General features: G+C 42.1%; 48 protein-coding genes and 1 riboswitch (2 of these 49 only partly in view). Of the genes, 14 read left to right on the top strand and 34 right to left on the bottom strand.

Annotated features, from left to right (window positions below):
- The 9 genes from IEV27_RS10220 to IEV27_RS10180 all read right to left on the bottom strand — a co-directional run.
- On the bottom strand, positions 1 to 477 hold the 5' end (the start) of the coding sequence (locus tag IEV27_RS10220; RefSeq protein ID WP_188377358.1) for an acyltransferase family protein. 540 nt of this gene lie to the left of the window's left edge; only the first 477 of its 1,017 coding nucleotides appear in the window; the start codon lies at positions 475 to 477; its stop codon lies beyond the left edge, outside the window.
- Between the two features lie 227 nt (positions 478 to 704).
- Positions 705 to 1,946, bottom strand: a complete 1,242-nt coding sequence (locus tag IEV27_RS10215; RefSeq protein ID WP_188377357.1) for an aminopeptidase — start codon at positions 1,944 to 1,946, stop codon at positions 705 to 707.
- 15 nt (positions 1,947 to 1,961) lie between these two features.
- Positions 1,962 to 3,392 carry a cryptochrome/photolyase family protein gene (locus IEV27_RS10210; RefSeq protein WP_188377356.1) on the bottom strand — a complete coding sequence of 477 codons (1,431 nt, stop codon included), beginning with the start codon at positions 3,390 to 3,392 and terminating at the stop codon, positions 1,962 to 1,964.
- Positions 3,393 to 3,520: 128 nt separating this feature from the next.
- Positions 3,521 to 3,991 (bottom strand): 6,7-dimethyl-8-ribityllumazine synthase, encoded by a 471-nt coding sequence (gene ribH / locus IEV27_RS10205; RefSeq protein WP_188377355.1) that lies wholly within the window; start codon positions 3,989 to 3,991, stop codon positions 3,521 to 3,523.
- A gap of 84 nt (positions 3,992 to 4,075) precedes the next feature.
- Complete coding sequence (locus IEV27_RS10200; protein ID WP_188377354.1) at positions 4,076 to 5,269, bottom strand: bifunctional 3,4-dihydroxy-2-butanone-4-phosphate synthase/GTP cyclohydrolase II; 1,194 nt, start codon at positions 5,267 to 5,269, stop codon at positions 4,076 to 4,078.
- A gap of 16 nt (positions 5,270 to 5,285) precedes the next feature.
- The gene (gene ribE, locus IEV27_RS10195) at positions 5,286 to 5,933 is read right to left on the bottom strand and encodes a riboflavin synthase (protein ID WP_188377353.1); all 648 of its coding nucleotides are present in this window, start codon (positions 5,931 to 5,933) and stop codon (positions 5,286 to 5,288) included.
- Between the two features lie 3 nt (positions 5,934 to 5,936).
- Positions 5,937 to 7,031: a bifunctional diaminohydroxyphosphoribosylaminopyrimidine deaminase/5-amino-6-(5-phosphoribosylamino)uracil reductase RibD gene (gene ribD, locus IEV27_RS10190; protein ID WP_188377352.1), complete on the bottom strand. Its 1,095-nt coding sequence runs from the start codon at positions 7,029 to 7,031 to the stop codon at positions 5,937 to 5,939.
- 137 nt (positions 7,032 to 7,168) lie between these two features.
- A riboswitch (FMN riboswitch) is annotated at positions 7,169 to 7,328 on the bottom strand.
- A 105-nt stretch (positions 7,329 to 7,433) separates the two neighbouring features.
- Positions 7,434 to 7,715 carry a helix-turn-helix domain-containing protein gene (locus IEV27_RS10185; RefSeq protein ID WP_188377351.1) on the bottom strand — a complete coding sequence of 94 codons (282 nt, stop codon included), beginning with the start codon at positions 7,713 to 7,715 and terminating at the stop codon, positions 7,434 to 7,436.
- 132 nt (positions 7,716 to 7,847) lie between these two features.
- Positions 7,848 to 9,104: a DNA polymerase IV gene (locus tag IEV27_RS10180; protein ID WP_188377350.1), complete on the bottom strand. Its 1,257-nt coding sequence runs from the start codon at positions 9,102 to 9,104 to the stop codon at positions 7,848 to 7,850.
- A 314-nt stretch (positions 9,105 to 9,418) separates the two neighbouring features.
- Between IEV27_RS10180 and IEV27_RS10175 the strand changes: the two genes are divergently transcribed.
- Genes IEV27_RS10175 through IEV27_RS10165 form a run of 3 tightly spaced genes read left to right on the top strand, consistent with a single transcriptional unit; the run spans position 9,419 to position 13,554 of the window.
- Positions 9,419 to 11,086, top strand: a complete 1,668-nt coding sequence (locus IEV27_RS10175; protein WP_188377349.1) for a PTS transporter subunit IIBC — start codon at positions 9,419 to 9,421, stop codon at positions 11,084 to 11,086.
- A gap of 3 nt (positions 11,087 to 11,089) precedes the next feature.
- Positions 11,090 to 11,878, top strand: a complete 789-nt coding sequence (locus tag IEV27_RS10170) for an endonuclease/exonuclease/phosphatase family protein (RefSeq protein WP_188377348.1) — start codon at positions 11,090 to 11,092, stop codon at positions 11,876 to 11,878.
- Positions 11,879 to 11,901: 23 nt separating this feature from the next.
- Positions 11,902 to 13,554 (top strand): glycoside hydrolase family 13 protein, encoded by a 1,653-nt coding sequence (locus IEV27_RS10165; RefSeq protein ID WP_188377347.1) that lies wholly within the window; start codon positions 11,902 to 11,904, stop codon positions 13,552 to 13,554.
- A gap of 34 nt (positions 13,555 to 13,588) precedes the next feature.
- Here the strand turns inward: IEV27_RS10165 and IEV27_RS10160 are convergent, their stop codons facing one another.
- From IEV27_RS10160 to pepT, 4 genes are all read right to left on the bottom strand, one after another.
- Positions 13,589 to 14,035: an OsmC family protein gene (locus IEV27_RS10160; protein WP_188377346.1), complete on the bottom strand. Its 447-nt coding sequence runs from the start codon at positions 14,033 to 14,035 to the stop codon at positions 13,589 to 13,591.
- A gap of 68 nt (positions 14,036 to 14,103) precedes the next feature.
- Entirely contained in the window at positions 14,104 to 14,301 is a 198-nt protein-coding gene (locus tag IEV27_RS10155) for an SE1561 family protein (protein ID WP_188377345.1), read from the bottom strand.
- A gap of 221 nt (positions 14,302 to 14,522) precedes the next feature.
- On the bottom strand, positions 14,523 to 15,305 hold the full coding sequence (locus IEV27_RS10150; RefSeq protein WP_188377344.1) for a TerC family protein: 783 nt from the start codon (positions 15,303 to 15,305) through the stop codon (positions 14,523 to 14,525).
- 285 nt (positions 15,306 to 15,590) lie between these two features.
- Positions 15,591 to 16,817, bottom strand: a complete 1,227-nt coding sequence (pepT, locus tag IEV27_RS10145) for a peptidase T (protein ID WP_188377343.1) — start codon at positions 16,815 to 16,817, stop codon at positions 15,591 to 15,593.
- A gap of 182 nt (positions 16,818 to 16,999) precedes the next feature.
- On the opposite strand from pepT, the gene IEV27_RS10140 reads away from it, so the two are divergent.
- Together IEV27_RS10140 and IEV27_RS10135 are read left to right on the top strand one after the other, a co-directional pair.
- A complete protein-coding gene (locus tag IEV27_RS10140) occupies positions 17,000 to 18,070 on the top strand; it encodes an AI-2E family transporter (RefSeq protein WP_188377342.1) in 1,071 nt (356 codons plus the stop codon).
- Positions 18,071 to 18,193: 123 nt separating this feature from the next.
- Positions 18,194 to 19,381 (top strand): MFS transporter, encoded by a 1,188-nt coding sequence (locus tag IEV27_RS10135; protein WP_188377341.1) that lies wholly within the window; start codon positions 18,194 to 18,196, stop codon positions 19,379 to 19,381.
- A gap of 571 nt (positions 19,382 to 19,952) precedes the next feature.
- Here IEV27_RS10135 and IEV27_RS10130 read toward each other — a convergent pair.
- From IEV27_RS10130 to IEV27_RS10115, 4 genes are all read right to left on the bottom strand, one after another.
- The gene (locus tag IEV27_RS10130; protein WP_188377340.1) at positions 19,953 to 20,999 is read right to left on the bottom strand and encodes a DctP family TRAP transporter solute-binding subunit; all 1,047 of its coding nucleotides are present in this window, start codon (positions 20,997 to 20,999) and stop codon (positions 19,953 to 19,955) included.
- Positions 21,000 to 21,066: 67 nt separating this feature from the next.
- Positions 21,067 to 22,332, bottom strand: a complete 1,266-nt coding sequence (locus IEV27_RS10125; RefSeq protein ID WP_188377339.1) for a TRAP transporter large permease — start codon at positions 22,330 to 22,332, stop codon at positions 21,067 to 21,069.
- Between the two features lie 47 nt (positions 22,333 to 22,379).
- Positions 22,380 to 22,937 (bottom strand): TRAP transporter small permease, encoded by a 558-nt coding sequence (locus IEV27_RS10120; protein WP_188377338.1) that lies wholly within the window; start codon positions 22,935 to 22,937, stop codon positions 22,380 to 22,382.
- A 254-nt stretch (positions 22,938 to 23,191) separates the two neighbouring features.
- Positions 23,192 to 24,034, bottom strand: a complete 843-nt coding sequence (locus tag IEV27_RS10115) for a GNAT family N-acetyltransferase (RefSeq protein WP_188377337.1) — start codon at positions 24,032 to 24,034, stop codon at positions 23,192 to 23,194.
- A 118-nt stretch (positions 24,035 to 24,152) separates the two neighbouring features.
- Here IEV27_RS10115 and IEV27_RS10110 point away from each other — a divergent pair, with 118 nt between their 5' ends.
- Entirely contained in the window at positions 24,153 to 24,335 is a 183-nt protein-coding gene (locus IEV27_RS10110) for an SE1832 family protein (protein WP_188377336.1), read from the top strand.
- A 562-nt stretch (positions 24,336 to 24,897) separates the two neighbouring features.
- On the opposite strand, the gene IEV27_RS10105 is transcribed toward IEV27_RS10110, so the two are convergent.
- Positions 24,898 to 26,754 (bottom strand): cation:proton antiporter, encoded by a 1,857-nt coding sequence (locus IEV27_RS10105; protein ID WP_188377335.1) that lies wholly within the window; start codon positions 26,752 to 26,754, stop codon positions 24,898 to 24,900.
- A gap of 301 nt (positions 26,755 to 27,055) precedes the next feature.
- Here IEV27_RS10105 and brnQ point away from each other — a divergent pair, with 301 nt between their 5' ends.
- A complete protein-coding gene (brnQ, locus tag IEV27_RS10100) occupies positions 27,056 to 28,372 on the top strand; it encodes a branched-chain amino acid transport system II carrier protein (protein ID WP_188377334.1) in 1,317 nt (438 codons plus the stop codon).
- A 51-nt stretch (positions 28,373 to 28,423) separates the two neighbouring features.
- On the opposite strand, the gene IEV27_RS10095 is transcribed toward brnQ, so the two are convergent.
- From IEV27_RS10095 to IEV27_RS10080, 4 genes are all read right to left on the bottom strand, one after another.
- Complete coding sequence (locus IEV27_RS10095) at positions 28,424 to 29,275, bottom strand: transglutaminase family protein (protein WP_188377333.1); 852 nt, start codon at positions 29,273 to 29,275, stop codon at positions 28,424 to 28,426.
- 24 nt (positions 29,276 to 29,299) lie between these two features.
- Positions 29,300 to 30,268, bottom strand: coding sequence for an alpha-E domain-containing protein (locus IEV27_RS10090; protein WP_188377332.1), 969 nt, complete (start codon positions 30,266 to 30,268; stop codon positions 29,300 to 29,302).
- Positions 30,261 to 31,715, bottom strand: a complete 1,455-nt coding sequence (locus IEV27_RS10085; RefSeq protein WP_229735089.1) for a circularly permuted type 2 ATP-grasp protein — start codon at positions 31,713 to 31,715, stop codon at positions 30,261 to 30,263. Before IEV27_RS10085 ends, IEV27_RS10090 begins: the two co-directional genes overlap by 8 nt.
- Positions 31,716 to 32,373: 658 nt before the next feature.
- Positions 32,374 to 33,312 (bottom strand): NADP-dependent oxidoreductase, encoded by a 939-nt coding sequence (locus tag IEV27_RS10080; protein WP_188377331.1) that lies wholly within the window; start codon positions 33,310 to 33,312, stop codon positions 32,374 to 32,376.
- A gap of 101 nt (positions 33,313 to 33,413) precedes the next feature.
- Between IEV27_RS10080 and recQ the strand changes: the two genes are divergently transcribed.
- The 3 genes from recQ to kynB all read left to right on the top strand — a co-directional run bounded on the left by recQ (position 33,414) and on the right by kynB (position 37,654).
- Positions 33,414 to 35,558, top strand: coding sequence for a DNA helicase RecQ (gene recQ, locus IEV27_RS10075; protein ID WP_188377330.1), 2,145 nt, complete (start codon positions 33,414 to 33,416; stop codon positions 35,556 to 35,558).
- A gap of 192 nt (positions 35,559 to 35,750) precedes the next feature.
- Positions 35,751 to 37,022 (top strand): kynureninase, encoded by a 1,272-nt coding sequence (kynU, locus tag IEV27_RS10070; RefSeq protein ID WP_373868090.1) that lies wholly within the window; start codon positions 35,751 to 35,753, stop codon positions 37,020 to 37,022.
- Positions 37,023 to 37,033: 11 nt separating this feature from the next.
- The gene (gene kynB, locus IEV27_RS10065) at positions 37,034 to 37,654 is read left to right on the top strand and encodes an arylformamidase (protein ID WP_188377328.1); all 621 of its coding nucleotides are present in this window, start codon (positions 37,034 to 37,036) and stop codon (positions 37,652 to 37,654) included.
- Between the two features lie 51 nt (positions 37,655 to 37,705).
- Here the strand turns inward: kynB and IEV27_RS10060 are convergent, their stop codons facing one another.
- From IEV27_RS10060 to IEV27_RS10035, 6 genes are all read right to left on the bottom strand, one after another.
- A complete protein-coding gene (locus tag IEV27_RS10060; RefSeq protein WP_188377327.1) occupies positions 37,706 to 39,241 on the bottom strand; it encodes a BCCT family transporter in 1,536 nt (511 codons plus the stop codon).
- A gap of 138 nt (positions 39,242 to 39,379) precedes the next feature.
- Positions 39,380 to 39,556, bottom strand: a complete 177-nt coding sequence (locus IEV27_RS10055; protein ID WP_188377326.1) for a hypothetical protein — start codon at positions 39,554 to 39,556, stop codon at positions 39,380 to 39,382.
- A gap of 52 nt (positions 39,557 to 39,608) precedes the next feature.
- Positions 39,609 to 41,093 (bottom strand): phytoene desaturase family protein, encoded by a 1,485-nt coding sequence (locus IEV27_RS10050; protein WP_229735087.1) that lies wholly within the window; start codon positions 41,091 to 41,093, stop codon positions 39,609 to 39,611.
- Positions 41,094 to 41,443: 350 nt separating this feature from the next.
- A complete protein-coding gene (locus IEV27_RS10045; RefSeq protein ID WP_188377324.1) occupies positions 41,444 to 42,694 on the bottom strand; it encodes an aminopeptidase in 1,251 nt (416 codons plus the stop codon).
- A 131-nt stretch (positions 42,695 to 42,825) separates the two neighbouring features.
- Complete coding sequence (locus IEV27_RS10040; protein ID WP_188377323.1) at positions 42,826 to 44,724, bottom strand: ABC-F family ATP-binding cassette domain-containing protein; 1,899 nt, start codon at positions 44,722 to 44,724, stop codon at positions 42,826 to 42,828.
- Positions 44,725 to 44,838: 114 nt separating this feature from the next.
- The gene (locus IEV27_RS10035; RefSeq protein WP_188377322.1) at positions 44,839 to 46,263 is read right to left on the bottom strand and encodes an alanine/glycine:cation symporter family protein; all 1,425 of its coding nucleotides are present in this window, start codon (positions 46,261 to 46,263) and stop codon (positions 44,839 to 44,841) included.
- Positions 46,264 to 46,544: 281 nt separating this feature from the next.
- On the opposite strand from IEV27_RS10035, the gene IEV27_RS10030 reads away from it, so the two are divergent.
- The 3 genes from IEV27_RS10030 to IEV27_RS10020 all read left to right on the top strand — a co-directional run bounded on the left by IEV27_RS10030 (position 46,545) and on the right by IEV27_RS10020 (position 50,113).
- A complete protein-coding gene (locus tag IEV27_RS10030; protein WP_188377321.1) occupies positions 46,545 to 47,618 on the top strand; it encodes a Fe(3+) ABC transporter substrate-binding protein in 1,074 nt (357 codons plus the stop codon).
- Positions 47,619 to 47,778: 160 nt separating this feature from the next.
- Positions 47,779 to 49,389, top strand: coding sequence for an ABC transporter permease (locus tag IEV27_RS10025; RefSeq protein ID WP_188377585.1), 1,611 nt, complete (start codon positions 47,779 to 47,781; stop codon positions 49,387 to 49,389).
- A 1-nt stretch (position 49,390) separates the two neighbouring features.
- Positions 49,391 to 50,113: an ABC transporter ATP-binding protein gene (locus tag IEV27_RS10020; RefSeq protein ID WP_188377320.1), complete on the top strand. Its 723-nt coding sequence runs from the start codon at positions 49,391 to 49,393 to the stop codon at positions 50,111 to 50,113.
- 236 nt (positions 50,114 to 50,349) lie between these two features.
- On the opposite strand, the gene IEV27_RS10015 is transcribed toward IEV27_RS10020, so the two are convergent.
- From IEV27_RS10015 to IEV27_RS10005, 3 genes are read right to left on the bottom strand one after another with little or no spacing between them, the layout of a single operon-like run.
- Complete coding sequence (locus IEV27_RS10015) at positions 50,350 to 50,862, bottom strand: acyl-CoA thioesterase (protein WP_188377319.1); 513 nt, start codon at positions 50,860 to 50,862, stop codon at positions 50,350 to 50,352.
- Positions 50,863 to 50,909: 47 nt separating this feature from the next.
- A complete protein-coding gene (locus IEV27_RS10010) occupies positions 50,910 to 52,256 on the bottom strand; it encodes a sensor histidine kinase (protein WP_188377318.1) in 1,347 nt (448 codons plus the stop codon).
- Entirely contained in the window at positions 52,253 to 52,948 is a 696-nt protein-coding gene (locus IEV27_RS10005) for a response regulator transcription factor (RefSeq protein ID WP_188377317.1), read from the bottom strand. The genes IEV27_RS10010 and IEV27_RS10005 overlap by 4 nt, the downstream gene beginning before the upstream one ends.
- 192 nt (positions 52,949 to 53,140) lie before the next feature.
- On the opposite strand from IEV27_RS10005, the gene IEV27_RS10000 reads away from it, so the two are divergent.
- Positions 53,141 to 54,289 (top strand): S1C family serine protease, encoded by a 1,149-nt coding sequence (locus IEV27_RS10000; RefSeq protein WP_188377316.1) that lies wholly within the window; start codon positions 53,141 to 53,143, stop codon positions 54,287 to 54,289.
- 233 nt (positions 54,290 to 54,522) lie between these two features.
- On the opposite strand, the gene cls is transcribed toward IEV27_RS10000, so the two are convergent.
- The 3 genes from cls to IEV27_RS09985 form a co-directional block, all read right to left on the bottom strand.
- Positions 54,523 to 55,965 (bottom strand): cardiolipin synthase, encoded by a 1,443-nt coding sequence (gene cls, locus IEV27_RS09995; RefSeq protein WP_188377315.1) that lies wholly within the window; start codon positions 55,963 to 55,965, stop codon positions 54,523 to 54,525.
- Positions 55,966 to 56,089: 124 nt separating this feature from the next.
- Positions 56,090 to 56,647, bottom strand: coding sequence for a transcription repressor NadR (locus IEV27_RS09990; protein ID WP_373868089.1), 558 nt, complete (start codon positions 56,645 to 56,647; stop codon positions 56,090 to 56,092).
- A 46-nt stretch (positions 56,648 to 56,693) separates the two neighbouring features.
- A protein-coding gene (locus IEV27_RS09985; RefSeq protein ID WP_188377313.1) for a glycoside hydrolase family 32 protein crosses the window boundary here: on the bottom strand, positions 56,694 to 57,671 show its 3' portion. 486 nt of this gene lie beyond the right edge of the window; the window shows 978 of its 1,464 coding nt (coding positions 487–1,464); the start codon falls outside the window, past its right edge; the stop codon is at positions 56,694 to 56,696.

Genomic DNA, 57,671 nt, shown 5'->3' with positions numbered 1-57,671 from the left:
AACAAACGTTCTTGATAAACTAAATGTTTGATCAATACTATCAGCATATCCGACTAGTACTCCAATGGCAACGGCTGCCGTTATTCCAATCCACGGTGAAATTTTACTGAACCAGATCAGAAGAATGTGCCAGCAGAACAAACTAAACAAGAACCATAAGGACCAGTGCGGATAAAACGGGGCGTTTAACCACCCATCTTTTCCAATAAAGAGAAAGTACGCCGTAAACACAAACTGAAAAATAAGGTACGGCAAAATCAGCTTTTTAGCTAAATTAACAATATAATCTTTATTTCCAGACCCTTTAGCAAAGAATCCGGCTAAAAATATAAACGCCGGCATGTGGAACGTGTAAATCCAAGTATATATCGTATACATTTCGCGTGATCCATCTGTCGTTGGCTGAACCAAATGACCAAACACGACGAGAAAGATGAGCATCAATTTCGCGTTGTCAAAAATCGCATCCCGTTTCATGTTTTTCACCCTCTAGTTTTCTATAATACATACTTACACTCTTTTTTAGTTTTTAAAACCTGTCCTATATGTTTTTAACATATTTGACCTCGTAATGACCAACTTTTCACCTTAGCTTAACGAAACTGTAATGAATATGTTACGGGGTAATAATTTTGGCATTAAACCGTAACGCTGCCCCCTCCACACAAAAAAACGAGCCTGTTAGGGCTCGTTTTTCTCTTCTCTTATTCAAACTCAATGGCCCAGCTTCCATTTCGGAAAATGGGTTCAAACTTTCCATCTTGCGTTTCTCCATCAATGTCCAGCTCAGCAGACCCCATCATGAAGTCTTCATGAACTAAACTATCGTTCACTCCTTGCTGATCCATTTGCTCCTTCGTCATCGTAGAGCCGCCTTTTACGTTTGTCGGATAGGCTTTTCCTAAAGCTAAATGGCAAGAAGCGTTCTCATCATAGAGAGTGTTAAAGAAGATATGACCAGATTGAGAGATCGGTGACTCGTTTGGTACAATCGCTACTTCGCCGAGACGTTTTGCTCCGTCATCTGACTCTAATAAGTGCTTCAGCGTTTCTTTGCCTGATTCTGCCGTATAATCAACAACTTTTCCATTTTCAAAGGTTAATGTGAAGTTTTCAATTAAGTTTCCGCCATAGCTGAGCGGCTTCGTACTGCTCACTGTACCTTGCACACCATATTTATGGGGCATCGTAAAGACTTCTTCCGTCGGCATATTCGGGTTAAACTCTACGCCCTGCTCAGATTGTGTAGAGCCGCCATGCCAGATGTGGTCTTTTACAAGATCAATGGATAAATCCGTTCCCGGCGCTTTATAATGCAGCTTCTTATACTGCTTGGCATTTAAATATTCTCTAGCCTGGCGCAGTTTTTCATTGTGCTCGTCCCATGCTTTAATTGGGTCAGGCTGGTCGATTCGTGTAATGTGGAAGATTTGTTCCCACAATTTCTTTTGCGCATTCGCAGTTGTATCCTCCGGGAAAACCTTCTCTGCCCATGAAGCTTGAGGATAAGCCACTATCGACCAAGTAACTTTATCATTCATAATATACTCGCGGTAATTCGTTAATGCTTCACCGCTTGCTTTATTGGCTTTTGCAATACGGTCAGAATCGACGCCTTTCAGTAAGTCTGGATTAGGGCCATACACAGTAAGAAGGGAGTACCCTTCTTTCACCATTCCTTCAAGTGCGTCCACTTTCCATTTTGGAAAATTCTCTAACACGCTCATCGGCGCATTTTTCATTTTCATATAGCTTAATATTTCATCGCTCCACTCGACGTGGACATTTTTAGCGCCTCTTCCGTAAGCTTTCGCTGTAATGATCCGAACAAGATCAGCTGCTTCAATTGGAGCATTAATAAGCAGCCCCTGGTCTGCCTGAAGGTTTACACCTTTATTTAAAGCGAGTTCTGCATATTTTTCTAAACGATTTTGATGTGTCGTCATCTTAATCCCTCCATATCAGTCTTTTACATTTTTAAAACGGTCGATGGCTTTGTTACGCATTGTTTTATGATCAACGATGGGCTCAGGATAGTCCTCGCCGATGATGCAGTTTGACTGCTCCTGTTTATCTGCTGACATTTTACTTGGCTCATGAATGTATTTTTTCTCCACATTCTCAAGCTCCGGCAGCCACTGTTTAATAAAGCGGCCGTGAGGATCAAAGCGTTCGGATTGCCGTGTAGGATTGAATACTCGAAAATAAGGAACAGGATCTGTCCCTGTAGAAGCGGCCCATTGCCAGCCTCCGATGTTTGAAGCTGGATCGTAGTCGATTAGCCTTTCCCTAAAATAGCGTTCACCAAGCCGCCAATCAAGAAGTAGATCTTTCGTTAAAAACGAGGCTACCGCCATCCGCAGACGGTTGTGCATCCACCCCGTTTCATTCAGCTGCCTCATAGCAGCGTCAATCAGTGGAAAGCCCGTTTCACCTTGCTTCCAACGCTCCATCGCTTCATCATCTTCATTCCAATCAATACCTCGATATTTTTCTACCATTTCCTTATCGCGCGCATTCGGATAGAAATGATAAATCATGTTATAAAAATCACGCCATGCAATTTCTTGAATGTAAGTATCAATCCCTTGCTGCCCTTTGCGCCCATCCGTCTCATTCTGTACTTTGTGATATATGGTACGCGGTGATACCGCCCCTGTTTTCAAGAAACGAGACATGAGGCTCGTCCCATCGACCGCAGGGAAATCTCGTTCTTTATGATAATCGTAAATGACTCCATCTAAAAACCAATCCAAACGATCAAGAGCCGCTTGTTCGCCCACATCTTTTCCGGCATATTCAAATTGTTCCTTAATCGATGACCATTTATTCTGACCTTTCTTAAATCGATCTCGAACATCCACGGCGTGATGCTCTATTTTCATGTGATCGACGGATCTTATCTCCGGTTTATCCAGCTGCTGCCATTTTTTATAATAAGGAGAATACACTTTATAGTAACTGCCATCCTGCTTGTACACTTCTTTTGCCGAATGGATGTGATGATCAATCGCCGAGTACACAGTGATATCTTGTTCTTTAAACCAGTTGATCATGTAATCGTCTCGTTCTTTACCAAACCCTACCTCATCATAGTTAAAATAGATCGAATCGATGTCTTCCATTTGGTTGAACAGCTGCTTAAACGCTGTGTCCACATCTCCATATAAAAAGTGAAGAGGGGCACCTAATTGATCGGAAGCTTCGTCTAAAGAATGTACCGTTTGGAAAAAGTAATCATGCCTTACAGTAAACTCTTCTATTAATTTAGGGTGTATATGAAAAATAAATAATAATTGATCGTCTTCGCCTGCATCCTGCACCGCACGGGAGAGGGCTGTGTGATCATTCAGCCTTAGATCTCTCCTAAACCATACAACCTTTGTTCCCATCCTGCATCCCCCGTTTCCACGTTGACCCTGTTGTCCATAGTACCCGTATATGTAGAAAAATAATCGTAATGGAGGATAATAAAAACATCGAGCTCTCTATGTGAAGAGAACTCGATGCTCGTGATGAATTATACTTCGAATTGTCTGTTTAAGTTAGCCATTTCAATCGCAGCTGTTGCCGCTTCCCAGCCTTTGTTTCCAGCTTTTGTTCCTGCACGCTCAATCGCCTGTTCAATTGTATCGGTTGTGATCACACCGAAAATAACCGGTACGCCACTTTGCATAGAAGCTTGAGAAACACCTTTTGCTGCTTCCCCACATACGTAATCAAAGTGTGGAGTTGAGCCGCGAATCACTGCGCCAAGCGTAATCACAGCATCATATTTCCCAGATCCGGCCATTTTGTTCGCAACCATTGGGATCTCGTAAGCTCCCGGGACGTAAGCTGCTTCTACGTCATCTAAATCTACGCCATGACGTTTTAACGCATCTACCGCACCTTCATAAAGTCTTCCAGTAATAAAATCATTAAAGCGCCCCACGACGATTCCTACTTTTAATCCGCTTCCTACTAAATTGCCTTCTATTACTTTAACCAATCTAATCGCTCCCTTTTTATGAACTGATATTCTGATTTACAACGTCAGCTGCTGGACGTTTACATGCCCGCCGACGCTTTCTTCCTAATAGTGAAATAGATGACCCATCTTGGATTGTTTTGTTTTTAGGTAAAGCTCATTTTCTTTTCGTGACGGCATTTGGATCGCTACCCGTTCGACAACTTCGAGTCCATAGCCGCTTAACCCTGAGATTTTCTTAGGATTATTTGTGAGCAGTTTAATTTCTGAAATGCCCAGTTCTCTTAGAATTTGAGCGCCTACTCCGTAATCACGCAAATCCGGACCAAACCCTAACTTTTCGTTTGCCTCTACAGTATCTAATCCTTCCTCTTGCAGCTTATAGGCAAACATTTTATTAAGCAGACCGATTCCTCGTCCTTCCTGACGCATGTATAACAGCACACCGCTGCCGTTCTCTGAGATCTGTCTTAATGCATTATGCAGCTGCGGTCCGCAATCACAGCGGTAAGAGCCAAATACATCGCCTGTTAAACATTCCGAATGCACACGTACAAGTGTAGGCTCATCCGGCTTTATATCGCCTTTGATTAAGGCGATGTGGTCCTTATGATCAATATCATTCGTATAGGCAACCGCACGGAAATCGCCGTACTCTGTTGGCAGTTGAATTTCAACTTCTCTCTTCACATGATCTTCATGACGGTGACGATATTGAATTAGATCCGCAATTGTAATCATAGGAATATCAAATTCATCCGCCATTGTTCTTAAGTCAGGTACGCGCGCCATTGTTCCGTCGTCTTTAATGATTTCACAAATGACGCCGGCTGGTTTAGCTCCTGCCAGGACAGCTAAATCAACTGCAGCCTCGGTATGACCTGCGCGGCGCAGTACGCCTCCCTCTTTTGCAATCAATGGGAAAATGTGACCTGGTTTTTGAAAATCTCCTGCGACGGCTTCAGGATTTAACAGCTCGCGAATGGTTAACGCACGTTCATCTGCTGAAATCCCCGTCGTCGTATGTTTATGGTCGATACTTACAGTAAAAGCCGTTTGGTTCGGATCTGTATTCGTTCCTACCATTGGGAGCAGTTCAAGATGTTCCGCTAATTCCCCTGTAATAGGAGTACAGACTAGACCACGCCCGCGAGTAATCATAAAGTTAATCATTTCAGGGCTCGCATACTCAGCAAGTCCTATTAAGTCGCCTTCATTTTCACGATCTTCATCATCACAAACGATCACCATTTTACCTTGTTTCAAATGCTCTAACGCTTTTTCAATTGAATCGAACATGCTGATGCTCCTTCCATTAAGCAAATCCATTCTCACTTAAAAATTCTTTTGTCATTTGCGACTTTTCATCCGGTTCATCTTTTCCTAAGAAATGAGCGACATATTTACCGATCATATCGCACTCTATATTGACGCGGTCTCCCGGACCTTTATTTCCTAGCACCGTGTGCTCCATCGTGTGTGGGATGAGCGAAATTGTGACACGGTTTTCATTCACACCAAACACGGTTAAGCTCGTACCGTCTACGGCAATCGATCCTTTATATACAAAATATTTAATAAGTTCATCTGGCAACTCGATCTCGTAATAAACGGCATTTGATTCCGGTGTTTTGCTGACAATTTGCCCTGTCCCGTCAATATGACCCGAGACGAGGTGTCCGCCAAAACGTCCGCCTGCCGCCATCGCACGCTCTAAATTTACTGGACTGCCCTGCTGGAGCTCATGAAGGTTCGTCGCACGGAACGTTTCAGGCATGACATCAAATTCAACGCTTTGATCGGTGTAGCTTGTGACCGTTAAGCACACACCATTAATTGAAATGCTGTCGCCTAAATTGACGTCGTTTAATATATCTTTTGCTTTAATACTTAATTCCATAGCTTCTGTTTTCGTTTTAATTCCTTTAATGGAACCAATTTCTTCTACTATACCTGTAAACATGGTTTACCCCTCCCTCTTCACGGAGATAATTTTCAAGTCTTCACCGACTCGTTCACTTGAGACAAACTCAAACTGAGCTACATTTTTCAGCTGGCTGATGCCTTCCCCAGCAACCGACGTCAGCGCTTCTTTACCACCTATAAGTTTCGGGGCCATATAGGTAATGACTTCATTTACGCGTCCTGCTCGTACGAATGCGTCGGCCACGGTGGCTCCGCCTTCTATAAGTAACGAGGTTATTTTTTTCTCGCCGAGATATTTTAAAACAGCTTCTACGTCTACTTCTGGTGTATCTAATGAAAAGACTTGCACGTGAGCGTGGCTTTCTAACGCCACTTTCTGGGCTTCATCTATCTCAGAACCTGTAAAAATCCACGTCGGTGCCGTCGGATCCTGAACAAGCTGAGCGGACTGCGGCATGCGAAGATGAGTATCGAGCACGATCCGCACCGGGTGCTTGCCTCCGCCATCAATGCGAGTTGTCAGCTTTGGATTATCCATCATAACCGTGTTGATGCCAACTAAAATCGCCGCTGACTGATGACGGTAACGATGCCCATCTGCTCTTGCTTCTTTTCCAGTGATCCACTGACTCTCTCCTGTTGAAGTTGCAATTTTACCATCCATACTAATGGCTGATTTCAAGCGTACGTAAGGGCGTTTCGTTTGAATAAAGTGAAAAAAAGCCCGGTTAAGCTGACCAGCTTCATCCCGTAAAACCGCTGTTTTCACTTCTATACCTGCGGCTTCCATCATTTCAACGCCTCTTCCGCTTACTTTAGGATTCGGATCATGGGAAGCAATGATCGTTCGTTTAATCCCTGCATCTATAACGGCCTGAGCACATGGAGGTGTCTGACCAAAGTGGCTGCATGGCTCAAGCGTTACATAGATATCAGCTCCCCGCGCCTTTTCTCCGGCCATTTTAAGAGCATGAACCTCCGCATGAGGTTCTCCTGCTTTCACATGTACGCCGAGACCTACCACCTGGTTATCCTTGACGATAACGGCAGCAACGGAAGGATTGGGAGTCGTCTGCCCCACGGTCCCTTTCGCCATTTCAATGGCCATTCTCATATAGTGTTGATCACGATCCATCTGCTCACCTCAATTCACACAAAAAAACCCTGAAGAAGACATACTTCCCCAGGGTTATTTTACATTTTTTAAAATGCACAAAGCTGCGCCTAATAAAGGATACAATTGCAGAATTTCTGCTGTACCTCTGGCGTTCTTCATTCCTTCTCCCATCCAGACTCTCACTGTCGGCTTTGGATTATGCACCAAATCAGGGGGAAACGCATAGCTGCTGCTTCCCCGTCGCGGGCTCGGAACGCACAATTCATTACGCTCATTACCGCCGGCTGGGATTTTCACCCGACCCCGAAGGACTAAATATTCTATTGTATTACTATTAATATAATGGAAATGTGATAATATCGCAATCCATTTGTTTTCCATCAGGCACGCCTGCTCAGTTTTGCCAATTGAATGGTTATTTTATTTATCACTCCATGCTGCGTTCAATTTCTTCCTTAAAATTCTCGCTTCTTCACTTTCCTCCAGTAATACAGTCGGATGAACCTTCAATTCATACGCGAGTATAATTACCTCATCTGCACCTATGTCTGTTCCCAAATCTACTCTTTCTACCTTCTCTAATTCTTGTTGATTCAGCCCCGTTTTTTCCGCTAACTGCTTCAGGCTGAGCCCCTGCTTATTACGCGCGTTTTGTAAATTTTCCCCAAATTGATGAAACATCGTTTTAACATATTCACTCATCTCTTTAGACCTGTGGTTCTCTCCGCAGGAGTCTATCCGCTCTTCTTTCACAGTAAACATATTAAGAGAGAAAGGATTATGATTGGAGAATCATTATTTTTCAATCTCTTATTAAAATACGGCAGACGACAGTTAAGCAAAATGCCCGCCGATTTTCTTGCTGCGCTCCGGTGTAATCCCGGCTTTCGTAAAGCTGCTTGCTCGTAATATTGCCGTTGAGCCATATTTATCTCTAATTTCATCCATAACGATGCCGACATCTTTTTTCTTCGGGCGGTCGTCAAATAACGTAAGCTGCGTAGCTATATCATCATCCAGATTCGTCAACGTCACGCTCGTTCGGCGAATCTTACTTTCTCCGTCGTAAAACGTACGGAACAGCCGCATACATAAATGAAACATATCCATCGTAATGTTTGTCGGCAGATCCATCGACATAGACCGGCTGAAGCCGCCTCCTGTTTCACTCGAATACGAGACCGACAGATGAACCGTCCTCCCTGCCTGCTTATCTCTTCGCGCACGCCGGCACGCTTCCTCGCACAAATCAAGAATAACGGTCGGCAGTTCCTCCCCGCTATAATCACGCAATAACGTAATGCCATGACCATAACCTTTTTGTTCCGTTTTCGTAAAATCACCGATCACCGGGCTTAAATCAATGCCCCAGGCGTGCCAATGCAGCTGTTCCCCCATGATGCCGTAATGCTTTTTTAAATATTTAACTGGATGCTTCGCCAGCTGTCCGAGCGTTACAATCCCCATGCGGTTTAAATTACGCATCATACGCTTGCCGATCCCCCAAATGTCTTCAATCGGCGTAGGCCACAGCAAACGCTCTACGTCTTCATATCTGCACTCTGCGATCCCGTCCTCTGCTTTTTTTGAGTGAATGTCCATGACGACTTTAGCTAAAAACTTATTATCTCCTATTCCGATCACACACTCGATGCCGAACTGATCGCGAATGTTGTCTTGAATCATGCGGGCGATGTCATAAGGAGAGCCGTAAAGCTTCTCTAGCCCGTCAATCGTTACCCACAATTCATCTACGGAATACACGTGTACTGCTTCAGGCGGAACATAATTCATAATCATTTTTGTGATTTCTACCGATACTTCCAGGTAATCTCCCATATGAGCCTGTGCAATGACGAGCTGCGGATCATCCGGTAACTCAAAGAAACGGCTGACATTGCTAATGCCATGCTTTTTCTTCAAAGCCGGCGATGCAGCCAATACGATACTTCCGCTTCGGCTTGGGTCCCCCACTACAGCTAAAAGAGCTGATTGCGGATCGAGACCACGCCTCGCGCATTCCACACTTGCATAAAATGAACGCATATCAATACACAGGACATCATGCCGAGGATAACTTGAGTAATCCATCTCTACCACTCCATATTACGAACGTTTGTTCTTATTATAACCATTTGATTCTTTTTTGAACAGTGGCGATTTTATCCATTGCTCACGAGGGATCCTGTTACCTAAAGATAATGTACGAACAAACATACATGCGAAATCACAATTTACCACTGAACTCTACTCTTCCAAAAAAATCTTCAGCAAATCTATTGCCAATCTTTATGAAATCATTTAATATGTAAAACAGCGAAAACGTTTGCACAAAACAAACGTTTTTATTTATTACTTTTATGAGAACGATTCCAATCTATATACTAAAAAGGAGAGTAAATTACATGTCAAAGTTAAAGCAGTTACCGATTTTTTCTTTTGATTTCTGGCAAAAGTTTGGAAAAGCCTTAATGGTCGTTGTTGCTGTCATGCCTGCAGCAGGTATTATGATTTCATTAGGGAAGGCTTTGGATATGGTCGTTACAGACTTGGCATTTATGCAAGCGATTGCACGAATTATGGAGGATATTGGCTGGGCGATTATAAATAATCTACATATCTTGTTCGCTGTCGCTATTGGTGGTTCATGGGCTAAAGAACGAGCCGGAGGAGCATTTGCTGCCCTTCTTGCCTTTATTTTCATTAACCGGATAACTGGTGCCATCTTCGGGGTTAGCTCAGATATGTTAGCTGAAGAAAGTCCAACGGTCCAGTCTCTTGTTGGAAATGAAATGGTCGTCGGTGATTATTTCATTAACGTCCTTGGTGCTCCCGCTCTCAATATGGGGGTATTCGTCGGCATTATTTCCGGTTTCCTTGGAGCCAGCTTATTCAATAAGTATTATGCGTTTAATAAGCTTCCTGAAGCATTAGGTTTCTTTAATGGAAAGCGATTTGTACCATTTGCCGTGATGGCCGGGTCAGTTATTGTGTCTCTATTACTTGCCTTTATTTGGCCGCCGGTTCAAACGGGATTAAATAATTTCGGGGAATGGATTGCGACTTCACGAAACACCGCACCTGTTATTGCTCCCTTCATTTTCGGAGCTGTCGAACGATTAATGCTTCCGTTTGGCTTACACCACATGCTGACGGTACCTATTAACTATACGGAGCTTGGCGGAACGTACATTATGCAAACCGGTCAAAATGCAGGAGAAGCGGTTGCTGGACAAGACCCGCTATGGCTGGCTTGGGCTACTGATCTATACAATTTAATGGCCCAAGGCGATATGGGAGGCTATCAGGAGCTTGAAGAAGATGTGACTCCTGCTCGATTTAAAGCAGGCCAGGTTATTATTTCTACCGCTTCTTTAATCGGAATTGCGCTTGCTATGTATTTAAATGTAGATAAAGATAAGAAACACAAATATAAGTCTATTTTCCTTTCTGCTGGTTTAGCTGTATTTTTAACAGGTGTTACGGAGCCGATTGAATTCATGTTTATGTTCGCTGCTCCCCTTCTTTACGTAGCTTATGCCATTACAACTGGATTAGCTTTTGCGATGGTTGATTTAATCGACCTTCGTGTTCACGCCTTTGGCATTATTGAGCTTCTGACGCGGACACCTTTAATGATCAATGCTGGAATTGGCCGCGACTTAATTAACTTTGTGATTACATGCCTTGTATTCTTTGGTTTAAACTTCGGAATGGCTCATTTAATGATTCGAAAATTGAAGCTGCCTACACCAGGCCGAAAAGGCAACTATATCGAAGATGCTGTGCCTGCAGAAGGCCATACAGCTGATGGTGATGAAAATGAAGATGAAAGCTCTCAAGCGAATAAAGTCATTGCTATGCTTGGAGGACGTGATAACATTGAAGAAGTCGATGCATGCATGACGCGTCTGCGTGTTACGGTTAACAATTTGGAACTCGTGGCGGATGAAGCGGAATGGAAACGTGACGGAGCCATGGGACTCGTCGTTAAAGACCGCGGCGTTCAAGCGATCTACGGTCCGAAAGCCGATGTGTTAAAATCTGATATACAAACGAAGTTAGGAGCGTAAGTTATGAAGCTGTTAACGCTCAACGTTCATGCCTGGCAGGAAAAGGATCAATTAAAAAAGATCAGCCAGTTAGCCGAAGTCATTCATAAAAAACGTTATGATGCCGTTGCTCTTCAAGAGGTGAGTCAGCATATGGACTCTCCTCTTGCTTACGGTGCGATTCGAGAAGATAATTATGGGTTACTTTTGCTTCAACACTTAGAAGCTCTTGGCAGCATGGATTACGAGCTGCATTGGGACGTATCTCACTTTGGTTACGATGTGTATGAAGAGGGTATTGCATTATTAACACGTCATCCCGTTAGAGAAGTAGAGAAGTTCTACATTACTTCATCAGAGTCGATCGATTTTTGGAAATCGAGAAAAATTGTCGGTGCAACGCTTCATATAAACGGGACTCCACACTCTCTCTACTCCTGCCATTTAGGCTGGTGGGGAGATGAGGACGAACCTTACGACAACCAAATCGATCGCTTAACCAAACAAAGCTCCCACCCCTGCTTTCTATTAGGAGATTTTAATGCAGCTGACAATGTGGAAGGTGAAGGTTATGATTATATCCTTCAAAAGGGATTTATCGATACCCACCAAGAAGCTCGCAGACAAAACGGGACGAGTACGATTAAAGGTAAAATTGCTGGATGGGATGACAATCAAGCAGATTTGAAAATCGATCATATTTTTACAAATGAAAAGGTAAACGTCCTTCAATCGTCTGTTGTATTCGATGGAAAGAATGAGCCTGTCATTTCTGACCATTACGGATTAGAGATCGAATATGATCGAAATTAAATGATAAAAGTGAGGTTTTACTAGTGGAAAAAGTTTGGTGGAAAGAAGCCGTTGGCTATCAAGTGTACCCGCAAAGTTTCCAGGATTCAAACGGAGATGGAATTGGGGATATTCAAGGAATGATTGAACGTCTTGACTACTTAAAAGACCTGGGCATTGATTTTATATGGATCTGCCCCATGTATAAATCTCCAAAAGATGATAATGGCTACGATATTTCAGATTACCAGGATATTTTAGAAGAATTCGGTACGCTCGAGGATTTTGATCAGCTTCTTAAAGAAGTGCATAAACGTGACATGAAGCTAATCATTGATCTTGTCCTTAACCATACGAGTGATGAGCACCCCTGGTTTATAGAATCACGCTCCTCTAAGGATAACCCAAAACGTGATTGGTATATTTGGCGTGATGGAAAAAATGGTCAGGAACCTAATAACTGGGAAAGTATTTTCGAAGGCTCGGCATGGGAGTACGATGAGAAAACAGAACAGTATTACCTTCACATTTTCTCTAAAAAACAGCCGGACTTAAACTGGGAAAACAAAGAGGTTCGAGATGCTTTATACGATACGGTAAACTGGTGGCTTAACAAAGGCATTGACGGTTTTCGTATTGATGCCATCAGCCACATTAAGAAACGAGAAAACCTTCCCGATTTACCTAATCCGTATGGAAAGGATTATGTTTCTTCTTTTGAAATGCACATGAACCAGGAAGGCATTCATGATTTTCTTCAAGAATTCAAGGATGAAACGTATGGTAAGTACGATGCCCTGACAGTTGGTGAAGCGAATGGGGTCAGTGCAGAAGAAGCTGACCAGTGGGTTGGCAAAAACGGAAAAATGGATATGATTTTCCAATTTGAACATTTAGATTTATGGGACCAAGATGCTGACCAGCCGTTAGACGTCCCCGCTTTAAAACATACGCTGACGCGTTGGCAAAAAGCGCTTGAAGGAGACGGCTGGAACGCTCTGTTTCTTGAAAACCATGATAAAGCACGTATCGTTTCTACTTGGGGCAACGATACGAAATATTGGTATGAGAGTGCCACCGCTATGGCTACGATGTACTTTTTAATGCAAGGAACTCCCTTTATTTATCAAGGGCAGGAAATCGGCATGACGAACATCGGATTTTCTTCTATAGAAGATTACGACGACGTTCAAGCTAAAAACTTTTATAAAGTGAAAAAAGCGGACGGCTGGTCACATAAGGAGATTATGAACGTATTAGGAACCACTTCTCGAGACAACAGCCGGACTCCTATGCAGTGGAGCGATCAACCTCAAGCTGGATTTACAACTGGTAAGCCATGGCTGAAAGTAAATCCGAATTATAAAGAAATTAACGTTGCTCGTCAGCTTAAAGAAGAAGACTCGATCCTTTCCTTCTATAAACAGTTAATCGGCTTGAAAAAGAACTATGAGATTTTCACCTATGGGCCGTACGACCTGCTTATGCCTGAGGATACTCAAGTTTATGCCTATACGCGCTCGTTTGAAGGTCAAACTGCACTCATTATTACGAACCTTACCGCAGAGGAAGCTGCGTTTGAAAGTGAATACACATTAAACAAAAACGACCTTATTCTGGCCAACGGAAGCGCACCCGAAGAAAACACAAAGAAACTAGATCTTGCACCATTTGAGGCTCGTGTTTACTTATTTTAAAATGAACGAACCCCACGCCTAGGCGTGGGGTTTCTTATTGGATTCCTGTCTCCGCCTGAAGCTCAAGCTCAACATTTCCAGCGATCGCTTTAGAGATCATACAGCTGCTTTCCGCTTGCTTTACTAACTGATCAAGTCGCTTAAGCTGCTTCTCTCCTGCTTCCTTCGTCAGGAACACCTTTGGCTTATGAATAATCTTCTGATAAGTAAAGATGCCTTCCGTTACGTCAACAATTCCTTCAGAGTCCATCTCCATATGGGCTAATGGCAAACGAGCGCGCTCAATCATAGCAGCTAAACTAATAATATAACAAGTCGCTGCAGCGCCTAACAGCATTTCGTCAGGATTGGTTCCTACATTCGGCCCGTCCATTTCTTTTGGAATCGATATTTTCGATTTTAATTGGTCTGCTTCAATATACCCAACTTCATTACGGCCGCCTGGCCAGTCTGCTTTTAAATGAAAATGATGTAAAGCCATTGTTCATCACTCCTTCGGCTTCTATTTTATACGATGTATAAAAGGAGAGGAAACGATGTGTTTGATCGTTACTCGCGCTCGTCTTCCCAATCTCTTTTGAAGCGAGCCATTTTCATTTGCAATTGTTCAACCATTTCAAGCAACCGCTCATAATCCTCATAATCCACGTCTTGCTCATCCATTGTTGAGACGACTTGATTAAGCATGTTGATTCGGTTTTTCACATAGCGAAACTGATCTTCACGATTGTTAGCCGCTTTCCCCACCGTCTACTCCTCCTTCATTCTTTTCTTCCACTATAACAAAAAGTTGTGCACCTTCTGACAAATTTGCATGGAAGAACAAAGGCTCGAGCGCCCTGGTAGACACAAAACGCATAAGCAAAACGGCCGGAGGAAAGTGGCCTTCCTTTCCGCAGGGCGGATGGCTTATGACTCGAGCGTCTGGGCGCTGGAGCTGGATGTCGCAGGAGTTACCCTGCAGCTCATTATGCTTCTTTCTTTTTTGTTTTCTTTTTACCAGATAAGAACCAGCCTGCTACAGCAATCCCTACTAATATCGTATAAAAAGAAACCTTCCACACGGTAGAATGGGCAAAATGCTCATCAAGAATCTGAATATTGGGGTGAGCCAACGTGGAGACTACAAGCTTCACACCAACCCAGCCTACAATAACAAAAGCTGCAATTTCCAGTCCCGGACGTGATTGTAACAAATTAACAAACACGTTCGCAGCAAAACGCATAATGATAATACCGATCATTCCCCCGGCTAAAATAACGGCAAACTGTCCGCCATCCAGGCTTCCGACATCTGGCAGAGGAGTTTCAGGTAAAACAATCGCAAGAGCTACAGCTGCTAAAATGGAATCAACAGCAAAAGCTAAGTCGGCTAACTCTACTTTCACGACCGTCATCCAGAAGCTGGAACCTTTTGCTTTTTCTTCTACATGTTCACCCGGCTCATCTTCCACCAGGTTCTTCGTACGCCATTTATCGTATAAATGTTTTCCTGAAATAAAGAGTAAGTAAGCTGCTCCTAACGCTTGCACCTGCCATACATCAACAAGGAAGGAGATGACAAACAAGGAAGCAAACCTAAGCACAAAAGCCCCCATCAACCCATAAAATAAAGCCTTTTTACGCTGGTCTTCCGGCAAGTGTTTTACCATAATAGCTAATACAAGTGCGTTATCTGCTGCCAGAATCCCTTCTAAACCAACAAGCACGATTAATACCCAGCCGTACTCGATTAATAATTGAGCATCCATCTTTTTTCTCTCCTTTTCCTACAAAAAAAATGACCTCTACCGTGAAGGTAAAGATCATAAAAAAACAGACCTTTACCCTTAGGTGGGTAAAGGTCTCGCTAACAACGTCCGTTGCCAATAAAGCCGGGGATCTCTCCCGTAATGACGACTTTATTGTCCAGCTACTCCCCTTTAGGAATTGCTATATTCTACTAATATCATAGCATGGGATCGCGCATTGTCAATTCTTTTTTCAACCTTCCCCATCCTCATTATGCGTTTCAAACGGTGAACTATACACTATTCTTAGGATTCTTCTGCATAGAGCTTCGCGATCTCTACAATCACTTGAGTCGCCTTTTCCATATTATCGAGAGAGATGTATTCATATTTACCGTGAAAGTTTTCTCCGCCGGTAAACAGGTTTGGTGTCGGCAGTCCCATATAGGAAAGCTGAGACCCGTCTGTCCCCCCTCTTATCGGTTGCACAATAGGGGTTATATTAAGATTTCGCATCGACTGATAAGCGATATCGACGATCTCTTTCACATGTTCAATTTTATCACGCATGTTGAAATACTGATCTTCCATTTCCAGCTTTACTCGGCCTTTTCCATATCGGTCCTGGAGCTTCTCTGTCATTTGCTGAAGGAGTGCTTTCTTGTCCTCAAACTTTTCCTTATTATGATCTCTTACTAAGTAAAGCAATTCAGCCTTCTCGACATCTCCCTGAAAGGAAACAAGGTGGAAAAAGCCTTCATATTCTTCGGTATATTCAGGGGCTTCCTCTTTAGGAAGCTGGTCGATTAACTCCATCGCCATCTTTGATGCATGAAGCATTTTTCCTTTAGCTGTTCCAGGATGTACATTATTTCCATAAAAAGTGAGCCTTGCCCCGGCTGCATTGAAGCTTTCATATTGGAGTTCTCCTAAAGGACCTCCGTCTACGGTATAAGCGAAGGAGGCTCCAAAACGGCCGACATCAAATTTATGAGGGCCGCGCCCAATCTCTTCATCAGGTGTGAAAGCAACACGAATCTTTCCGTGCTTAATTTCAGGGTGCTGAATAAGATAATTCATAGCAGTCATTATTTCTGTCACCCCTGCTTTATTATCCGCTCCGAGAAGTGTTGTTCCATCTGTCGTAATCAAGGTATGTCCTTTATATGTAGCAAGCTCTTGAAATTCTTGAGGAGATAATGTGACTTCATCGTTTAATCGAAGTTCCCCTCCATCGTAATCCTCATGAATAATAGGATTGACGCCTTTTCCAGTAAAGTCTGTAGCTGTGTCAATATGAGCTAAAAACCCAATGACTGGTACGTCCTTGTCTATATTCGAAGGAAGTGTAGCCATCACATAAGCATAATCATCTATAGTTACATCTTGCATCCCTATTTCTTTCAATTCTTCAACGAGCTGGCGGGCTAGCATCCACTGCCCTTCTGTAGAAGGTGTGGTTTCACTATCTATATCCGATTGGGTATCCACTTGAACATAATTCGTAAACCTATTCATCAATTCCTCTTGCACGATTATCACCCTTTCCCTTTTCATTATAACGTGTTTTTGAAATCATAGGTAAAACGTTCGCTCTCCCTACACAATTGAATGACTTATAGTATACTAAACATACGATATTGAATTTTTTGCATAATCACTTATCCATTAGGGTATGGAGTGGTTATAATCGATATAGACGAAGGTGTGGTTATATGATACATAAACGTTGGTTTCAAGTGCTAATAACAGGTATATTACTTTCCTTGCTCATTTTACTTTTACACGAGATTCAATTCTTTTTCGCTCCTTTTCTTACGTATGCTGGAGCGATTGCTTTTCCGTTAATCGGGGGAGCGATTCTATTTTATATTTCAAGGCCCGTCATGCATTTACTAGAACATTATAAAATTCCGCGGCTGCTGGCGATCGTCATTGTCTTTCTCTTATACATACTTGCTGGATTTTTCATCGTTCGGTTTATCGCTCCTATTGCTCAAGAGCAGTTCACCCGACTTGTTGAGAATATCCCGCGTATGAGTGATATGATCGGAGAAACCATTACCTACTGGCAGCAGAATCAGGACATTATTCCAAGTCAGTTCAACGATTCTCTTAACGGAGTCGTAGAAAGTTTACAAAGTTCATTAGATGCGGCCCCTGGTGTTATAATTGACGTCATAAGTCAGTTAGTCGGTTTTGTCTTTGGTTTAGTACTGATTCCATTTTTCTTATTCTTTATGCTTAAAGATGGACATAAACTTGTTCCATTCATAAAGCAGTTTATGAATAAGCGCGTATCTGCAAGCTTTGAGAAGCTGACTAAATCCCTTGACCATACACTGAATTCCTTTATTATAGGTCAGCTTACGGTTAGTGTATTTGTAGGATTGATGCTGCTAGTTGGGTACCTTATTATTGGTTTAAATTATTCCTTAACCTTAGCCCTTTTCGCAATGCTCATGAACGTCATCCCTTTTGTTGGTCCGTTCTTAGCTGTCATTCCTGCGATATTAGTTGCACTATTCCAAGATCCAATAATGGCTGTTTACGTAGCCATTATTACGATTGTAGCTCAACAGCTAGAAGGCAACCTTGTTTCTCCTAACGTTATGGGGAAAGCTTTAAGTATTCACCCATTAACGATCATTACGATTATACTGGCAGCCGGAAGCTTAGCTGGTTTCCTAGGTCTGCTATTCGCCATTCCAGCGTACGCCGTTATTAAAACAATCATCAGTCACTTCTATAACGAATGGCTTGAGCGTAAAGCCGCACACGAGTAAGGCAACAACCCGCTATGAAGCATAGCGGGTTTATCTTTTGATTTTGGTACCACTTTTTTGGTACCAGGTACAAGAAGAGAAATGTGTACCTGGTACCGATTGCTAGAAAGCGAGGAGCACCATATGACATCACCTTCCAATAAATTATGGACATGGCCTTTTATTTTTCTTATTTTAGCGAACTTGTTTACATTTATGAGCTTTCAAATGCTTCTGCCTAACTTACCGCCTTATATTGAATCGATTGGGGGAAACGAGCTGCAAATCGGCCTCGTCACTACGATGTTTTCCATTGCGGCTATTTTAATCCGTCCATTTATTGGTCATTTATTAATGACGTCAGCACGAAAGTCCTTAGTATTAGCAGGGGCGATTTCCTTGTTAGCTATAACACTTCTCTATCCAATCACACAAGTTGTTGTGTTGGTACTTATCATTCGGTTTGCCCATGGAATCGCCTGGGGCTGGTCGACGACCGCTAACGGCACGGCTGCGGTGGATCTCGTCCCTCGAAGACGAGTAGGAGAAGGAATGGGCTATTTTGGACTTTCTATTACAATTGGAATGATTATGGCCCCAAGCTTCGGCATCTACCTTTTTCAAAAATACACGTTTGATTTACTTGTATGGATCTCTGCAGGGTTAGGTATCATTGCCATTGGATTGTTTGCTTTAACAAGCTTTGTTACCCCTAACAGCGTGTATGACAATAGAGTGGTTAAGCCACGTTTCTCATTTTTGGGTTCGCTTGTAGAAAAGAAAAGCGGCTACCCGGCTCTCGTTACTTTTTTAACGACGTTTGGGTACGGTTCCATTGTCACATACATTGTTATATTCGGCGTCGAACAAGGACTGGATGGCGTATTTTTATTTTATTTCTTTAATGCTTTGTTAGCTACCGTGTCCCGTCCCATTACAGGGAAATACTTCGATAAACAAGGTCCTTGGAAACTTATTATCATTTGTTCAGCTATCTCTTTTGTGGCGATGTGGGTGTTATCATTAGCTGATTCAAACGTAGACCTTATGATCGCCGGTGCGCTTTTTGGTGCAGGTTATGGTTCCATGATGCCCGCCTTCCAAGCCTGGGTGATTTCAAAAACAACTGTAGATCGAAGTGGAATTGCCAATGGGATGTTCTACTCCTCCATTGATCTCGGAATCGGGTTAAGTGCTTTAATACTAGGCTTTATTTATGCATTTGTGGAGACGGCTACCTTATTTAAGATATCAAGTTTTCTCTTTATTATCGTCATCATTTTAACCTGGATCGATTTTCGCAAACAAACCGAACCATGGCAGGGAACCTGACCAAAACAAAAGGCCGTCCTTTATAAGAACGGCCTCAGGGTATCGAAAAAGCTTAGATGGACTCGATATGATTTTATTGGAGGGTTCCTTCCTTTTGGTATGGAGCAAAGGAACAGGAAAAAGCGCCGCTTTCCGCGGGGCAAGACGGAAAATCTCCTCGGTCTGCGACCTGCGGGGCTTCTCCTGTCTGCTCGTCCCGCAGGAGTCGGCACTTTTTCCTTTCCTTTGACCAAAGTGGGATCGTGGAACCATCGTAGAGTGACTGCCCTGTCGCAAACTGTTTACATAAAGGCACAGCTTGAGTAAATGATTTTTCCCATGATCTATTTCGAAAAAGGGTTTTAGGAAACGGCGACACTCCTAAGGGAGATACCAATAAGGTGTGACCCCGGAGGGCTGATAAAGCCTGAGGAGGCACCCCATTCGCCCCTGGAAAGGGAGTCGTTTCCTACAACCCTTTCCTCTTCCTCGTGCAAGAAATGTTTAGACTGTCGAGGTTAAGGAGAGAACTAAGGTTTCTCTAGAAGCTGAGGCCGCCCTTATTAAGGACGGCCTCTTACTATTAGTGGGATTACTCTTCTCCACCCATTTCTTCGATTTCTTGTTCTAGTTTATCCAGGATTGCTCCATCTACAGTAGACACTTCTTCTCTGTAGAACTCGCGGACTGGCTCAGCTTTTTCACGGAAAGCATCACGCTGCTCTTCATCAAGTTCTATGATTTCAGTAGCGTTTTCTTCATCATTTTTGATCGTTTCTAACCATTCTTCGTTTTGAGCGTCTTGCTCGTCAAACGCCCACTCTTGCATTTCTTGAGTTGTTTCATCCAGCATTTCCTGCATCTCTTCTGGAAGCTCATTATACCAATCTGTGTTTACAGTGGTCATTGCTACATAGTTGTTATGGTTTGAGATCGTCATATAGTCCTGTACTTCATGGAAGGAAGCATCACCGATGAAGAAGATCGGATTCTCTTGCCCTTCAACCGTACCACGATCAAGTGAGGTATAAAGTTCAGACCAGCTCATTGGAGTTGGATCTGCCCCATAAGCTTCATAGGACTCCAGAATAAGCGGTGAATCCTGTGTACGCATTTTAAAACCTTCAAAATCAGCGGGCTCAGAGATTTCACTACTAGATGTCCACTGCATCGCACCTTCTGTCCAGAAAGAAAGTGGAGTAATGCTATGTTCTTCGTATTTCTCACGTAAATCTGTGTTTAACGCTTCACTCTCGTTTAAGATATTTTGAGTAGCTTCTACGCTGTCAGGGAACAGGAAATGCAGCGCAAAGATTTGTCCTTCGTTTACCATATTACCTGTAAAACCTGGAGACATAACAGCCATTTCAACAGTACCGCTTTCCAGCTGTTCTACTTGGTCTGTCTCACTGCCTAGTCCACCAAACTCGTACACTTCAATGTTTACCTGGCCGTCTGATTTCTCATCCATACGATCGGCAAATTCCTGAGCATACTCATACTGCACTTGACCTTCTACTTCCTCCGTGACAAATTTCCAGTCGTAGCTTTCTTCTCCTCCATCACCGCTGCCTTCATCATTTTGACCACATGCAGCTAGAGTTAAACTAAGCGTTGACGCTGCGACTAAACCTAACATTTTCTTTTTGTTTAAAATGTTAATGACCTCCCAATAGTTTTTTATTTAATCTTTCTCTCAAAGTTCCTTATAGGAGAATGAGGGAAAGTTCTTCAAAGTAAATAAGTAAAACAGAAATGATCACCATCATTACAATATAAGGCGGGGTGCCTTTTATAACTTCTAAATAAGGTTTGTTAAAAACCGCACTCGCCGTAAATATATCAACTCCAAATGGAGGTGTTGCTGAACCTAATGCTGCCTGGAAAGTAATGACTACCCCTAAATGAACAGGGTCTACGCCAGCTTGCATAGCTGCCGGGTAGAAAATAGGTGTTAGTACCAAAATGACGACGATTGGATCGACAAACATACATCCGATAAAGAAGAAAATCGTTACCATGATGAGTACATATAAAGCAGTAGGGTCTGATCCCAATACAGTGTCAGTAATCATTTGAGGGATTCTCGCAAACGAAATGACCCAAGTGAAGGCTTGTCCGCCTGCCACAAGTACGAATACGGCTGAGGTTACTAATCCAGTTGATTTCGCAATCTCAGGAAGTTCCTTAATATGAACGGAACGATAGATAATGACCTCGAGGATAAACGCATAAAGAACAGACATTCCAGCCGCTTCCGTAGGACTAAATAATCCTGTATAAATCCCACCGATAATAATAAACGGGAAACCTAACGGCAAAAGGGCTTTTCTAGTAAACGTCAGTCGTTCACTCCACGTGGCTTTATTTGCTAAAGGAATATCAGCTATTTTGGCATATATAATACTGAAAATAGCAAAACTTAAAAATACAATGATTCCTGGAATAATACCGGCTATAAATAAATCTCCTACAGATGTACCTGAGACAAGCCCATACATGATCATTCCTATGCTTGGGGGCACAAGCAACGCTACGTCACTTGAGTTAATAATTAAGGCCATGGCTGTAGAATCTTTATAGCCTATCTTAAGTAATCTTTCACGCATTGGCTTACCAATCGCTACTACAGTGGCTTGTGTGGAACCTGAAATGGCTCCAAACAACGTACAAGATGCTGCCGTCGTTACGGCATATCCACCTCGTATATGTCCTATAAAAGATCCTATAAAATCCAGCAAACGTCTGGAAGTTTTACCAGCTGTCATAATATCAGCTGCGAAAATAAAGAGCGGAACAGCTAATAGCACGTAAGCTTCAATTCCTGTTGAAAATTGCTTCATTAAAATCATCGGGTCCATTGTTGGAAAGTATAAGAAAACTACGATGATTGGAGCTACCATAAGCGGAATCATCATCGGAAAATTCAATAACAGAAGGACCACCATGATCGTTAGTAAGGTTGCGACCATATCGTTATCCTTTCTACGAGTGTTTTAGTTAATTGCATAAATCTGTCTTATAGATGAGCAGCTTCGTCAATTTCCGTCTTTTCTTGGTCATTGTAATCTTTTGCATCTGTTCCTAAATAAACGTCCTCACGTCTTACAATGTTAATAATCATATTTCTTAAGAACTGGATTCCACCGAGGAAAAACCCTAAAGGAATCGCGATGTAAATGATGTAAGCCGGCATCTGAAGAGCTGATGTGACTGTTCCTGAATCGCGAACATTTAGCACGTACAAGTAGGAATAGTAGGCTAAGACGAATAGAACAATCGCTACAAGGAAAGGAATGATTGTAGAAACGACTTTCCTCACTTTAAACGGAGCCAAATCGTAGAAGGCTGACATACTAATGTGGCGTCCTTTTCGTGCGGCATAACTGATCCCCATAAATGTAGCTACGATCACCGCAATTTGACTCACTTCATTCGCAAACGAAAGTGAATAGCTGAATATTGCACGGCTTAAGGCATTGCCAACTACCATAAGCGCGATGATAATAACCGCATAGCCGAGAATAAATTCTTCAATTTTAAGGACGACTTTGTCTAGTATCCTGAAAAATTTCAAATGTTTGTGTCCTCCTCTGATGAGCATTTTGTATGAAATTTAGCCCAGTTACTATAAATCATACCGAACAAACCACGAACGTACAAATGCGGATATACAGTATAATCTGTATTCAAAATTTATTTTGTACAATGAGAGCAATTTTACTTATAATTTATTACTTAAAGGTCCATATAGCTTACAAAAGATTCAAAATACTCGAGATTCACAAAAATCAATTCCATTTTTTGTGAGGATGGACCTAGTAAAAACGCTTACTTTTCAATTAAATGGTAAACTAATGACTCTCCTACCCTTTTATATCCAATTCTTGTATATATAGAATTAGAAGATAAATTCGATAAGTCCGTGTACAGTGCACAAAATTGATGGCCTTCATTTAATAAATTCTCACTCATTACTGTCACTGCTTCCGTGGCATATCCATTTCTTTTATATAGGTCAGGAGTGAACACACCGTTAATCGTAGCTCCATTAGGCGTACTTCTAGCTCGACTAACCATCGAGACACTTTGTCCATTCACTACGTAAATGTACGTTTTCTCTCCACGAATCAACTCCTCAACTATTTGTTCTGCCCCCTGTAATTGATGAAGCTCATTAGTTTCTTTGTAATATTGTTTAAACCAATCAACGAGCCATTCTGTATCCTTGGGACAGGCTAAACGCAAATTTCCCCTTTTTTGAGGCAGAGCATTGACCTTAGTGAGTTCATACACTCCTTGCTCCATGTGTAATTCCGGCTTCATATCCGCTAATTGCTCCCACGAATGAATAAAATAGCGTACAATCGAAGCTTCTCCGATAATTCCAGGTACTTCAAAACCCTCTTTATAAAGATAGGCAGCTAAATGAGAAATGAATGATTTTGAATCCACGGCTATAGAAGGCAGTATCCAAAGGTGAGGAGGTGTACGAAGCGTCGAATAAACAATCTCGCCCCGGCCGTTATATAAGGAAAGCATGATGGTATCTTTTGATTGATTTCTATTATTTAAGATACCGAGTGATAGATTATTTTCCGCTTCCTTTTCTAATAAAAGAGGCTCTATAAGTTGTGCAAACTCGCTAATTGATCGATGCTGTGTAACGTTCATCGTTTCCCCCTCTCGACTACTTAATTGATATATAGTTTACCATATAGTAGTCAGAATTTTCACTCCATTGTATATAATTTTTAATTCCTCTACAATGGAAAAAAAGGAGTGAGCGTTCATGACTAAACAAGAAATTCAAGATGAAATCGCAGCGTTAAAGTCTGATTATATTCGCATTCAAAGTGATTTGGAAAAGCTTGACGCCGCAGGTGGGAATGTCGAAAATGCTGAAAAGCAGTTAGCAAAAATGGAAGATGAACTTAAGGTTCTTAAAAAACAACTGGCTGAAGCTAATGCTTAAAGGATCAGAAAAAAGCAATCACATGATGTGATTGCTTTCAGCTTGTAGAGAAACCCCGTGTTTTTCCGCAAGCTTTTTTTCTTGCCGCCAGGAGCGAAGGCCCCTTTCCTTTCCGCTGACGAGCGCCCGAGCTTCCTCGCGAAACCCACGCTTGGCGATCTCGGCTCACTCGTTCTTCCGCAGGAGTGAAAGGGGCTTCGCTCCTTGCAATTCATTAAGATAGAAAAAGACTCTCCTTCACCTAGCTCACTCTGGCTAGATGGAGGGAAGTCTTTTTCATGTTCTGGCAGGCAGTCGTCATCATCGCCTGTTCCTTCACTTTCTCTTTTCTCATGTGGTAAATCCACTTCCCTTCATTGGAAAGGCAGTTCATACGAACCTGCTCTTTATCTTTTTCCCATCCAATATGATCTTTTCTTGATTGAAATAAAAACCATCACTGCCTTTAGGAATTCTATCTTATGAATAACAAAAGAAAAGATTTAATTTTAGGAAAAAAAGCAAAAAAAAGACTGTCGATAACTTTCTCGACAGCCTGAGCATTCACATGATGTTGTTTTTTTTACTTATCAGGACGGTTTCCGTTCCGCTGTTTTTCAAGTTTTTCTTGGATTTTTTCATGCTCTTTAATAGGAGGCGTAAGCGAGACGACAATATCCCCATTCTCTACTTTTACACCATTTTTATGACTAAAGAATTCCACCTTATTCGTCTGTTTCTTAACAAACACAAGCATGGCTTTCTCATCTTTCTTATCTAAATAATCTTTAAACGTAAATTGGGGAGTAATCGTCGTTTTTCTAAACACATATCCATTTTCCACTCGTTGGTTTAATTCTTCCCAAGTAGCGTACTCTCCGATGAAAATCCTGCCCCCAATTGTATGCACAAGATCTTCCAACTTATCCCCTTCATCTTTATCTAAACTCAGCTGAAACAAGTTCGTACGTCCAAATTCAGGAACAAATGTAGTACACACGAGCGCGTTATAAGAATCGTATTCTGTAGCAGCAATCATATACTCATACGGTGTCATTTCAAGGTGGTATTCAGTTTGTTCAGAAAGAATTTCTCCATGATACGTTTTTAACCCTTTCGAACGTGCGTCTGCTAACTTTTCCCAAGAAGCATCACTAATAAGCACAGGAACTTTCAAATCTTCTAATGCTTTTGCTAAATTCGTTGTAAAAGCATTCCCTCCAGTAATTAGAACACCAGGAGGTCCTTCCATCGATAAGCCAAGCTTTTTCGCCAGCCATCCAATAGAAAACCCATGTGCTACAACCGTTGTAAAGACAAGCGCAAATGTTAATGAAAGGAGAATCGATGCATCTTCAAATCCTGCCTCTAATAGAACACTCGCAAAATAACTGGCCACCGTTAGAGCAACGATTCCTCGAGGAGCAATCCAGCTGACGAGCACCTTTTCGGGAGTCGTTAAATCGGTCCTCCACGTTGAAACCATTATAGATAACGGACGTACGATAAAGAGCATTAATAAAACAAAACCAATGATCTCTATATTAAATATCTCTATTAGTGTTTCACGATTTAACGACGCAGTTAACATGACAAAAATCGTCGATATAAACAGAAGCGAAATATTTTCTTTAAAGTGCCTCATATCTGAAATCGAAGAAATGTGCATGTTGGCCATCGTCATCCCCATAGCTGTTACAGATAAAAGTCCTGTCTCATGTGTGATTTCGTCTGCGATGGTAAAACATGCAATAACGGTAGCAAATACGACCGGGGATTTTAAAAATTCCGGCACGTAGCCTGTTTCAAACATCCAGCCGACACCTTTACCTAGTCCATACCCCAAAATGACAGCAAAAATGGAGGCTAAAAAGAAGGTAAGAAGGGCAGATGGTGTACCATTGTTTCCTATTAAGAATTCTATAATTTCAAAAGCGAATACGGCTAATAACGCTCCAATAGGATCAATGATAATTCCTTCCCATTTCAGAATTTTAGCTGGACGAGGTTTAAGCTTAGCCTGCCTTAATAAAGGTAAGATTACTGTTGGTCCAGTTACAATAAATAAACCGCCGATCACAAAGGCAACTGCCCATGATAACCCAGCTACGTAATGAGCCGCTAACGCCCCGAAAATCCAGCTGATAAACGCTCCGACCGTAACGATACGGAAAACTGGCCTTCCCAGACCACGAACTTCTTTAAAATCTAAATTTAAGCTGCCCTCGAATAAGATCACAGCAACAGCTAAAGATATAATCGGGCTGTATAATTCTCCAAAATCTTGTTCAGGGTCTATCCAACCAAAAATAGGACCTACAATCAGCCCGGCAATAGACATGATCACGATCGCTGGTAATCGAAATCGCCAGGCTACCCATTGGGCGCCTACTCCTAATAATCCAATAAGCATAAGTTGAAACAATAGTGAATCAAACATATAGAAGTCTCCTTAACTTAAGTGTCACTAACGATTTCATCATAATCACTTATTGTATAGACACTTACTCTGTATGTAAATAAAACTGTTCTAATTTCTACTTGTGAAGTATATATTGCCTTTCCAAAATGTACTATACAGTTTATTTAAATTTTTTTAAATATTCCGTTGACATAATTTTTTGACATTGATACGATTACGCCTGTGACAAATTCGAACAACTAATTATTTTAGGTTCCTCCTCCTTTTGAGGAACTTTTTTTACGTATCAATACCATTACAACTTAGAGGAGTATGACATATGCAAAAAAAAGACATCGTCTTTATAGGTTTTATGCTTTTTGCTTTATTTTTTGGGGCTGGTAACTTAATTTATCCTGTAGCCCTCGGCATGGAAGCGGGGACGTCTTATTGGCCTGCCATTATCGGTTTTGTTTTAACTGGTGTTGGTCTTCCAATTATAACCGTAGCTGCCATCTCACTTGTAAGAAACGGTGCGGTAGAATTAGCTGGACGTGTTCATCCTCTTTTTGGGCTTATTTTCACTTCCATTATCTATTTAGCCATTGGTCCTTTCTTCGGCATTCCACGTGCAGCAAATGTTGGATTTGAAACAGGAATTGCACCTTGGATTGGAGGAGTAAGCACTTTAGGACTGCTTATATTTACGATTATCTTTTTTACTTTAGTATTTCTAACGAGCTTAAATCCTTCAAAATTAGTGGATCGTGTTGGGCAGTTTCTAACTCCAGCTCTTTTCTTAGCGATATTCGGTCTTGTGATCGGCAGTTTCTTTTTGTTAAATGGTGACGTTCAACCCGCTCAAGATAAATACAGTTCCCAACCTTTTTCTACTGGATTTATCGAAGGGTATTTGACCATGGATGCGATTGCTTCCTTAGCATTTGGTATTATAGTGGTCACTTCCTTCCGTGACCGTGGGTTAACCAACGCCCGCGAAATTACTTTCAGGACCGTTCAAGCGGGACTAGTAACAGCCATCGGGTTAACTTCAGTCTACATTTCCATTGGTTGGATTGGCGTGAAGATGGCTACAGAAGGCGAATACGCAAATGGCAGTGCAGTATTAGCAGGTGCGGCTGATCTCATGTACGGAAACCTGGGAACACTGCTGCTCGGAATTATTGTCCTTCTTGCTTGCTTTACCACCTGTGTAGGTCTAACTGTTGCATGTGGTCAATTTTTCTCTAAACGTTTTAAAAGCCTATCCTATAAAAGCGTGATTTCCGTGATCACGATCACAAGTCTGTTAGTCTCTAACTTAGGGTTGAATGAAATTATTGCGTACTCCGTCCCGGTTCTTGTATTTCTATATCCAATCGCCATTGTATTAGTAGCATTAACCTTTATCGGCAAAACATTTAATCACTCCCCTTATGTTTACCGAGGAGCTGTTTTGCTAACCGGACTCGTAAGCTTATACGACGGACTCGCCGAATTTGGTTTTTCTATGAATTTTGCTGAGCCCATCATTTCATCGCTGCCGTTCTACGAATTTAGCCTAAGCTGGATCTTTCCTGCCATTATCGGCGGAGTGATTGGCTGGCTTATTGCGTACGCAAAAGCGCCAAAACCAACGCATGATTTTCAAAATTAAATGATAAAAGAAGGGGTGTCTGAGAGGGCACCCCTTCTTTATATCCCTTATTTAATGATCAATTAACGTAACGCTGACTTTAACCTCCGAATGCTGGCCCCCGCCACGGTATACACCTTGTAGAGGACTGACATCTGCATAATCGCGGCCTGTTCCAATTCGGATATGATTTTCCAGAGCTTCTACGTTATTTGTCGGGTCCAGTCCTACCCAGCCAATACCAGGAATCATGACCTCTACCCACGCATGGGTCGCGGCATCCCCTATCAATGCTGAATCTTCTCCAACATAAAGATATCCACTTACATATCTCGCAGGGATTCCTTTCTCTCTTAGTACTCCAATCATGATGTGCGCGTAGTCCTGACACACCCCTGCTTTTAATGGCCAGGATTCATGAGCTTTTGTACCGACTTGAGTCACTAACGTATCATAGGCAATCGATTGATTCAGATAGGCCATTAAATCAATAGAAAATTTAATGGGATCCTCAGCATTGCCAATCGCCCATGTAATTTCATCTACTTGCTCTTTATACAAGAACGTGTACTGCGTTTCATTTAAATACGGTAAATAATGATCATGAAAAAGTTCCGAATGAAAGATTTCTCTCATTTCGTCTGTATACTTTAATAAATGGATAAACGGACTTTTTTGGATGCTGACAGTAGAGATCGTTTTAACCGTTAAATCTCTATGTTTATGGGCAATGAAGAAGGATTCTACATGGTTTCCCCATAGATCAACATGTTCTTTCGTTAACGAAGCGGGCGTAATCTCCGTTCGATAAGAAAGCAATCTCTGACACTCATCCGTACGAGGCTTAAGACGAACTGTATTCATGCTTTGATCAACATCGTTGTCATATTGAAAAAAGTTCGTATGCTCGATTTGATACTTCATCGTATTTCTCCCCTTCTTACCCTTTCAATGACTGGCGTGAACCGGCTCTACTAAATAGTAGGTCTCTGAAAAAGTACGGCTGATCCTGTGGCAGTACTCTTGGAAAGTATCTAAGAAAGCCATAAGTTCTTCCGTACTCATATTCATAATATCTGTTCGGCTGATTTCTTCTTGCATCCCTGCTAACAGTTTAAAAAGATCTTCCGAGTAATGTGAAATCTTACCTGATTCTAGATTATGAATAGCATTAAGAATATGATCCACACAATAACGAATCGAACGTGGGAAATTTTGATTTTCAATTAGAAAAGTTAGCACATCTTTTGGATTCATGGTTGGCGGATGCTCTTTAATATAGGAATCGTAGGCATTCACGATTTGTAAAGCAGTCAGCCAATGATAATAATTTTCCGTGTCCGTAGAATTTTTTTCTTTTAACGTCTTTTCGCAAATCACATTTAGGATGCGCGCCGTCTTTTCTGCACGTTCAATCCATTTGCCGATTTTAATAAAAGTATACGGCGTCCCTCTCGTCATCGTTGATTCAATGATACCTTGACACGTCATAGACATCTGAATGATATCTTTTAAATGGTTTTGAGTCGCTTGAGGGGTCATCGGCTGATCCTGCTGTGCGTTTTTATCTAAATAAAACCGATTGATTAATTGCCAAAGACCGTCTGGAATATGGTCCCGTGTCGCTTTTGCATTTTCACGTGCGTATACAATGCTATTTTGCAATGAATTGGGATTAGCAGGACTTAAGGTAATGTATTGTATGACCGTGTCACGGTTTAACCTGGCATACCTTTCATAGTATTCCTCTTTTGAAGCACATATTTCTAAAATTTCTTCCCAATCCCGATCCATCACTCGTTGATCGGATGATTCTAACATATGAATAAGCTGAGTACTCAGGATCCTTGCGTTATTTTCAGAACGTTCTATGTTTCTAGACATCCAATAGAGTGAATCAGCTACTCGGCTAAGCATGGTTCATTCCTCCTTCTGCTAACACCCAAGTATCTTTTCCTCCTCCTCCTTGAGAAGAATTAACGACCAACGAACCTTTCTTTAAAGCTACACGTGACAGCCCGCCCGGTAAGACGTGGGATTCAGTACCGTTCATAACAAATACACGTAAATCCACGTGGCAAGGATAAAATTCTCCCTTTTGATAGGCTGGTGCCCGCGAAAGCTTGATCGTTGGCTGAGCGATATATTGACTTGGAGTTTCAATGATTTTTCTTCGGAATACGCTGCGTTCTTCCTCTGTAGAATGAGGACCAATCAACATGTCATAACCGCCTGAAGCTCCTACGTTTTTTATCACAAGCTCTTCTAAATGATCGAGCACATAATCGAGCTGCTCTGGATCTCTTAAGAAATAAGTTTCTACGTTTTTAATAATAGGCTCTTCGTTTAAATAATAACGGATCATGTCGGGAACATAAGCGTACATCGCTTTATCATCTGCTACGCCGTTGCCTATTCCGTTAAGTATGGCTACATTGCCTTTTCTGTAAGCTCTTAATAAACCACTTACACCTAAAGCAGAATCTGGACGAAACGCCTCGGGATCTAAGAAGTCATCATCGATTCTACGATAAATAATGTCTACTTGCTTTAACCCGCGAATCGTCTTCATATAAACAATATCGTCTTTAACAACCAAGTCCCGGCCCTCTACTAATTCAATCCCCATCTGCTGTGCTAAAAAGACGTGATCATAATAAGCAGAATTGTACATCCCAGGGGTTAATAATACCGCGCAAGGCTGGCCTGTACGGTTAGTTGGGGCATGGCTGATAAGAGCGCCATGAAGATCTTTAAATTGATGTTCGAGCGTACGAATCGAATGTTGAAAAAATAACTCAGGATATACTTGTCTCATCACATACCGATTTTGAAATACATAGGACATGCCGGAAGGGTTTCTTAAATTATCCTCTAACACACGATATTCGCCATTTTCATCTCGAATTAAATCAATCCCGGCTAAAAAGATGTGGTTTTTTAATGGGATTTCTAAACCAGATACCTGCTTCTTATAATAATTAGGATTGTCTGTAATCAGATCTTCAGGAATAATACCGTCTTTTACGATTTCCTGCTCGTGGTAGATATCATCCAGGAAGAGATTAAGGGCTTCCATGCGCTGCTGCATCCCTCTTTCAATCTTCATCCACTGTTCATTTGTAATAATAATTGGAACAAAATCAAACGGCATTGTTCGCTCGGTTCCGCCTGCATCATTGTAAACTGTAAATGTAATGCCTTGTCTTAAAAAGCTTAACTGAGCTGTTTCATGCTTTTCTCTCAACTCATCATTAGATATCTGTCGAATTAGTTGATAAAAAGATTCATAATGCGGCTTCGGATTTCCCAATTGGTCTACCATTTCATCAAAAAAAGTGCCTGCCTGATAATTTTTCAGCACAGTTTCCCGCCTCCCATTGTGTTACCTTATGTAGAAAACTATACCCTATAAACCGAGCGAATAGTCAAAAAATTTTAAAATTAATTTACCAAATCCCACAAATTTATGCATAAAAATTCTGAGTCCCTAAAGTCTCGGAACTTACATGCTTTTGAAAAATCTTAGAATTATGGTTCTTTCATAGTTTTCTGGTGAAAAGGAACAGGAAAAAGCTCCGCTTTCCGCTGCCTTCCTGTCTGCTTATCCCGCAGGAGTCGTCACTTTTTCCGTTCCTTTTAATCAAAATAATTTTTCGGAACCATTGAAGTAGGAAGTCTCGTTGAAGAATAAAGCCTAACTGCCACTTGGTATAGTGATCGCTTATCGAAAAAGGGTTTTAGGAAACGGCGAAACTCCTATGGGAGATACGAATAAGGTGTGACCCCGGAGGGCTAAAGCCTGAGGAGGTCTTACATAGGAAGTTCGATTAAGGTCGGCCCCGTCATGGGCCAACATCGAACGACCCCACGTCGTGTGGGGCCATGGAAAGGGAGTCGTTTCCTAAAACCCTTTATTCTATCGAACCGAATAAACTTACACATATGTAAAAAATGTAGAGAAACCTAAGGTTTCTCTACAAGCTGAAGAATCCCGAGTCCCTAAAGACTCGGAATTTAAGTTATGATGGAATGGTAATAACGATTTTACCCGTAGCATGGTGAGTTTCACTAAGTTCGTGAGCTTCCCTTAATCCTTGTTCAGTTAAAGGGAATCGATGTCCCACTTTGGATATCATTTCACCTTTTACCATAAGGTTAGCTAATTGAGCTAGTTTTTCACCATCAGGCTCTAGCCATACGAATCCAGCCTTCACCTTCTGTTCATCGGCTAGCTGTTCATCCGGTGGTTGAACAATTGATGCTAAGCGTCCTCCCTGCTTTAACACACCAAAACTTTTTTCCTGAACTTCTCCTCCTAGAGTATCAAGCACGATATCAAACTCTTCTAGTACTTCAGAGAAATCTTCTTCTTGGTAATTAATAAAACGATCGACACCCAGTTGTTCTACCCATTCCTTATTTTTACCACTCGCTGTAGTTGCCACATAAGCTCCGAAGGATTTAGCAATTTGGACCGCGTAATGCCCTACGCCTCCAGAACCAGCGTGGATCAGGACTTTATCTCCTTCTTTAATTTCAGCAAAATCCACCAAACACTGTCTCGCTGTTAAGCCAGCTAAAGGTACAGCCGCCGCTTGTTCATAAGAAATGCTTTCCGGAAGGTGAGATAGGACGTGTTCATCGATCGCAGCGTATTCAGCGTATGTTCCAAACCTTGAAAGCTCAGGACGAGCAAACACTCGATCTCCTGCTTTAAATTTTTGTACATCTACGCCTACATCTTTCACGACACCCGCTGCATCCCAGCCAAGTGTAATGGGAAAGTCAAAATCGAGCATCTCTTTTAAATATCCTTCTCTAAGCTTCCAATCAATTGGATTTATAGAAGTTGCATGCAATTCAACTAAAACTTGATTACTTTTTATCTCTGGAGTCGGAACCTCTTTCTCAATCAGTTGATCCTTTCCTCCATATTGTTCTATGACAATGGCTTTCAATAGACACACTCCTCTTTTGAGAATCTCTAGATAATTTTCCCCTATTCAATCATTTAAAACATGATAAGATAGGAAAAGCATTTGAAAAGGATGATCGTAAAATGATAGAAAAAGCGCAGCGTTTATTAGAAGAATATTACGGCTTTACTTCTTTTCGGACGGGTCAGAAAGAAGCTATTGAATGCGTATTAAACCAAAATAATACATTAGCCGTTATGCCAACAGGCGGCGGTAAATCTTTATGTTATCAGATACCTGGTATGACATTGGATGGCACGGCCATCATCATTTCTCCTCTTATCTCTTTGATGAAAGACCAAGTGGATGCGTTAACGTCTTACGGTATTCCAGCAACTTATATTAATAGTTCCTTATCGTTTGAAGAGCAGCGTGAAAGAATGAGCAGTATGAAACAAGGGCGTTTTAAGTTCGTTTACGTAGCACCTGAACGGTTTGATTCCTCGTCCTTTCTTTCAACGATAAAACAAATCAAACTTTCCCTGGTTGCTTTTGACGAAGCTCACTGTATTTCTCAATGGGGGCACGATTTTAGACCAAGCTATCGATCGATTGTTCAAACGCTTGACCAAATCCCTAACATCCCCCTTGTGATGGGGCTGACTGCCACAGCAACACAGGAAGTCATTCATGATATTAAGCAGTTGATTCATGTAAATGATGAAGCTGTCATCAATACCGGCTTTGCTCGAGAGAACCTATCTTTCCGTATTATTAAAGGGAGAGACAAACGAGATTTTCTTCTCGAATATTTAGAGCAAAGAGCAAATGAAGCTGGCATCATTTATACAGCTACTCGAAAAGATGCCGACCATTTACAAAACTTCTTCGAGAAAAAAGGATATTCTATTGGAAAATATCATGCGGGCATGTCAGAACAGCAGCGAAAGCAGGTTCAAAGTGATTTTGTTCAAGATGAAATTACGACAATTGTGGCTACGAATGCCTTTGGAATGGGGATCGACAAATCAAACGTCCGCTATGTCATTCATTACTCTATGCCAATGAATCTGGAGTCTTATTATCAGGAAGCAGGCCGTGCAGGTCGTGATGGAGAACCAGGAGATTGTGTGCTTCTATACTCTGGACAAGATATTCACTTGCAGCGTTTCTTAATTGACCAATCCATGATGGATGAAGATAAAAAGCGTGATGAATACCGCAAACTCCAGTCCATGATTAATTACTGTCACACTCACATGTGTTTACAGCAATATATTCTAGATTATTTTGATGATCCTAACCATCATGACCCATGTGAGAAGTGCTCCAACTGTTTACACGAAGGAGAAGAAAAGGATATGACGAGGGAAGCTCAAATGGTGCTTTCCTGTGTCAAACGAATGGGGGAACGTTTTGGCGCTGGCTTAACAGCTAAGGTGTTAAAAGGCTCATCCGATCAGAAGGTCAAACAGTTTAGGTTTCACACGCTTTCTACTTACGGGATCTTGTCTCACTATACAGAAAAAAACTTAACGCAGTTTATCAATTTTTTGATTTCTGAAGGCTTGCTGAGTCCCGGCCAAGGACGTTATCCAACTCTGCAATTAACAGACTCCTCCGTCGGTGTGTTAAAAGGAGAACGTTCGGTTACGATGTTAGTTGAAACAACTACCTCTGACGTAGAGACGAACTACGACATAGAGAAATTTGAGGAACTGCGTGCTATACGTAAATCAATTGCTGATGACGCAGGACTTCCACCTTACGTTATTTTCTCTGATGCCACCCTTAAGGAATTAACCATCTATTTGCCTAAGAACCGTGAAGAAATGCTTCGCATCAAAGGGATTGGAGAGCAGAAATTTTCTCAATATGGTGAAGCTTTTTTAGATGTGTTATCAAAATGGGCTGAAACAGTAGATAAAAGACCTTCTCCGCCAACACAGGGCAGCTTTATGAAAAAGACAGCCCGAAAGCCAACAGACGGAGCAAGTCATGAGGAAACTTTTAACATGTGGAAAGACCAGCAATTATCGATTGAAGAGATTGCCGAGAAACGAAGCATGAGTGTACAAACCATTGAAAAGCATATATTTCGCTGTATGAAAGAAGGTGCAGAGGTTCATTGGGAAGAATGGTTTACCGATGAACAAGAGGAAGCTATCTTAATGGCTCACAGCCAATTAGAGGAAAAAAGACTTAAACCATTAAAAGAAAGCCTTCCTGACGATTACTCCTACCGGGCGATTAAAGCCGTCCTTATAAAACATGGATACATGAATTAAAACCGAGACTTTCCGTCTTGCCCCGCGGAAAGCGGCGCTTTTTCCTGTTCCTTTTCTCCAAACTCTAATGGAGGAATCGCAGGATACCTTGTCTACATCCATCCAAGTTATTTCAACAGCCTGCCGAGACTTCTCTGAGTCTCGGCTTTTTCTTTATAGAGTAAAAAACTTTATACTATAAATTAGGAGGCGATGATGATGAAACGTGAAGATGTAAAGAAGCTTGATCAGTTGGACGAACTCCATCAGTACAAAGAAGAATTTTACACCCACCCCGGTATATATTACATGGACGGCAACTCTCTCGGTCTTTTGTCTAAACGAGCAGAACAAACTCTGCTTACTTCTTTAAACGATTGGAAGCAGCACGGCATTGAAGGCTGGACGGACGGCCAACAGCCATGGTATTACATGTCTGAACAAATTGGAGAACAAACAGCTCCTTTAATTGGTGCGAAAGCGCACGAGGTGATTAACACGGGCTCAATCACCACAAACATCCATCAATTATTAGCCACTTTCTACAAGCCCAAAGGAAGCCGTACAAAAATCTTAGCGGATGCGCTAAATTTCCCATCCGATATTTATGCGTTAAAAAGTCAACTTGAACTTCATAACTTAAACCCTGCGGATCATCTGATTCAAATTACCAGCGAAGACGGCTACACGATACAAGAGGAAGACATTATAGAAGCGATGAATAACGATATCGCTTTACTTTTATTACCTTCCGTACTCTACCGTAGTGGGCAGCTGTTGGATATAGAAAGGATTACAAAGGCGGCTCATCAGCATAATATTATCGTCGGATTCGACTTGGCTCACTCCATTGGTGCCCTGCCCCATCATCTTCACGAGTGGGACGTTGATTTTGCTGTGTGGTGTACGTATAAGTACTTAAATAGCGGACCAGGCGGGGTCGGCGGTTTATTTGTACATGAGAACCATTTGGGCCGTAAACCCGGACTTGCTGGATGGTTCAGCTCTAGTAAAGAAAAGCAATTCGATATGGAGCATGAGTTAACGCCTGCGGATTCAGCCGGTGCTTTTCAAATAGGAACGCCTCATATTTTAAGCTCCGCCCCCCTTCTCGGCTCATTAGAAATTTTTCATGAAGCCGGAATTGAAAAGATTCGAAACAAATCATTGCAGCTTACTCAACTGCTTATGGATTTAATAAAGGAACACTTGACCTCCTATGATTTTCGTATGGCCAATCCGATTGAAAATCATCGACGAGGCGGTCACGTCAGCCTTGTTCATCCTGAAGCAGCGAGTATATGTAAAGCTTTAAAACATGAAGGAGTCATTCCAGACTTCCGTGATCCAAATGTCATTCGACTTGCTCCTATTGCGCTCTATGTTTCGTTTGAAGATGTCTATGATGTGGTATTGAAGTTAAAGGATATAATGGAGAATAAGAAGCAGCAGCAATACTCTAACCAACGAGGTACCATAGCGTAAGGAGGATTTCCATGAAGTTAATCGATATATCCATGTCTCTCAATGCAAAGACCCCGCCATGGCCCGGCGATCAATCATACTCGTATAAGCTCACGTGGGGAATGGAAGAAACAGGTTCAGTGAATGTAGGTCAGTTTCAATCCAGTAATCATTTAGGAACCCATGTGGATGCACCTTTTCACTATGACAATGATGGTTCGACGATAGGCGAATTACCGATTGAACGATTCATTGGGGAAGCGCTTGTAGTGAATATGGAAGGAAAAAGCAAGATTGAAGCAAGCGATCTTGAACCATTTCAATTTGAAGCCGTCGATAAGGTATTATTTCGTACATTAAGCTGGGAAGATCGTTCGGAGTTCCCTGGCGAGTACACCGTAATTGCAGAAGACGTCGCTCCCTTTTTAAACGAACGAGGCATTAATTTAATTGGGGTGGATACTCCTTCTGTAGATCCAGAAACGAGCAAAGAATTACCTGCTCACCAATCTCTTAATCAAGAAGATATCCTCATTCTCGAGGGTTTAGAACTGAGTCATGTTGCTCCTGGTGTATATGAACTCATGGCGTTTCCTCTCAAAATGGATGAAGCAGACGGGAGCCCGGTGCGAGCTGTATTAAGACAAAAGTAAAAAAGAGTTAGGGCGGATGGGTCCGCACCTAACTCTTTTGTTTTATCTTCTTTATTTCTTCTTCGTAATATTTTGTTCCATTGCCATTTGTCTAGCCACTCGAGGTGCGAGCCATACGACAGGCAGCAGGATAAGAGAGACAGGTACAGCCGTAACTACAATGAAGTTTTGCAATTGCGTAATCCCGCTATCTCCTGTCACCAATAGAATAGCAGCAATGGATCCCATAATGATCGACCAGAAAATTCTAAGCCATCTCTTTGGGTTCCCTTCTCCCATCACCGCCATAGCGATTGTGTAAGACATAGAGTCACTTGTCGTTACAACAAATAAAATCGTTAAGAGTAAGAACAACGGTGAAATCACAGCAGCAAGTGGGAATTGATCAGTGATCGCGAACATAGCTGCATGGTTCCCCGCTTCGTTTAAGGCAGTAGATACTGAGCCAGGATCGCTTAGTTCAAAGAAGATCCCTGAGCCGCCAAGTATGGTAAACCAAAACGTTGAAATAACAGGGGCAAATATTGATACAGCCACAATAATTTCGCGAATCGTACGACCTCTGGAAATTCTGCTGACTAAAATAGCCATCATTGGTCCATATCCAATAAACCAACCCCAGAAGAAAACGGTCCATAGTGACAACCACTCTCCATCCCCTCGGAATGTACTCATAGGAATGAATTGATCGACATAATAACCGAATGAAGATACGAAGTGGTTAATAATAAAACCACCAGGGCCAAAGATTAAGATGAAAGCCATTAACCCGATCGCAATACGTACATTAAAGCTGCTCAACAATTGGATCCCTTTATAAAGTCCAGTAACTGCAGAAATCGTTGAGATAAGCACGACAGCGAATATAATAGTAAATTGCGTACTTAGATTGTCTGGGATCCCAAAGACGCTCTGCAGCCCATAGCTTGCTTGTAAGCCGAGGAATCCGATAGGTCCGATCGTCCCTGCGGCTACAGCTATGATTGAAAAAGCATCCACCACTGTCCCGAACCAGCTATTGCGGATTTTTTCTCCGAATATCGGATACAATAGCGTTCTCGGCTTCATCGGCATTCCTTTTTCATAATGACCATACATCATAACAACTGCACTAATCGTTCCTAAAATCGCCCATGCTAAGAATCCCCAGTGCATAAAGCTTTGAGATAAAGCAGGGTTAATGGCTGCTTCTGTTCCAGCTTCGATTCCTAGATCAGATAAATAAGGGGGTACCGTGAGAAAATGATACATCGGTTCAGCTGCGGCCCAAAAAACACCGCCGCCAGCTAACAAGGTAGCCATAATGATAGACAACCATTTATATAAACTTAGTTCAGGCTGATCAGCTGCTCCCATTTTAATTTTCCCGTACTTCGAGAAAGCCAGCCACAATCCAACAAAGAACGTAGCTAACATTAATAGCTGCCAAAAGGCACCGAAATAAGTGGCAGACCATGCGAAGGTTGTATTCACAAAGTTTTCAATCCAATTGATATTTATGAGAGCGAATATCACGAAAAGAACTAACGCTCCTCCACTTATTATAAAGACAGGCCAGTCAATACGACCCGATTGATTTTTATTCATTTACAAGCTCCTTATTCATAGTTTTAAACACAAATATTTACTCTATCATTTCTTGTGTATTTATGTAAAGGCAAATGAAAGGATAGAAAAAGACTATAGCTCTTAACTATAGTCTTCCGTAAGCATGCCGCTATTTATTCATTTTTTGCTTTTGCCCATTACATCTTCTCGATCTTTATGTCTTTCTTGACAATCTTTACAAAGCGTCGCTTTTGCTTCTTGTTTTGACGTTAAAATCACTCCGCAGCTGCTGCACTTACCAAAATCATTAGGGTTGGATTGGAAGCCGGGAAGTTCACTTTCTGGACCTGGCATATAGTTTCCTCCTTAAAGTTCTCTATTTTACTTATACCCTATTTTGAACGGGTCAATCCTGTGAAATGAGTTTTGCCGCCATTAATCCGGATAAGGTTACCCCTAGCGTCCCTGCACCCGGAAAGACCGTATCCCCACACTGATGGAGGCGAGGGATACCAGTTCTGACAGAATAACTGTTTAACCAGCTAAATTTTCCAGTCGGAGCGTATCCTCCTACTTTTCCATCGTGGCGTTTAAGCCATTTTTGAAACGTAACAGGCGTACCCGGGAGGACAAGATCGAGTCCTTCAGCAAACCCTGGAAAATAATGATTGACGATACTGATTAAACGATCGGTCATCAGCTGTTTATTCGATTCATAATTTTCTCTCATCCACCATTGAGCAATATCGGTGTGAGTAGATAGTGTTAAAGAGCGCATGCCTTCTGGAGCCATAAACGAATCTTCCGGACGTGATAACGATAATAAGAACTGTCCTCCATCATGTAAACCTTCTGGATTTGCCGGGTCAATAAACTGGTGATACAAGCTCTCCGTGTTTGCAAAAACCTCTTCTTTAACACCGGCGTGAATAATGAAAGCTCCCCAAGCTTCCCGGCTTTGTTCTTTTTCTTTACGAACGTAAGATTGACGAGCTAAACGAGGAAATAATGTGTGATGCAGGTTATGAACGGAATTATTCATAATCACTTGCTCACTTCTAAACACCTTTTCACGCTTTGATTTTAAGTTAAATAGGTCCCCCGCTTGGCTAACCTCATAAATCGGATGTCTCATAAACACATCATTTCCCTGCCGCTTCATATATTCTGCCAGCTGCTCAGCTATCGTAGCTAAACCGCCTTGAACGGCATATGCCCCTTTATGAAAGGTTTGTAGTGCAGCATAACCAAGAAACGCCGGACACCTTTCTACATTCGTCTGTACACTATCCATAAGTTCTCCATTTAAAAAAGTAATAAATAAAGAGTGCCGATGAAGACCGAACTTCTGCAGCCGGCGGTAAATGGTTTGCGTTAAAAATGGCATCATTTTAACCGAGGGTACGTTCATTAAAGGAAATAGCCCTGCCCAGTCCTTTACAGTGCGCGGCGGAAAGATGGGTAATTGATGGACTAGCCGATCCACCATAGCTCCTACATAAAACACTTCGTCATAAAAAGCTTTTACCTTCTCTTTCACATCTGGAAACTGACGATCGATCTCTTCATACCATTGATGACGGTCACGATAATAGTGGATGGTGCGATCAGGCAGGTGAATATCCATAATTGGGTTGAGCAAGGTCATGGGAGGAGGCTTTAGACCTAACGTTTGGTAAAGTGAATGAAAAACACCTTCTTCCTCAAAGCCCATCCCTAACGTGGCCCCCGATTGAAAGCGATAGCCGCCACGTTCGTATTTACCCGCACTGCCACCTAATTCGTTGGAGGCTTCGAACAAAGCCACTTTATACCCCATTTTCGTTAACTGAGCCCCAGCGGCCAGCCCGCCAAAACCAGCTCCTACGATTGCTGTATCATACGTTTCCATTGCTTTCTCCCTCATTTCTCTACTTTTTTATACCCTTTTTGAAGAAAAATTAAAGGATTGGATAGGCTTTTTATGGGCGGATCTATACGTTTCCTGAGAGAAAAGAGGATGTATGGGTGAAACTTGCATACCACACCAAAACAAAGGCGCAAGCACCCTGGTAGACACGAAACGCATAAGCAAAACGGGCGGAGTAAGGTGGCCTTCCCTTCCGCAGCGCGGATTTATGACGCGAGTGTCTGGGCGCTGGAGCTGGATATCGCTCTTTTAAACCTATATATCCACAGCTTTGAATTATATAATTTCCTAGACAACAAAAAAACGCCGACCTAGTCGACGCTTTCCTCATCTTAATCAGCAAAATTTAAAGCCCAGCTGCCATTACGCATGACCGGCTCTTTCGTACCATCTTCAAGCACTCCATCAATAGTAAGCTCACCTGATCCCATCATAAAATCAACGTGGCTTAAGCTATGGTTTACTCCGTTTTGATCAAGCTCTTCTTCGCTCATATCAGATCCACCCTCTACATTATTAGGATAAGCTTTACCGAGCGCCAAGTGGCAAGAGGCGTTTTCATCATATAGCGTATTGTAGAAAATTAATCCAGATTGAGAGATTGGCGATTCATGTGGCACTAATGCTAGTTCCCCTAATCGTTTCGATCCCTCATCTGTTTCTAACAAGTGCTTTAACGTTTCCTCGCCTTCTTCAGCTTTGTAGTCTACAACCTTTCCGTTTTCGAAAGTGATCGTGAACTGATCGATCACATTTCCCCCGTAGTTCAGCGGTTTCGTGCTGGACACATGTCCGTTTACTCCATACTTGTGAGGGGCTGTAAACACTTCTTCCGTTGGCATATTAGGGTTAAAGGCAATCTTTTCTTTTTCCGTCTTTGCCGATCCGCCTTTCCAAATATGTCCCTTAGGAAGCTCAACTTCCAAATCTGTGCCTGGAGCTGAATAAACGAGTTTATTGTATTGCTTACGGTTTAAAAATTCACGCGCCTGACGTAATGTCTCATTATGCTTCTCCCATGCTTCGACTGGATCCTCTTGATCCACACGCACAATACGGAAGATTTGCTCCCACAGCTGCTCTACAGCTTGTTCCTCTGAAAGTTCCGGGAAAATCTTCTGAGCCCATGCTGGAATCGGAATACTTACGATTGACCACTGGATACGGTCATTCATTGTATAATTCCTGAAGTTAGACATCGCTTCCGCACGTGCTTTATTGGCAGAAGCTACCTTGCCTGCATCAATTCCTTTTAACAAATCAGGGTCCGTGGAGCGAATCGATAAGACAGCTGCTCCCTCTTCACCAAAGTAATCAAACATTTGCCGCTGCCATTCTGGTACTTCTTTAAGAACTTCAACGTCGGCATGTTCATAACGCAGGCGTGTAAGTTCATCATCCGCCCATACTATGTATACATCCTTTGCTCCCATTTCATAAGCTTTACGCGCGACCACACGAGTAAAGGGTGCTCCATCTACATTTGAATTGATCATTAATCGTTGATCTTTTTGCAAATTGACGCCTGTTTTTAGTGCAAGCTCTGCATATTTCTCTAACTTTTCTTGACTTGGAAATTTCATGTGAACGATCTCCCCTTGTTTTCAATTTAGTCCCGAGCCGCCGGGTACGTCATGTATCCGCTATCAATTATTCCATATTCAGGCTATGAATACAAAAAGAAACCTGAGCTTCCGGAGCCCAAGTTTCATATTTATTGATTATCGATCGACTCGACCAGCAGAGATAACTCTTCCCATCGTTCCATCTTTTGTTCGAGCTTCGTTTCAAGCTCCTGCTTTTTGGCCGATAGCTCTTCTACTTTACTGTAGTCGGCCGCTGCTGCAGCCATTTCGCCATCGATTTCTTCGATCTCACTCTCTAACTCTGCAATATCATCTTCAATCGTTTCCCACTCTTGCTTTTCTCTGTAAGAAAGCTTTCTTTTTCGATTCGAGCGGCGAGTTTTTTCTTGCTCAGACGTTTCCACTTTCTTTACAGCCTGATCCTCTTTATTTTGCTGATACTGCTGTAAATACTCTGAGTAGTTGCCATAATAACGCTTAACAGCACCTGTTCCGTTAAAAACAATCAATTTGTCTACCACACGATCTAAGAAATAACGGTCGTGGGATACGGTAATAACGACCCCAGGAAACTGATCCAAGTAATCTTCTAACACGCTTAACGTTTCTGTATCCAGATCATTCGTTGGCTCATCTAAGAACAATACGTTCGGTTCCTTCATAAGTACACGCAGCAAATAAAGACGGCGTCGTTCTCCCCCGGATAATCGTCGGATATAGGTCCACTGCTTAGAGCGAGGAAAAAGAAAACGTTCAAGCATTTGTTCCGCTGTAATTTCCGTTCCTTCAGCGGTAGAAATAACTTCAGCAACTTCCTTAATATACTCAATCACTTTAAGCGATCCGTCTATTTCTTCATGATCTTGAGTATAATACCCAATCTTCACGGTCGACCCAATATCTACTTCTCCACTATCCGGATTTAAACGCTCTGCCATAATATTAAGCAGCGTGGTTTTGCCCGAACCGTTTGGCCCTATAATGCCAATTCGTTCTTCAGGAACGACTAAATAGCTAAACTGATCAATAAGCGACTGGCCGGCAAATGTATGAGAAATATTTTTTAATTCCAGAACTTGCTTGCCTAAACGTGTAGAGCCTATCGCCATATCAACATCCTGCTTATCCGTTGCAAAGCTTTGTTCCTGCATCGCTTCGACTCTCTGCTTTCTGGCTTTCTGTTTCGTCGTTCTCGCTTTTGCGCCTCGTTTCAGCCATGCTAATTCGCGGCGCAGTGCATTTTGATGCTTTTCTTCTGCTTGACGCTCCCATTCTTCTCGCTCAGCTTTCTTCTCTAAGAAGGTTTCATAGTTTCCTTCATACGTATAGAGGCTTCCGCGATCCAGCTCATAAATTAAGTTCGTTACTCGATTTAGAAAATATCGATCGTGTGTAACAACCATTAACGCCCCTTTAAATTGGGCTAGATACCCTTCCAGCCATTCGATCGTTTCATTATCTAAATGGTTTGTCGGTTCATCCAACAACAGAAGATCGGCTGGCTGAATCAATGCTTTCGCGATCGCTACACGCTTCTTCTGTCCTCCAGACAGCTCGCCTACCTTTTTGTCAAAAGCTTCGATTCCCAGCTTCGTTAGAATCATTTTAGCCGTCGTATTCGCTTCCCAGGCATCGTGTTCATCCATCTGCTGCTGAAGGTTTAACATTTTTTCTTGGAGCTTTGTATTTTCGGGATCTAACGAAAGCTGCTGCAACACTTGTTCATACGCGCGAATCGTTGCCATTACTTTGGACTGTCCGTAATAGATCTGTTCCAATACAGTTAAATCGGCATCCAGTACAGGTTCCTGAGGCAAATATTCCAGCGAAAAATCTTTCGCATGCTGCTTACTTCCCGTATCTGCTGTTTCAAGATTAGCAATAATTTTCATCAAGGTTGACTTTCCAGTCCCATTGACTCCAATTAAGCCAATTCTCTGCCCATTCGTAATTGTAAAAGATATATCGTCAAATAGCGTTTGATCACCGTAGGTTTTACTAACATTCTCTACTGATAAAATACTCATCGTGCTCACCCTTTTTCATCACAATCTATATCTACTTTATCATATCGCCCTTCACGACCCTATCAAAAAAGCTACGCTGCAGGAAAGGGCCAGCGTAGCTTCGAATAATAATGATTAAGATTCTTTCTCAGAGGTTTGATCACGACGCCAATATTCCATACCGTCTACTCCAGGAAGATGGTCTTGATAAAATACTGGATCCTTCCCTTTCTTCCGTTGACGGGTGTAGTCTTTTAACGCAGCATAGGCCACTTTAGAAAGCATAAAGATGGCAAATAAGTTAATCAAAGCCATGATCCCCATCGTTAAGTCGGCAAGAGACCAAACGAGCCCAAATTCAGCAATCGCTCCAAACATAACCATAGCTAACACTGCTATTCTGTATACTAGGATATTGGCTGAGCTTTTCTTAATGAACTCAATGTTCGTTTCACCATAATAATAATTTCCTATAATTGAACTGAAAGCAAATAAGAAAATCGCAACGGCAATAAAAATAGCCGCCCAAGCTCCTAACTCGGTTTCAAACGCCAATTGAGTAATTTGAATACCTTCAAGGTTCGTGTCGGTGTATTGATTAGAGAACAAAATTATGATCGCAGTGGCACTACAAATCATTAGCGTATCTGTAAATACACCTAATGTTTGAATTAATCCTTGTTTAACAGGGTGAGTGACTTCAGATGTAGCCGCAGCATTTGGTGCACTACCCATACCGGCTTCATTAGAGAACAATCCCCGCTGAATCCCTATTAAAATCATCCCGCCAAATGTACCGCCGGCAAATTCTCTAAAGCCAAAGGCACTTTGGAAAATGAGAGCAAACATTTCTGGTACTTGAGCAATATTATCGAAGAAGACTACTAGCGCTAAGATAATATAGAAGATAGCCATAACTGGAATTACAATCTGTGTAACTTGAGCAATTCGTTTCAGGCCGCCAAAGATAACGAGAGCTACAATTACCGTTAAGAGAATACCCATTCCCCATTTGCCTATGTCAAACGACTCTTCGAATGCTAGACGAATCGTATTGGATTGTACAGAACTGAAAACGAGACCATACGTAAACGTGATCGTAATCGCAAAAATAATTCCCAGCTTTCTATTTTTCAGACCCTTTTCCATATAATAGGCAGGGCCGCCTCGGTATTGATTCTTCTCAGGTACTTTATAGATTTGCGCCAAGGTGCTTTCAATGAAGCTAGAAGCTCCACCTAGAACAGCAACCATCCACATCCAAAAGACAGCTCCTGGTCCACCAACAGAGATCGCTGCAGCTACACCAGCTAAATTCCCTGTGCCTACACGGGAAGCCGTACTGATCGTAAACGCTTGAAAGGGAGAGGTCCCCTTCTTTCCTTTTGCAGAAACAGCCCGCTTATCAAATAAGACGCGAAACATTTCAGGTATGTACGTAAATTGTGCAAACTTTAATCGAATACTAAAAAACAAACCTAAACCTAGTAATACAACAACAAGCAAGTACTCCCATATAATTTGGTTCAAAAAACCAATTACACTTTCCACTGCATCCACCTCCACATATTGAAAAAATTTACAATCAACCTTCCATTCCCACTCTCATGAACATTGAAACGAAGTTTTTCACACATAAAAATTACTTTACCAAGAAATCAGTGTTCTGAAAATACTAAACAAATAAATATAGGTCCATAGTCTCCTCAGATTTGCAAGGTATATATTTTCCCAAAATTTCTTTCTAAAAATCGATTGACATTTAATCCAAAGTAGGTAAAATAGTCATTGACATTGAAAATCATTTTCATTTAAAAATCTACATATGAGGTGAGCGAAGAATGAAGAAGTTGCTTTTATTCAGTTTTCTCTTATTTTCGGCATTTGCTTTAGCAGCATGCGGAAATAACGACGAAGAAAATTCTGGTTCCTCTGATTCTGAGGGTAACGAAGAGTCAGAAGGCGGAGAAATTAACCTATACACAGGTCGTCACTATGATACAGACCAAGAGCTGTATGATCAGTTTACTGAAGAAACTGGCATTGAAGTAAATGTCATTGAAGGAAAAGACGATGAACTGATCGCACGAATGGAACGTGAAGGTAAAGCTTCTGAAGCCGATCTATTAATTACGGCTGATGCAGGACGTCTTCACCGTGCTAAATCGGATGACCTTTTACAAGAAGTTGATAGTGAGGTTCTAAATGAGAATATCCCGGAGAACCTTCGCGATGAAGAGAACGAATGGTTTGGACTCACAAAACGTGCACGTGTCATTGTTTATAACGAAGAAACAGTGAACCCTGACGACATTCAAAACTACAGCGACTTAACGAAAGATGAGTGGGAAGATAAAGTACTCATCCGCTCTTCTGAAAACATTTATAATCAGTCTCTTGTAGCATCTATGATCGCACAAGATGGCGAGGAAGCTGCGAAAGAATGGGCTCAAGGTATTGTTGATAACATGGCCCGCGACCCACAAGGCGGAGATCGTGACCAGGCGAAAGGGATTGCTGCTGGCGAAGGTGATGTAGCTGTCATGAACACGTATTACCTCGGACAAATGCTTAATTCTGAAGATGAAGAAGAAGTTGAAGTTGCTGAACAGCTAGGTGTCATCTTCCCTGATCAAGAAGGTAATGGTACACACGTTAACATCAGCGGTGTAGGCCTGGCAGCCAGCAGTCAAAACACAGAAGAAGCACAGAAGTTTATGGAGTTCTTAACAGAAGAATCAGCACAAGAACAATTTGCAGAAGCCAACTATGAGTACCCAGTTAATGAAAATGTAGAACCTACTGAAGTTTTACAAGAATGGGGCGAGTTTGAAGAACAAGACATCAATTTAAGTGAACTTGGTGAAAACAATGGAGAAGCCATTCAAATTATGAACGAAGTGGGTTGGAAATAATCCTCTTCCCCCTGTGCCGCCCCTCAAAAACGAGGGCGGCATTTGGTGTATATACAATAAAGTATTCAACCTGTTATGATTAGACGGTACGCTTTTTATTCAGGTTTTATTTTTAAAGGACGTGTCCGTTTTGAAGCTGTTTCGAAAACTACCAGGATATATGAACACATGGACCTTACTTACCATGATCATCGTTGTTCTCATTTTACTACCAAACATCACCATTTTAATCAGCTTTTTCACCGAAAAAGCAGAGAATTGGGCACATATCCAGGAGTTTATCCTTCCTAACTTAATAAAAAATACTAGCTTATTGATTATATTCACCGGAATCCTAGCTATTATGATGGGAACCAGTTTGGCCTGGCTTGTCTCAGCTTATGACTTTCCCTTCAAAAATTTCTTTAAATGGGCGCTGATCCTGCCATTGGCGATTCCTCCCTATATTGCCGGATATACGTATAACGGGATCCTAAACTATACAGGCGTCATTCAAAAGACACTGCGAAACACATGGGGAATTGAAGTCAATCAAAAATATTTTGATATCCTTAACCTCCCTGGCGCCGTGTTCATCTTCACGTTATTTCTTTTTCCTTACGTGTTTATGATTACTCGCGGATTCCTGCAAAATCAATCAGCTTCTTTGGTTGAAAATGCACGGTTGCTCGGCCGCGGGCCATTCTCTATTTTTTTCCGTGTCGTCTTACCTGTCTCACGGGGAGCTATCGTAGGAGGAGCCAGCCTTGTATTACTTGAGGTCTTAAACGATTATGGAGTGGTTCAATACTTTGGAGTCCCCACCTTTAGTACTGCTATTTTTCAAACATGGTTTGGGATGGGCGATCTTAATGCAGCCATTAAGCTTTCTGCTACTTTAATGTTTATCGTTTTCTTTATTTTAGTCATTGAGAAATTCTTAAGAGGACGAAAGAAATACAGTTACACGACGACAAAAGTTCGTCCTCTTAAACCTATTAAACTAACAAAAAGTAAAGCTTGGACAGCCTTTAGCTATTGCGTTATCATTTTCGCGCTTGGTTTTCTTATTCCATTTATACAACTTATCGCTTGGATGTTCTTAACCTTTGAAAAAATGATGTCTTCTACATTTATTGAACTCGTTTGGAACTCCCTGTTCGTGTCGCTTGTAGGGGCAGCGATGATTACCGTATTCGCTGTCATCATCGCAAACTTTGCTCGCATGCACCAAAGCTTTATCTCCAAAGCCCCCGCACGAGTGACGATTTTAGGGTATTCTATTCCCGGTGCTGTGATTGCCGTTGGTATAAGTACCGTTTTTATCGAAATTGATAATCTGTTATTTAATTTTTATGAAATGGCTGGACTCGATGCATCTTTATTTATCAGTACAAGCCTATTTATGTTAATATCAGCTTATGTGATTCGTTTCCTTGCTGTTGGATTTAATTCCATCGAAGCAGGATTCGATAAAGTCGGAAATAAATTCACAGAAGCCTCACGTATGCTGGGGATGAACGTGACTAAAACATTTTTTAAAGTGGATCTGCGCATGATTAAAGGACCACTCATCAGCGGATTTATTTTAGCATTTATTGAAATAATAAAAGAATTACCGCTTACATTGATTTTAAGGCCATTCAACTTTGACACTCTATCGACGAAAGCCTATCAATACGCGAGTGATGAACAAATTCATGAAGCCTCGCTCGCTTCTATTATTATTGTTGTCGTCAGCGCGATCGCCATATACGTCTTTCACAAAGTTCTAGAAAAGGAGCCACGTTAACATGTTCATTCAAATTGAAAACCTGTGCTTTAAGTATCAGAACTCTAGCGAAAATACGATTGATTGCTTTAACCTAACGATTGACCAGGGCGAAATCATTTCCATCCTTGGAGAAAGCGGAAGCGGAAAAAGTACCGTACTTCGCCTGCTTTGCGGCCTCGAAACCCCTACTTGCGGAACCATTACGATAAACAAACACATCATGACAGACGACCGCCACTTCGTTCTCCCAGAACGACGCGGCATTGGCATGGTGTTCCAAGATTACGCCCTTTTCCCGCATATGACCGTAGCTGAAAACATTCAGTTCGGGTTAAAAGGGTATGGACGCAAAGCTAGAAGAGAGCGCACAGAAGAGGTCTTAGAGCTTGTGAACATGACAAGTCTTATGAAACGATATCCACATGAGCTAAGCGGCGGTCAGCAGCAGCGTGTCGCCCTCGCACGCGCGCTCGCTCCAAAACCTGCCCTGCTCCTGCTTGATGAACCGTTTAGTAACCTTGATGCGGATTTACAGATCAAGATTCGCGGCGAGTTGAAAGATATCATTAAGAAGACAGGAACAACTTCTATCTTTGTGACACATGACCGCGAAGATGCGCGTGCCATCGCCGATCGTATCATTACGATGCGCGACGGGGCAGCATACGATTGGGAGTCCATTTGTACGCTGCGCGAAGAACAACAGCAGCAACAGCCGAAGCTCGTTAAAGTGAAAGGCTAGTTCTTTCAAATTTTGCGATATTGACTTGGTTGAAATTCAACTTTGCAAGTTAGCTGTGGCCAGCGTGTTTTCAACCTTTGTGAGCGAATAAGACAATATACGAGCGGTTAACAATAATTTACGAGAAAAACTCCGATGAAGCTGAATCGAGGTTCGGCTTCATCGGAGTTTTTTGTGTGCCTCTATTTATCGGGATTCCCCAGTAAGGACTGCAAAGCAGCCGCTTTCCCCTTTTCTTACTTCCAAGGCAGGTCGGTCCCGAACATTTCGGCTAATTCTTTTGATTCTTTTCTTCTGGCTTTACGATGTTCGTGGCGTTTTTGCGCGCCTTCGTGCAGCCATTTTTCTTCCTCAGATTCAGGGTAAACTCCTGGTACTGGAGCGGGTTGATTGTTTTCATCAACCGCAACCATAGACAGGAAAGCTGTCGTACATAATTTTCTTTCTCCTGTTAGAAGATTTTCAGTAACGGCTTTTACGAAAACTTCCATAGACGTATTATGTGTCCATGTCACGAATGCTTCCAAACAGATTGTATCTCCTTCAAACACGGGATGAAGAAAGTCGACAGAGTCAGTGGAAGCTGTAACGACGGGTTTCCGGCAGTGCCGAACGGAAGCGATAGCCGCCACATCGTCTATATAGGCCATAAGTTTACCACCAAACAGCGTTCCGTGACTGTTCGTATCGGGCGGCAGAACATGTGAATTTTTAACTGCTAATGAATCAATACAAGGCTTGGCGTCCATTTTCATTCCTCTCTTTCATATGGAATCGTTCCCTGTCTATTATACCATTATTGTCTATCCGTCATCCTTTTAAAGAGCTGGATTTCAAATGTGGCACCTGCTCCCTCATTATTTGCAGCTTTAATTGTACCTCCGCTACGTTCAATGATGGCACGTGAGATCGCTAAGCCTAATCCAGTCTCGCCTTCTTTTCCTTTGATGAACCTTTGAAACAATTGAGGCAATAACTCTTCTGCTATTCCATCTCCATTATCAATCACTTGAATGGTTAGGCTGTCATTTACAACGCCTGTCTTAATAACCACTCTGCTTTTGGCATGTCGAACTGCGTTTCCGATAATGTTAATGAATGCTTGAAGCACTCGTTCACGATCGACAAAACTGTAAAATTCATCTTCACCGCTGTACTGAAGCTCTACACCTTTTTCATTCGCTAATGGAAAAAGTCGATCCTTTGCCTGTATGGCCACTTCCGCTACATTGACGGTTTCTGGATGATACACGTCTTCACTACTATCAAGCTTGGCGAGTAAGATCATTTCGTTTACGATTTTTTTTAACCGTTCCGTTTCACTTACCATCACGTCTAATCCCCTGTCGGCATCCTCCCCTTTGAAGATACCGTCGCGAATCCCCTCAGCATAGCCTTGAATCGACATCAGCGGCGTTTTTAGTTCATGCGAAGCGTTTTGAAAGAACTGTTTTTGTGAGGTAATATACCGCTCCAATTCTTCCGCCATATGACGGACGCTTCGTTCTACTTCTTTAATTTCTCCGCTTGACTTTACTGGCTTCACCTGGTCAAATTTTCGTTTTTCAATCTTCTTCACTTCTTGCTGCAGATGACTTAAAGGCGTAACCAGGCGATTGGTCATAAAATAACTCACCGCTAAAGCGAGAAGTAAACCAATAATAATGACACGAATCATACGCTGAGCAAATGCGTTTTGAACCAATTGTAAATCATCAAGAGGTGTTACCATGACCAGGATTCGCTGAGAACTGTTTGGGGCTACTCGGATGTTATAAGCTACATAGCTTTCGCCTTGGCTTTCCCAAACCTCTTCCTCAACTAGTTCTTCTTCGTACCGGTCCAGCCAGTCTACTGCTGTTTCAGCAGGAAGTGTACTAAATAGTACTTCTTCCTGATTTAGGTCAAACAGAAGCAGCGGATAGTTCTGATCTTGAACGAGTTGTGTCAGTTGAGGCAGCCGGACGGATGCATCCTGTTCTTCTGTAATTTGCTTCAGCAGCTGAGCGCGTTCTTCTAACTGTTTTCGTTCATCCTGGATAAGCATGTCCATGATTAAAGAATAGACAAAGAAAACAGTAATCGTCATGACGATAAGAATGACTGCGGCAAATGCTGCATTTAACTGATATTGAAGCTTCATGACGAATCACGACTGCTGCGTAGGCGGTATCCATGCCCCCATACCGTTTCAAGCGGCAGGTCTTTCATTTTTTTTCGTATCCGTTTAACAAGATCATCAACCGCTCGATCGCTCCCAAAGTAGTCATCTCCCCACACCTTTAAAAGAAGCTCTTCGCGACTGTACGCTCGATTTTCTTGCTGAGCCAATATTTTTAATAAATCGTACTCCTTGGTGGTCACTTCTACTTCTTTTCCATGAAAGTAGGCATTGCGCTCCGTTTCATTTAAGGATAAAGCTCCGGCTTTAATGAGTGCAGGTTCAGACTCCTTGCCTTCCGGCTGCATGGCTGACCACCTTTTCAGCTGACGCTTAACACGAGCCACTAATTCCCTCGGACTGAAAGGCTTCGTTAAATAATCATCTCCACCTAATTCCAGACCTAGAATTTTATCAACTTCTTCATCTTTTGCAGATATGATGATAATTGGCACTTCAGACGTTTGACGAATCCTTTTACAAAATTCATACCCGTCTATCCCAGGAAGCATAATATCGAGCACCCATAAATCGGGGGGCGACTGCTGAAAATATTCCCACGCTTTTTCAGCTGTATCCAGCGCTTCGACTTGGTAGCCTTCTTTATCTAAGTAAGCTGTTACTATGTTTCTTATATTTGGATCATCTTCCACTACTCCAATTGTTCGCTTCATAAGATTCCTCCTTACTACTAGGATTCTATAACCATTTTCGCATATTTTACAACAAACAGTGTGTATTACACACTTTTTCCATAATTACTCCGAAGTCATGCCATAACTTATGACTAGAATAAGAATTGTACAGAGGAAACCCATTGATTCATGCCACTGATCAGCTGATGAGAAAGGGGTCATTGATCACACATGATGAATGAAGAAGAAAAAGCAATAAGAAGAAGTCGTAAACGCTCAGGTTTCGCTTATGGTGTATTAGGTGCTATTGTGGCTGCGTTTTTAATCACGGCAGTGTTTCAGTGGAAAGGAATAACCGTTAACGTTGAAACAAACGAACCCTCTGCACAAGCTAATGAATTAAACCTTGGTGAAGACCAAAGTGAAGTAACGCAAGCCATTAATAAGACATCGGAAGCCGTTGTTGGAATCAGCAACAGCCAAGACGGCGTACAGGGCAGCCAAGAAGCCGGCACTGGATCTGGGGTCATCTACAAGAAAGATGGCGGCCAAGCTTTTGTTGCAACGAACCATCACGTTATTGAAAATGCCTCCTCCCTTGAAGTGATATTATATGATGGTACAAAAGCGAAAGCCGAACTTAAAGGCAGTGACCCACTTACAGATCTAGCCGTTTTACAAATAGATGGCGAACATGTAGACAAGGTTGCTGAGCTAGGATCAGCCAAGGACGTTGAGGTTGGTCAAACAGCCATAGCGATCGGTAACCCACTCGGCATGGAATTCGCTGGATCAGCCACGCAAGGGATTATTAGCGGTTTAAACCGAAACATACCAGTGGATATCAACGGGGACCAGCAGCCAGACTGGGAAACTGAAGTTATCCAAACCGACGCCGCCATAAATCCCGGCAACAGTGGGGGTGCGCTGATCAATCTTAAGGGTGAAGTCATAGGAATTAACTCTATGAAAATTGCCCAAGCGGAAGTAGAAGGCATCGGTTTCTCCATACCTATGGACATTGCCAAACCTATCATCGATGACCTCGAGACGACTGGAGAAGTAGAACGCCCTTACATGGGCATCGAACTACGGGACGTCAGCCAGATTCCTAGTTCCGTTCTTGAAGGGGAATTGAACTTACCAAACGACGTACAGCAGGGTGTACTTGTCGGTAGTGTGGAAGAAGGCTCTCCAGCAGCTGAAGCGGGTCTTGAGAAATACGATGTCATTACTAAAATTGACGACGAAGAAGTTGACTCACTTATGAGTCTTCGCCAGTACCTCTACAGAAATGTAGAGCCTGGAGATACCATTGATGTCACCATTTATCGAAATGGTGAACAAACGGAAGCTTCGCTCAAGCTTTCCTCCCAATAGTTTTAAATATAACCTCTCTTTTATCAAGTGTCCTAAAGCTACGGCTTTTAGGGCACTCTTTTTTATAAAAAAGCATTTTTGCTGACTTTTTTGGTACCAGGTACACAAAATAGATGAACGTGTACCTGGTACCAAAACTTATTTTTCTTTTTTCTCTGAGTACCAGGTACAGAAAGGTGAAGATTGTGTACCTGGTACCCAAAGAAAAAGCTGCCTCCTTTAGAGACAGCTTTTTATAAAATCGGTGATAATAGGCGGGCGATGGCTTCTTTAAATCGAATCCATAGCGAACGCTTTTTATATAGTTTGTACGTTAATTCCGTAGAATCTATAATATCTTCATGAAAACGATCCGCTAATTCATGTGCGATATCAGGATGATACAAGAAAGCATTGACTTCAAAATTCAATCGGAAACTGCGAACATCAATGTTGGCGGTTCCAACTGAAGCGATGTTGCCATCTACGACAATCGATTTCGCATGAAGAAATCCCTTCTGATAGACGTAAACCGTCGCCCCCGCATTTAACATATCCCCAATATTTGAGAAGGTTGCCCAGTAGACAAACGGGTGATCTGGCATTTTCGGAATCATAATTCGCACATCCACCCCTGATAAGACGGCAATTCGCAACGCGTCTAGCAAACTATCATCTGGAATGAAATAAGGTGTTTGAATATAAATATAATCCTTTGCCGAAAGAATCATTTTAATATACCCATGCTTAATTTGTTCCCATTCGGAATCTGGACCGCTAGAAACAATTTGCATGGCCACATCACCTTGGGCTTCGGCTTGATAATATCGCTCATGATAATGAATATCTTTGCGGGAAGCTTGATTCCAGTCGAGGATAAAACGGGTCTGCATATTATGGACCGCCCCGCCTTTTACCCTTAGATGGGTATCCCTCCAATAACCAAATCTTTTATTAAACCCTAAGTACTCATCGCCTATGTTAAAGCCGCCGATGTATCCAATTTCACCGTCAATGATCGCAAGTTTGCGGTGATTACGGTAATTAATTTTCATATTCAACTTTGGAATGAGAGGTGGAAAAAAGGATTCAACCATCCCGCCTGCTTCTTCAATCTTCTTGATAAACTTACGGCTTAATGACCGTGAGCCCATATCGTCATATAACAACTTAACTTCTACATTCTCTTGGGCTTTGCGGATCAGCACTTCTGCCAGCCGCTCTCCCAATTGATCGTCGCGGACAATATAGTAAAGGAGATGAACGTGATCTGTCGCTCCCTCAATGTCTTCCAGCAGCGCATGGAACTTTTTTTGTCCATCTGTGAACACTTCCACCTCGTTATCCTGGGTAAGCAAAGCATCATTGTTCTTTAAATGCATATAGATTAGATCTTCGTATTGGACGATATCTTCATGTTGAACTCGTAAGCTTCGATCTTTAATGGCTCGCAGCTGATCCTGCACAGCCGTAAGCAGCCCTAAGCGGCTTTTTTTATCCCATATGAAAATTTCTTTATGACTAAGCCGACGTCCGAAAACTAAGTATAGGAAGAAGCCTGCAACTGGAATGAATAAAAGTACCATTAACCAAGCCCAGGTGGAGCTGGCATCCCTTCGCTCAAGGAAAATGATCGCGAGTGCCAATAGCACGTTCAGTATAATGATCGTACTAAATATATATGGAATTATGTTCAACTCGAGACACCTTCCTTTTCTTAACAACTCTTTCATTATCATCATAGCACACCCACAAAATAAGGAAAAAGCGATACTTGTTTTTCCTGTTTCTATAAAAAAAGAAGGCCCTTATGACCTTCTCTTATGATTCAAGTAATATTCCTTTTCTTGCAAGCTCCTTCTTCGCATCATCCAGAGCTTCTTTCTGGTGAGCTCCTATCGTGTGAGTATGCACTCCCCCTGTTAACTGGGACAAATAGCTCGACTCTGTCTCTTGCAGACGTTCGATCAGCCTCGTCACGTCACGACGATTTGAGATCCCGAGATTCGCTGTTAAATCTCCGTACACGGGATGCTCCACAATCACATCAATTACATGGACGCCGTGATCAACAAGTATGTTCAGCTCTTCTTCAGTTTGATCGGGTCGATGTTGACACACAATGACTTCACGAAAGGGAAAGTGATTCGTTGATTTACTCAAGTATACATAGCCTTGACTAGTGGCAATGATCGGTTCGCCACTTGCTTTTAACAATGAAATATCGCCGACAATTACTTGTCTCGTGACCTTCATCTTCTCGGCTAAGGAATGCCCTTTTATCGGTTCTTTACTTTGTTTTAAATAAGCTAAAATTTGATCTCTGCGATCCTCAGCTTTGAGCTTTGATTGAGGCATGCTCTTTACTCCTTCGTACATTTTTGATTCCACTATCTTACCATAGTTAATAAAAAAAGAAAGAGACTTACAGAATGTTGTATCCGCTAAGTTTCCATTTTTCAATAGAAAAGGTGGATGTGCCTAGAGAGGTAAACAAAATGTCGTCGTCCTCAGTCTGCGGGAAAATTCTGCTCGTAAATACTTCCTTTCCTCCATTTACGAATATCTCGATAGAAGAATGATCAATGAACAGATGCAGTTCTTTTAAACCTTCTTGCAATACGGTTCGCCGAAATTCTGTTTGACTTTTATCCTCAAATTGGGGGCGAGATAAAGTGAGTACGCCATCGCTTTTCTTATAACTAAATGATACATAATGGAAGATTTCCAATGCAAACTGATCCTCCACTTCTTCAAACTCCATACGCAGCTCCACCGGTTTTCCTTCCACTCCTCTAACGGCTTTTTGATCATTCGTAATTGTAATTTCTGAATGTAGCAATACCGCTTCTCTCATCTCTGCCAGTTCAGGAACAGGCTGCTGTAAGATTTGACTGCCGTCCCAATCTAAAACCCGCGGGACGGTAAGAGCATGAATCCACTTTTGAGAAACGGTAGGGTGGGATTGTTCATTTTGCTCAGGGACGCCCATCCAGCCGTATAATATACGCCGGCCCTTCTCGTCGAGAAACGTTTGCGGGGCATAGAATTCGAATCCTCGATCCAGTTCGTGAAAAACTCCATGCTCCAGCGAACAATCTTCAGCTGCCAATTGACCGGCAAAATAACCACTTTGGTACGTGTTATTGTATTTCATGCCGTCTGGCTGCAGACCTTGAGGAGAAACAATTAAAATATCCTGATCATGAAGCTGAAATAAATCAGGGCATTCCCACATGTACCCGAAATCTCCAAGTCTATTTTCATTCGATCCGGCAACAGGTCCGAGAAGCTCCCAATCTAATAAATTACTGGATCTATAGAGAAGCACCTTTCCCTGCTCGTGTTGATTTTGCGCCCCGACCACCAGGTACCATTTCTCTCCTTTTTTCCACACTTTTGG

Source organism: Halobacillus andaensis (genome assembly GCF_014636475.1).
GTDB classification, from domain to species: domain Bacteria; phylum Bacillota; class Bacilli; order Bacillales; family Halobacillaceae; genus Halobacillus_A; species Halobacillus_A andaensis.
Note: the sequence above shows the minus strand (reverse complement) of the source record. Positions and strands in the feature narration are given on the sequence as shown.

What these genes read in the sequence shown, in the direction of transcription:
- IEV27_RS10215 (WP_188377357.1), bottom strand. Translation starts at nt 1,946, where the DNA reads ATGACGACACATCAAAATCGTTTAGAAAAATATGCAGAACTCGCTTTA.
- IEV27_RS10210 (WP_188377356.1), bottom strand. Translation starts at nt 3,392, where the DNA reads ATGGGAACAAAGGTTGTATGGTTTAGGAGAGATCTAAGGCTGAATGAT.
- IEV27_RS10200 (WP_188377354.1), bottom strand. Translation starts at nt 5,269, where the DNA reads ATGTTCGATTCAATTGAAAAAGCGTTAGAGCATTTGAAACAAGGTAAA.
- ribE (WP_188377353.1), bottom strand. Translation starts at nt 5,933, where the DNA reads ATGTTTACAGGTATAGTAGAAGAAATTGGTTCCATTAAAGGAATTAAA.
- ribD (WP_188377352.1), bottom strand. Translation starts at nt 7,031, where the DNA reads ATGGATCGTGATCAACACTATATGAGAATGGCCATTGAAATGGCGAAA.
- IEV27_RS10185 (WP_188377351.1), bottom strand. Translation starts at nt 7,715, where the DNA reads ATGAGTGAATATGTTAAAACGATGTTTCATCAATTTGGGGAAAATTTA.
- IEV27_RS10180 (WP_188377350.1), bottom strand. Translation starts at nt 9,104, where the DNA reads ATGGATTACTCAAGTTATCCTCGGCATGATGTCCTGTGTATTGATATG.
- IEV27_RS10175 (WP_188377349.1), top strand. Translation starts at nt 9,419, where the DNA reads ATGTCAAAGTTAAAGCAGTTACCGATTTTTTCTTTTGATTTCTGGCAA.
- IEV27_RS10170 (WP_188377348.1), top strand. Translation starts at nt 11,090, where the DNA reads ATGAAGCTGTTAACGCTCAACGTTCATGCCTGGCAGGAAAAGGATCAA.
- IEV27_RS10160 (WP_188377346.1), bottom strand. Translation starts at nt 14,035, where the DNA reads ATGGCTTTACATCATTTTCATTTAAAAGCAGACTGGCCAGGCGGCCGT.
- IEV27_RS10150 (WP_188377344.1), bottom strand. Translation starts at nt 15,305, where the DNA reads ATGGATGCTCAATTATTAATCGAGTACGGCTGGGTATTAATCGTGCTT.
- IEV27_RS10140 (WP_188377342.1), top strand. Translation starts at nt 17,000, where the DNA reads ATGATACATAAACGTTGGTTTCAAGTGCTAATAACAGGTATATTACTT.
- IEV27_RS10135 (WP_188377341.1), top strand. Translation starts at nt 18,194, where the DNA reads ATGACATCACCTTCCAATAAATTATGGACATGGCCTTTTATTTTTCTT.
- IEV27_RS10130 (WP_188377340.1), bottom strand. Translation starts at nt 20,999, where the DNA reads ATGTTAGGTTTAGTCGCAGCGTCAACGCTTAGTTTAACTCTAGCTGCA.
- IEV27_RS10125 (WP_188377339.1), bottom strand. Translation starts at nt 22,332, where the DNA reads ATGGTCGCAACCTTACTAACGATCATGGTGGTCCTTCTGTTATTGAAT.
- IEV27_RS10115 (WP_188377337.1), bottom strand. Translation starts at nt 24,034, where the DNA reads ATGAACGTTACACAGCATCGATCAATTAGCGAGTTTGCACAACTTATA.
- IEV27_RS10110 (WP_188377336.1), top strand. Translation starts at nt 24,153, where the DNA reads ATGACTAAACAAGAAATTCAAGATGAAATCGCAGCGTTAAAGTCTGAT.
- IEV27_RS10105 (WP_188377335.1), bottom strand. Translation starts at nt 26,754, where the DNA reads ATGTTTGATTCACTATTGTTTCAACTTATGCTTATTGGATTATTAGGA.
- brnQ (WP_188377334.1), top strand. Translation starts at nt 27,056, where the DNA reads ATGCAAAAAAAAGACATCGTCTTTATAGGTTTTATGCTTTTTGCTTTA.
- IEV27_RS10095 (WP_188377333.1), bottom strand. Translation starts at nt 29,275, where the DNA reads ATGAAGTATCAAATCGAGCATACGAACTTTTTTCAATATGACAACGAT.
- IEV27_RS10090 (WP_188377332.1), bottom strand. Translation starts at nt 30,268, where the DNA reads ATGCTTAGCCGAGTAGCTGATTCACTCTATTGGATGTCTAGAAACATA.
- recQ (WP_188377330.1), top strand. Translation starts at nt 33,414, where the DNA reads ATGATAGAAAAAGCGCAGCGTTTATTAGAAGAATATTACGGCTTTACT.
- kynU (WP_373868090.1), top strand. Translation starts at nt 35,751, where the DNA reads ATGATGATGAAACGTGAAGATGTAAAGAAGCTTGATCAGTTGGACGAA.
- kynB (WP_188377328.1), top strand. Translation starts at nt 37,034, where the DNA reads ATGAAGTTAATCGATATATCCATGTCTCTCAATGCAAAGACCCCGCCA.
- IEV27_RS10060 (WP_188377327.1), bottom strand. Translation starts at nt 39,241, where the DNA reads ATGAATAAAAATCAATCGGGTCGTATTGACTGGCCTGTCTTTATAATA.
- IEV27_RS10055 (WP_188377326.1), bottom strand. Translation starts at nt 39,556, where the DNA reads ATGCCAGGTCCAGAAAGTGAACTTCCCGGCTTCCAATCCAACCCTAAT.
- IEV27_RS10050 (WP_229735087.1), bottom strand. Translation starts at nt 41,093, where the DNA reads ATGGAAACGTATGATACAGCAATCGTAGGAGCTGGTTTTGGCGGGCTG.
- IEV27_RS10045 (WP_188377324.1), bottom strand. Translation starts at nt 42,694, where the DNA reads ATGAAATTTCCAAGTCAAGAAAAGTTAGAGAAATATGCAGAGCTTGCA.
- IEV27_RS10040 (WP_188377323.1), bottom strand. Translation starts at nt 44,724, where the DNA reads ATGAGTATTTTATCAGTAGAGAATGTTAGTAAAACCTACGGTGATCAA.
- IEV27_RS10030 (WP_188377321.1), top strand. Translation starts at nt 46,545, where the DNA reads ATGAAGAAGTTGCTTTTATTCAGTTTTCTCTTATTTTCGGCATTTGCT.
- IEV27_RS10025 (WP_188377585.1), top strand. Translation starts at nt 47,779, where the DNA reads ATGAACACATGGACCTTACTTACCATGATCATCGTTGTTCTCATTTTA.
- IEV27_RS10020 (WP_188377320.1), top strand. Translation starts at nt 49,391, where the DNA reads ATGTTCATTCAAATTGAAAACCTGTGCTTTAAGTATCAGAACTCTAGC.
- IEV27_RS10015 (WP_188377319.1), bottom strand. Translation starts at nt 50,862, where the DNA reads ATGGACGCCAAGCCTTGTATTGATTCATTAGCAGTTAAAAATTCACAT.
- IEV27_RS10010 (WP_188377318.1), bottom strand. Translation starts at nt 52,256, where the DNA reads ATGAAGCTTCAATATCAGTTAAATGCAGCATTTGCCGCAGTCATTCTT.
- IEV27_RS10005 (WP_188377317.1), bottom strand. Translation starts at nt 52,948, where the DNA reads ATGAAGCGAACAATTGGAGTAGTGGAAGATGATCCAAATATAAGAAAC.
- IEV27_RS10000 (WP_188377316.1), top strand. Translation starts at nt 53,141, where the DNA reads ATGATGAATGAAGAAGAAAAAGCAATAAGAAGAAGTCGTAAACGCTCA.
- IEV27_RS09990 (WP_373868089.1), bottom strand. Translation starts at nt 56,647, where the DNA reads ATGTACGAAGGAGTAAAGAGCATGCCTCAATCAAAGCTCAAAGCTGAG.